We start from the raw sequence: 55,372 nt of genomic DNA on the forward strand, positions 1-55,372 counted from the left end.
GGGTTCGGGCTTTGTTCTTTCCTGTTCTCCCCCTTTGTAGTTCCCTCTCCTTTTGTCCCCCCCCCCCCCCCCCCCCGCTCCGCGAGGAAAAGGGCCCCCCCCCGGGTCGTGGACGCGTGCGCGTCCTACTTCTCGGTGACGCCCGCCGAGTCGAAGGTGGCGACCTCGTGCATGGCGCGGGCGGCGCTCTGGACGAGCGGGAGCGCGAGCAGGGCGCCGGTGCCTTCGCCGAGGCGGAGGTCGAGGTCGACCAGCGGGCGCAGGCCCAGCTTGTTGAGCGCGGCGACGTGACCGGGCTCGGCGCTGCGGTGGCCGGCGATGCAGGCCGCGAGCGACTCGGGGGCGATGGCGCGGGCGACGAGGGCCGCCGCGCCGGTGGAGACGCCGTCGAGGATGACCGGGGTGCGGAGCGAGGCCGCGCCCAGGATCAGGCCGACGAGGGCCGCGTGCTCCAGGCCGCCGATCGCCGAGAGGACGCCGATCGGGTCCGCCGCGTCCGGCTTGTGCAGGTCGAGGGCGCGGCGCACCACGTCGACCTTGCGGGCGTGGGTCTCGTCGTTGATGCCGGTGCCGCGGCCGGTGACCTCGGCGGCGTCGACGCCGGTGTAGACCGAGATGAGCGCGGCGGACGCGGTGGTGTTCGCGATGCCCATCTCGCCGGTGAGGATCGCCTTGTTGCCGGCGGCGACGAGGTCGCGGGCGGTCTCGATGCCGACCTCGATCGCGGCGAGCACCTCGTCGCGGGTCATCGCGAGACCGGTGGTGAAGTCGCCAGTGCCCGGGCGGACCTTGCGGGGCAGGAGGCCGGGGGTGGCCGGGAGCTCGGAGGCGACGCCGACGTCGATGACGCAGACCTCGGCACCGACCTGGTTCGCGAAGGCGTTGCAGACCGCTCCCCCGCCGAGGAAGTTCGCGACCATCTGGCCGGTGACCTCCTGCGGCCAGGGCGTGACGCCCTGGGCGTGGACGCCGTGGTCGCCGGCGAAGATCGCGACGGCGGCGGGCTCCGGGATCGGCGGCGGGCAGACCCGGGAGAGTCCGGAGAGCTGGGCGGAGATGATCTCCAGCATGCCGAGCGCGCCGGCCGGCTTGGTCATCCGCTTCTGCCGCTCCCAGGCCTCGCCGAGCGCCTTGGCGTCCAGCGGGCGGATGTTGGCGACGGTCTCCTGAAGCAAGTCGTGCGGCTCCTCGCCGGGCAGGGCGCGGCGGCCGTACGTCTCCTCGTGGACGACCCAGGCCAGCGGGCGGCGCTTGGACCAGCCCGCCTGGGCCAGCTCGGGCTCGTCCGGGAACTCGTCGACGTAACCCACGCAGAGGTACGCGACCACTTCGAGGTGCTCGGGGAGGCCGAGGGCGCGGACCATCTCGCGCTCGTCGAAGAAGCTGACCCAGCCGACGCCCAGGCCCTCGGCGCGGGCCGCGAGCCAGAGGTTCTCGACGGCGAGCGCCGAGGAGTACGGGGCCATCTGCGGCTGCGTGTAGCGGCCGAGGGTGTGGCGGCCGCCCCGGGTGGGGTCGGCGGTCACGACGATGTTGACCGGGGTGTCGAGGATGGCCTCGATCTTCAGTTCCTTGAACTGCTTGGCCCGGGCCTTCGGCAGCGACTTCGCGTACGCCTCGCGCTGCCGCTGGGCCAGCTCGTGCATCGTCTGCCGGGTCTCGGCGGAGCGGATGACGACGAAGTCCCACGGCTGGGAGTGGCCGACGCTGGGGGCCGTGTGAGCGGCCTCCAGGACCCTGAGCAGCACCTCGTGCGGGATCGGGTCGGACCGGAAGCCGTTGCGGATGTCCCGGCGCTCGCGCATGACCCGCAGGACGGCCTCGCGCTCGGCGTCGGCGTACCCGGGTGCGGGGGCGCTCTGCGCGGCCTCCGCGGCGGGGTCCTCGTCGGAGTCGGTCGCGGGCTCGGCGGCCTCGGCGACCACGGCCTCCGGCTCGGGGGCGGCCTCCGCGTCCGCGGCGGCGACGGCCTCGGTGTCCACGGGGGCCTCGGCCTCGACCTCGGCCTGCGGCGCCTCGGGGGCGTCCTGCGCCGCCGGGGCCTGCTCGGGGGCGCTTTCCGGGGCGTCCGGCGCGACGACGGGGATCTCCTCGGCGACCGCCTCCACGGGAGCCTCCTCGGAGGCCTGCTCCGCGGGGGTCTCCGGCGCGACGACGGGGTCGACGACCGGCTCCACGACGGACTCGGCGGCCGGCTCGGTGACGGACTCGGCGGCCGGCTCGGCCACCGGCTCGCCGTCGGCGACGGGCTCCGTCGCGGCCTCGGCCGGCTGCGCCGGTACGGCGACGGCCTCGGGCTGGGCCTCGGCCTCGACGGCCTGCTCTGCGGCCTCGGGCGCGAGGACGACGGCCTCGGACGCCACGGCCTCAGGCGCGGCGGCGACGGCCTCGGGCTCGATGGCCTCGGGCTCGACGGCGTCCGCCTGCGCGGGGTTCTCGGCGGCGGGCTCGCCCTCGCGCGGCGCGGGCACGGTGGCCTGTGCGTCGGCGACGGGGGCCTCGTCCGGGGTCTCGACGGCCGCTTCGGGAGCGGGCTCCTCGGCGGCGGGTACGACGGCCTCGGCCTCCGCCACCACGGCGGGCACCACGGCGTCGGCGGCGGGCGCGACGGCCTCGGCTTCTTCAGCGGCGGCCTCGACGGGTTCGGCCGCTTCGGCGACGGGCTCGGCGACGGGCTCGGTCGGCTGCTGCGGGTCCGCGTCGTGGGCCGGCTCGGGGGCCGGGGTCGGGGCCAGGTGGGGGGCCGTGGGGACGGTGCCTTCGACCTGGACGAACTGGGCGGCCTGCGGGACGACCGTTTCTGCGGGGAAGGCGGCCGGGGGCGCGGCGGCCCAGGGCTCGGCGCCCTGGGGGGCGAGCTGCTGGTCCTGCGGGATGTCGAAGTACTCCGGGCCGGTGGTGGGCGGTCCCGGGTTGCGTACGGGGAAGGGCGCGGGCTCGGTGGCCACGACCGGGACGGCCTGCGGCGCCGGGGCGGGCGCGGCGGCGGGGCCGCGGTCGGCGAGCGAGAGCACGACGCCACCGGTGGCGTCGGGCACGGGCGGGCCCATGTGCAGCGGGCGGCGGGCGGGCGGCGGGACCGGGGCCGTGCCGGGCGGCGGGACGCGGACGCCGCCGAGGTCGACGGAGCCGGAGTCGCGGCCGGCGGCCTCGTGCGCGCCGGTGTCGAGGATGCCGGGCTCGTAGCCGTGGTCGGTGACGACCTGCTCGTACGGCGCGGCGGGGACGCCGTGCGCCGGGGTGCCGGTGTGGCCGAGCGGGACGCCCTGCGGCGGGGTCTGGCCCTGCGGGGCGGTGAGCACGTCGGCGAGGGCGACCGAGTCGGGGAGCGGGCCCGTCAGCGGGTCGGCGAGGGGGCCGGTGAGCGGGTCGCCCATCGGGGCCGCGGGCTGCGGGACGCCCTGGTGGGGCACGGCCTGGTTCGGGACCACGGGGGCCGGTACGGCGACCGGCGGCGCGGGCACGACGCCCGGCGGGTGCTCGCTCCAGGCGCCCTGGGCACCCGGCATGAGCAGGATGTCGTCGTCCTCGGTGGTGTGTCCGGAGGGGTCCAGGAAGGTGTAAGCGCCCGGTGCGGGGATGCCCGGCTGCTCCACCATGCCTGCGTTCTCCGGCAGTCCCTCGCCCGGGACCTGGCCGGTGTCCGTCATGCGTACCCCTCGCCCATCGCTTGTGCTCCTTCAGACCTGCGCCCGTCGACAACAACGAGCGCGCGCGCCGCGCGGCACGAAGGACGCGCGGACACCCACTCATTGTCGCGGTCCTCGGCCATCGTGACAGGAAGATCCGCCACGGTGCGCTGTGGACTGCGCCACGTCGCGCGGTCCCCCCGGTCCCGCACCACATCAACGGCACAAAGCGGCCACCGATTCAGGACATTGGCGCACAGAGCGTCGAACGTCCGGGTGCGGTACAACAATCGGCCAGCCTACCCTGCCCCGGCGGGGCGGCCAGGTCACGGGTGGGATCCCCGGGGTCCGCGGGATCCCTGGGAACCACGGGCACTAGGAGACGCCCGGTCTGCGGCCGGTGAGCAGGAAGACGACGGAGCGGTCGCGTTCCGACCAGTCGGAGGGGTCGAGACCGACGGTCTGGAGGAGGAGGCTCTCCACGGTGTAGCCGCCGTCGGCGAGGGCGGCGCCGATGGCCTCGGCCTCGTCGCGGGTGGAGGCGTGGGCGACGATCCGTTCGGGTCGCCGGTCGGCGCAGGCCGTGACGACGGGGACGCCGCCGCCGGCGACTCTTACGACATCGGGTTCGGGCAGTCGTTCGAGGACGTGCGGGGCGCGGCCCTGGACGGTCTGCAGGGGGACGCCGTGGCGGCGGGCGGCGGCCTCGGTGCGGGCGCAGGCGGCCGGGTCGGTGTCCACGGCGATGACGGCGGCGCCGAAGCGGGCGGCTTCGACGGCGAAGGCGCCGCCCGCGCAGCCGATGTCCCAGACGAGGTCGCCGACGCGGGGGCCGAGGCGGGCCAGTTGGGCGGCGCGCAGGGCGGGGTCCTCCCCCGCCGTGGTCCGGGTCCCTGGCCGCGCGGTGGGGGCCGTGGCGGCTGCCTGGCCGCGGCCCTCGGGGGCGTACTCCACGGGGGCGTATTCCTCGGGGGGCAGCCCCCAGCCCCGTACGGTCCTGGCGGCGGGGTCCTGGCCGGTGAGCCAGGCGCTGCCGGGGGTGACGGGGCCGGTGCCGCCGCCGCCGATGACGAGGACGACGTTGGGGTCGCGCCAGACGTGGTCGGCGGCCTTGTCGGAGGTGAGGACGGAGACCTGCTCGCGGTCGGTGCCGAGTTCCTCGCAGACGACGAAGGTGCGGTGGACGCCGTCGAGGAGGAGGGCGAGTTCGGCCGGTCCGGCGCCGGGCGAGGTGAGGACGGCGACCTTGGGGTGGGCGCGGCAGACGTTCACGGCGCGCCGCAGGGTGCGCTGGTGGGCGACGACGACGCGGGCGTCCTCCCAGGGCATGCCGGCCCGGGCGAAGGCGGCGGCGACCGCGGAGACGGCGGGCACGACCTCGATCTCCAGGCCGTACTCGGGGGCGCGCAGGGTGCGGACGACGCCGAAGAAGCCGGGGTCGCCGTCGGCGAGGACGACGGCGGTGCCGCGGTGGCCCGCGATGCGGCGGGCGGCGAGGTCGAGGCTGCCGAGGCGGATGCGTTCGGCGTCGGCGGGGACCTCGGGCAGCGCCAGGTGGTGGGGGGCGCCGGCCACCAGGGTGGCGGCGGAGAGAGCGGACCGGGCCGCCGCGGTGAGGGGCGAGCCGTCCCAGCCGATCACCGTGACGCGGTCGGCCATCGTCGTCTGTCTCCTGTGGTGTTGTCGCAGGTCGGGGGCGTGCCGAGCGTACCCCGGGATCGCCTCGGGGGCTCAGCTCCAGTCGGTGTACGAGGAGTATCCGGCTTCGGCCATCTGGTCGGCGACGCCGTCGAGGTCCTCGGGGAGGAGGCCCCAGACGATGAAGTCGGTGCGCAGGTCGGTCCAGCTGCCGTCCTCGGTGCGGGTGCGGGCTATGCACGCGTTGCGCAGGACGCCCTCGCTGATGCAGCCGATCTTCTGGGCGACCTGCTGGGAGGCGGTGTTGTCGGCCGCGGTGCGCAGCTCGATCCGCTCGAACTTCTGGTCGCCGAAGAGCCACTGGGCGGTGGCGAGGGCGGCTTCGGAGGCGTAGCCCTCGCCGCGGGCCCAGGGGGCGATGATGTAGGACATCTCGGTGGAGCGGACGCGCCAGTTCGTGGCGGCGAGCTGGACGATGCCGACCAGACGCTGGGTCAGGAACTCGGTGACGGCGAGGTCGAGGCCGCGGCCGGCGGCGCGTTCGGCGGGGGCGTACTCGGTGATCCAGCGGCGGGCGGCGGCCTCGGTGTAGGGCTGGGGCACGGCCGTCCAGGCGGCGACCATCTCGTCGTTCATCATGTCGGCGAGGGCGGGGGCGTCCGCCTCTTCGAGCGCGCGCAGCACCAGCCGGTCCGTGTTGATGGAGATGTCCGGAAAGGTGGTAGTCATGCTCAGCTCCATGCCGTGGACCGTCCGAATCGACCGTGAACGCACAGCATGCAGCATGCGACCGCCGGTGCGCATGGCCGGGTGGGGTGTCGGGTGGCGGTACGGCGAAGGCCCCGCGCACCGGACGGGATGCGGGGGCCTTCTGCACAAGGACTGTACGGGGGAGCCGGTCTGACGGTCCCTCGGACGGCGGACCTCGGGGCCTGCCTTACTGGGCGGCGCCGAAGGCCGGGATGACCGAGCCCTTGTAGGTGTCCTCGATGTACTTCTTCACCTCGGGCGAGTTGAGGAGCTTGGCGAGCTTCTGCACGCGGGCGTCCTTCTCGTTGCCCTCCTTGACGGCGAGGAAGTTGGCGTAGGGGTTGCCCTCCGCCTTCTCCAGGACGAGGGCGTCCTTCGCCGGGGAGAGCTTGGCCTCGATGGCGTAGTTGCCGTTGACGACGGCGGCGTCCACGTCGTTCAGGGCGCGGGGCACGGTGGCGGCCTCCAGCTCCTTGAACTCCAGGCCCTTCTTGTCGGTGATGTCGGAGAGCTTGGCGTCGGTGCCGACACCGTCCTTGAGGGTGATGAGGCCGTTCTCGGCGAGCAGGTGGAGCGCGCGGCCCTCGTTGGTGGTGTCGTTGGGGACGGCGATGGTCTGGCCGGCCTTGATGTCCTTCACCGACTTGAGGCTCTTGGAGTAGAGGCCCAGCGGCTCCAGGTGGACGTTGACCACCGGGACGATGTGGGTGTTGTTCTTCTTGTTGAAGTCGTCGAGGTACGGCTTGTGCTGGAAGAAGTTGGCGTCGACCTGGCCGGACTCGGTGGCGGTGTTCGGCAGGACGTAGTCCGTGAACTCCTTCACCTCCAGCTTCAGGCCTTCCTTCGCGGCCAGGTTGTCCTTGACGAAGTTGAGGATGTCGGCGTGCGGCGTCGGGGACGCGGCGACGACGAGCGGCTTGGAGGTGTCGCCGGAGCCGGCCGTGTCCTTGGTGGAGGACGGGTCCGAGGAGGTGCCGCAGGCGGTGAGGCCGAGGGCCAGGGCTGCGGTGGCGGCGATACCGGCGGTGAGCTTGATGTTCTTACGCACGAAGAGTGCCTCTTTCCGGTGGTGCGGTGGACGCCTGGACAACAAGTCCGGGCTGTTTCTCCGTGATCCTCCGAGGGGTCTCGGAGGACGAAGTCTGGGTGGCCGGGGAGCCCTTACGCGGTACGGCCCCGGCGGGCGAGGAGTCGTACGACCCCGTCGCCGATGAGCTGGACGACGGTCACGATCAGGACCAGGACGACGACGGTGACCAGCATGAACGTGGTGTCGAAGCGCTGGTATCCGTAGGTGACGGCCTTGGAGCCGAGGCCTTCGCCGCCGACCGCGCCGGCCATCGCCGAGTAGCCGATGAGCACGATCACGGTGGTGGTGACGGCCGAGACCAGCGAGGGCAGGGCCTGCGGGAGCAGGACCTTGCGGACGATGGTGGGGATGCCGCCGCCCATGGCCTGGACGGCTTCGACGAGCCCGTGGTCGACCTCGCGGATCGCGGTCTCGACGAGGCGCGCGAAGAAGGGGATGGCGCCGATGGCGAGCGGCACGATCATCGCGGTGGGGCCGATGAAGGTGCCGACGACGAAGGTGGTGAAGGGGATCAGGGCGATCAGCAGGATGATGAAGGGCAGCGAACGCCCGACGTTCACGATCGCACCGACGATCTTGTTCACCGGCCGGTTCTGCAGCAGTCCGCCCTTGTCCGTGAGGACGAGGAGGATGCCGAGCGGCAGGCCGCCGAGCACGGTGACGACGGTGGCCCACAGGACCATGTAGAGGGTGTCGACGGTGCCCTGCTCCAGGAGGGGCTGCATCTCCGACCAGGTCACTTGGCACCTTCCTTGACCAGCACGTGCGCGGTGTCTTCCACGGTGTCCTCCACCCGTTCGACCTGGAGGCCCTGCTCGCGCAGGAAGCCGACCGGGACGACGTTGTCCTCGTACCGTCCCGGCAGCTCGATCCGCATCCGGCCGATCTGCTTGCCGCCGACGGTGTCCATCGCGGCGCCGAGGATCGAGATGTCGATGTTGTACGTGCGGGACAGCTGGGAGATGACCGGCTGGGTCGCGGCCTCGCCGTGGAAGGTGACGTCGACGACGGTGCGGTCGGGGCCGGTGGCGGCGCCGCCGACCGGGAAGAGCTCGGCGGCCAGCTGGGAGCCGGGGGTGGCGAGGAGTTCGCCGACGGTGCCGGACTCGACGACGCGGCCGTGCTGCATGAGCGCGGCGGAGTCGCAGATGGTCTTGACGACGTCCATCTCGTGCGTGATCAGCAGGACGGTGAGGCCGAGCTGCCGGTTGAGGTCGCGCAGGAGCTGGAGGATCGAGCGGGTGGTCTCCGGGTCGAGGGCGCTGGTGGCCTCGTCGGAGAGGAGGACCTTGGGCTCGCCGGCGAGGGCGCGGGCGATGCCGACGCGCTGCTTCTGGCCGCCGGAGAGCTGGCCCGGATAGGACTTGGCCTTGTCGGCGAGGCCGACCAGGTCGAGGAGTTCGAGGGCGCGGCGGGAGCGCTCGGCGCCGGAGACCCCGAGGATCTCCAGGGGGAGCTCGATGTTGTCCTTGACCGTGCGGGAGGACAGCAGGTTGAAGTGCTGGAAGACCATGCCGATGCTGCTGCGCGCCCGGCGCAGGTCCTTGCCCGCGCGGCGGCCCTTGCCGGCGAGCGCGGTGAGGTCGACGCCGTCGACGGTCACGGTGCCGGAGGTGGGGCGCTCCAGGAGGTTGACGCAGCGGATGAGCGAGGACTTGCCGGCGCCGCTCTGGCCGATCACGCCGAAGACCTCGCCCTCGCGGACGTGGAGGTCGACGCCGTCCAGGGCGGTGACCTGCCGGCCGCGTGACTCGTAGACCTTGGTCAGGCCCGAAGTGGTGATCACAGGGGTTTCCGTCACTGTCGAGTGCGCGGCGCGGGGTCCGCCGGGCACGGGGCATTCGTCATTCGGACAGTCAGGCGCACGGAAGCCGGTCCGGCGGGTGGCCGGGAGGCGGCGGATGCGCGGGGGCGGGCACGGTCCATCGCCGGAAGGCGGGTGGATCGGCACGGCCGTCGGGTCTCGCTTCGGGGCGCGGGACTCAGGCGGGGGCCCTCAGAAGGCGCACATTCGACACATACAACGAGCACCGGGCGTCATGGTCGCCTCGGTCGCAAGGGTGCGGCTGCTCGTCGTGGTCATGTCTGCAAGTAAAACATGCGCAGCTGCGAACGCCAGGGGCGTGTCCGAATAGCGGACGCCGCTGAGATGCCATGCGGACAGGAGGGATGCCGTGTCCGCCCCTCTTTCCCTTGTGTGGCCTGCGGGGACGGCCGGGCCCGTGGTGGCGGCGCGGGGCCGGTCCGGGGCCCGGGTTGTGGCCAAGGCCACGCGCGGGCGTGGCCCGGAGGAGGGGTGGGCGCCGTGGGCGGTTCGGGGCGTAATACCCTCGGGCGCATGCTTGACGCCCTGACGGTCGCGGTCTCCGTGGCCGCGCTCGCCCTTGCCGCCTGGTGCGGCTTCGCCGCCTTCCGGGACCAGCCCACCAAGGACTGGCACTTCATCGGCATGGCCGTGGTGACGTTCCTCGTCCTGGTCCAGCTGGTCGTCGGCATCGTGCAGCTGGTGCGCGGCGAGAAGGCCGAGGAGGGGACGACCATCTTCGTCGCCTATCTCCTCGGCGCGCTGTGCGCGGTGCCGATCGCCGGCTTCATGTCGCTCGCGGAGCGCAGCCGGTGGGGTTCGGCGACGGTGGCGGCGGGCGCGGTCGTGCTCGCCGTGCTCGAAGTACGTCTCTACGACATCTGGACGGTGGGCTGACCATGACCGCGACCGAGACCCAGGGGAAGGCCCGGCTCGTCACCGGCCCGGGCATGCTGCTCGTCTGGCTGTACGGCGTGATGTCGGTGGGCGCGGTCTCCCGCTCGATCTACCAGATCGCCACCGAGTTCGACCGTGCGCCGCTCGCGTACGGCCTGTCGGCGGTGGCCGCGGTCGTCTACGTCTTCATCACGTACACCCTGGTACGCGGCGGGGAGAAGGCCCGCAGGGCGGCGCTGGTGTGCTGCGCCGCCGAGCTCGCGGGCGTGCTGATCGTGGGGACCTGGACGCTGGTGGAGCCGTCCGCCTTCCCCGACGCGACGGTCTGGTCGGACTTCGGGTACGGCTACATCTTCATTCCGGTGCTGCTGCCGCTGACCGGCATCTGGTGGCTGCGGAGGGCGGCCAAGGCAGCCTAGGCCGCCTTCTCCAGGGTCACCAGGGTGATCCTGGGGCCGAGCTCGCGGGTGGCGACCTGCTCGTACCCCTTGCTGCGGTAGAGCCGGAGGTTGCCCTCGCTGCGGTGGCCGGTGAAGAGCTGGAAGCGCTTGGCGGGTGCTTCGGGGAGCTGCTCGGCGCCGGAGCCGTAGTGGCGCTCGATGCCGTCGAGGAGGCGGCCGCCGAGGCCGTGGCGCTGCATGCGGGGGTGGACGATCAGCTTGGCGATCCGCACGGTGCCGTCCTCGTCGAGGCGGGCCCGCACGGAGGCGACGATCTCGTCGCCGAGCCGGGCCACGAGACCGTGGCCGTCGCGGAGTTCGGCGCGCAGGGCGTCGAGCGACTGGGTGAGGGGTTCGATGGACCAGTCCCCGTAGAGCTCCGCCTCGCTCTGGTAGCAGAGGTACTGCAGCTTCAGGATGTGCTCCGCGTCCTGCTCGTCCGCTGCTGAGATGGTCACACTCAGGCCCATGTGTGCACGCCTCCCGCTCATCTGTCGATCATCGGTTTACCGCACCCTTCCCCGTCGACCGGGGGCGGGAACCTCTGCAGCCAGCATTCTGCGCAGGCATCCCAGGCAACGGGAACGCGTCGGCCCCAGACTCCCCTGTGAGATACCCAACTCTCCTGCGATTTCCCGGTAGGTGTGGTCCTCCGGGTCGAGCATCGCGGCGAGCACCCGGGGGCAGCGGCCGGGCGTCCGGGTGACGGCGGCCCGCAGGGTACGGCGGCCCTCGGCGGCCATCAGGGAGTGCTCGGGCGAGCCGTGGGGCTCGGCGCCGTCCGCCTCGTGGACGGGCTCGTCCCGGTAGGGGCGCTCGCGGTCGCTGGTCCGCCTGGCCCGGCGGGCTTCCGCGCGTACCGCCCTGCGCAGCCATTCGGCGGGCCGCTCCGGTGCGGCCCCGGTCTCCCGCAGCCGCTCCAGGAGCCGGAGCCAGACGGCCTGTTCCAGGTCGCCGGGCTCGATGCCGGCGGCCGGCGCCTCGGCGTCCGACTCGGCCGCGAGCAGCGGGGCGAGCGCGGCGAGGAGGCCCGGCGCGGTGTCGGACGCGGACACGGAGGCCCGGGCGGTGGGGGGCGCGGGCGTGGTGGGGGTGGTCATGACCGGCACGATGCCGGGGGGCGCGGGGGCGGTTGCGGTGCGGGGCGTAAACCACCCGGGAGGGGGTCGTACGGGCGCGGACGCCTCACCCGTACGGCCCCCCGCGGGTTCAGGGGCGGTTCGTGAGGTCCGCGGCGGCGAGGAGGGCGGTGTCGGTGTTGTCGGAGAAGATGCCGTCGATGCCGGTCTCCAGGTAGCGCTTGAGGGCGCCGAAGGAGTCGCCGTAGGCGTTGGGGTCCGTGCCGCGGCGGAAGTCGGCGGGCAGGAAGGTGTTCTCGTTGCGGTGCGTGTAGGGGTGGAGGATCAGTCCCTCGGCGTGGGCGTCGCGGACCAGGGTGGTGAGGGTGCCGAGCCGGCCGCTCGCGTCCTTGGGGATGACGAGGTCGAGCGTCGGGCCGATGCCCTGCGCGTACGAGGCGATCCAGCTCAGGCCGGCCGGGGTGACGAGGTCGGCGACCGTGCGCGGGTCCCCGGCCTGGACGAAGTCCCAGGGGCGGGTGGCCGCGCCGGAGAGCAGGACCACCCGCGGGGAGTCGACCAGCTCGGCGAGCCGCTGGATGCTGCTCGGCTCGAAGGACTGGAGGAAGACCGGGGAGTGCGCGCGGTGGCGTCCGTACCGGCGCAGCAGCCGGGCGAGCCGCTCTTCGAGGCCGAGGCCGAGGCCGCGGAAGTAGGTGGGGTGCTTGGTCTCGACGTGGAGCCAGATCTCGCGGCCCCGGCGGCGGCCCTCCTCGTCGGCCCAGCGCAGCACCTCCTCGAAGGTGGGAACCGTCCAGCGGCCGTCGTACAGGGTGTTCTCCTGGCGGACGCCGGGGATGCGCTCCTTGGCGCGCAGGGTCTTGAGCTCGGCGAGCGTGAAGTCCTCGGTGAACCAGCCGGTGATCGAGGTGCCGTCGACGCTCTTGGTGGTCCTGCGGGAGGCGAACTCGGGGTGGTCGGCGACGTCGGTGGTGCCGGTGATGTCGTTCTCGTGGCGGCAGACGAGGTGGCCGTCCTTGGTGGGGACGAGGTCCTGCTCGATGACGTGGGCGCCGAGGTCGAGGGCGTGCCGGTAGGAGCCGAGGGTGTGCTCGGGGCGGTAGCCGCTGGCGCCGCGGTGGGCGATGACGGTGGGGACGGGGAGGGAGCGGTAGCCGCGGCCCCCGCCTCGGGTCCCGCCGTCCCGGGCCTCGGCGCCCCTGGCCTCGTCGGCGTGGGCGGTGCCGGCGGGCAGGACCGTCGCGGCCCCCAGTACCGCCGCCGCTCCTGCCGCTCCGAGAACGGTCCGCCGCGCCGGGCTCGGGTGCGCACCCTGTGTCATGAAGGCTCCTCCTGTGTGATGTCCCGTACCTGTCATCGGGAGGTTCCGACGCTAGGCAAGACGGCCCTACGGGCGGCAGACCTCGGTCGAACATGGCGGAAACTCACGTCAACACTGCGTATCCAGTCCGTGAACCCGATGTGCGGGCGGCGGTGACCCGCGAGTATCGTCGCCAGCTGCACCGTCAGCCCGACTGACTCGCACGCTGACTCGCTCGACTGACCCGCGTCATCCCGGAGGAACCGTTGTCCCGTCTCGCGATCATCAAGGCAGTGCTGGGGCCGGTCATGCGCCTGATGTTCCGCCCCCGCGTCGAGGGCGCCGAGAACATCCCGGGCACCGGTCCCGTCATCCTCGCGGGCAACCACCTGACCTTCATCGACTCGATGATCATGCCGATCTGCCTGGACCGCCCGGTCTACTTCATCGGCAAGGACGAGTACGTGACGGGCAAGGGCGTCAAGGGCCGGGCGATGGCCTGGTTCTTCACCAGCGTCGGCATGATCCCGGTGGACCGGGACGGCGGCCGCGGCGGTGTCGCGGCGCTGATGACCGGGCGCCGGGTCCTGGAGGAGGGCAAGATCTTCTCGATCTACCCGGAGGGCACCCGCTCCCCCGACGGCCGCCTCTACCGGGGCCGTACCGGCATCGCCCGGCTCACCCTGATGACGGGCGCACCGGTGATCCCGTTCGCGATGATCGGCACCGACAAGATCCAGCCGGGCGGCGCGGGGCTCCCCCGGCCGGGCCGGGTGACGGTCCGCTTCGGCGAGCCGATGGAGTTCTCCCGGTACGACGGGATGGACCGCGACCGCTATGTGCTGCGGGCGGTGACGGACTCGGTGATGGCCGAGGTGATGCGTCTTTCCGGTCAGGAGTACGTGGACATGTACGCCACGAAGGCGAAGGCCGCGTAGGGCCCGGAGCTCCGGACTCGTACGAGAGCGCCCCGCTCGGTCGGTGACCGAGCGGGGCGCTTTCGCGTGTGCCGGGTGCGTCAGTGCTCGACGCCGTCCTCCAGCTTCTGGCCCTTCAGCAGGAACCAGGCCGCGACCGCGGTCGCGAGGAGGACCGCCGCGCCGACGCCGGCCGCGATCCGCAGGCCGTCGACGAACGCCTCCTGGGCGGCCGAGACCAGGGCCGTCGCGGTCTCCGGGGCGAGGGCGCCGGAGGCCTCGACCGCGCCGCCGAGCGACTCGTGGGCGGCCGACGCGACGCCGGAGGGAACGCCGGCCGGGGTGGCGAAGCCCTGGTAGACGCCGGTCACGATGGAGCCGAGGACGGCGATGCCGAGGGCGGCGCCGAGCTCGTACGCCGTCTCGGAGACGGCGGAGGCGGAGCCGGCCTGCTCCTTCGGGACGCTGGAGAGGATCACGTCGGCGGTGACGGTGAACGCGAAGCCGGCGCCCACGCCGACGACGAGCAGCGCGGCACCGAGCATCGGGTAGCCGGTGCTCCGGTCGATCGTCGTCAGGACCGCGAGGGAGAGGCCGACCGCCGCGAGACCGCCGGCCACCACGGACCGCACGGAGAAGCGGCGGGCGACGACACCGGCGATCAGACCGGCGGTGACGGCACCGATCGCGGCGGGCAGCTCGGCGAGACCGGCCTCAAGCGGCTGACGGCCCTGGACCAGCTGGAAGAACTGCGACAGGAAGAACACCAGGCCGGAGAGGCCGAGGATGGTCAGCAGGTCGGCGAGGACCGCGCCGGAGAAGCCGCGGTGGCGGAACAGGCGCATGTCCAGGAGCGGCGCGGGCAGGGTCAGCTGCCGGCGGACGAACCAGGCCAGGGCGGCGGCACCGGCGGCGGCGGCGATGCCCGCGTCGAGGGAGAGGCCGTGCGAGGCCAGTTCCTTGACCGCGTAGACGACGCCGATCATGCCGACGAGGGAGAGCGCGACGCTGGGCAGGTCCCAGGGGCCCGGGTTCGGGTTCTTCGACTCGGGGATCAGCTTGATGCCGACGAGGACCAGGACGGCCATGACGGGCAGGTTGATGAGGAAGACCGAGCCCCACCAGAAGTGCTCCAGGAGGAACCCGCCGACGACCGGTCCGACGGCGGCGCCGGCCGAGGCCATGGCACCCCAGATGCCGATGGCGAGGCTGCGCTCGCGCGGGTCGTGGAAGAGGTTCCGGATGAGCGCCAGGGTGGACGGCATCAGGGTCGCGCCGGCGACGCCGAGGAGCGCGCGGGCCACGATCATCATCTCGGGGCTGGTCGCGTAGGCGTTCAGGACCGAGACGGCGCCGAAGGCGGTGGCGCCGATCAGCAGCAGCTTCTTGCGGCCGATGCGGTCGCCGAGGCTGCCCATGGAGACCAGGAGTCCGGCGATGACGAAGGAGTAGACGTCGCCGATCCAGAGCAGCTGTGTGCCGGACGGCTTGAGGTCCTCGGAGAGGAACGGGGTCGCGAGGCCGAGCACCGTGGCGTCGACCGCCACGAGGAGCACGGCCAGGACGAGGACGGAAAGGGCGAGCCACCGGCCGGGGCGGCGCACGCCCTCGATATGGCTCTTGCTCTTGAGGGTGCTGGTGGTCACTTCTCCACGCTCCTGCGCGCTCCACCGAGCAGCAGCTCGGTGATCATGTACTGAAAGTCCTTGGCGGCGACCCGGCCGTCCTGTACGGCCCAGGCGCCGGAGCCGATGAGCCCGTAGAAGGCCTCGGTGAGCCAGGCGGGGGTCAGGTCGATCCGGAAGACGCCTTCGTCCTGGCCGCGCCGGAACAGCGCGGAGACCCGGGCGTCGAGGCGTTCCCAGCCCTCGTTCTGCTGGTCGCCCTCGAACAGCTGGTTCTCGGTCACCAGGAACGACAGCAGCGGCGCGACGGGCTCCACCTCGGCCACGAGCCGGCGCACGGCCTCGTCGGCCGGCCCTTCCTCGGTCCTGGCCCGGTCGTGCGCGGCCTCCAGCTCCTGCAGCCCCAGCTCCTCGAGCGCCCGCACCAGCGCGTCCCGCCCGGCGAAGTGCCGGTGCAGCGTCGCCCGGCCGATCCCCGCCGCGCGGGCGACCTCGTCCATGGTGGCGGTCGCCTTGCGCGAGAGCAGGGCGGCGGCGGTGCGGAGCACCTGCGTGCGATCGACTGACATGAGACAACCATACACCGAATGAGACGTTCGTGTCTCATTCTTGGGATGAGCTTCGCCCTATGCTCGACCGATGGACCCTTCCGTCACCCTGCGGGCCGCCGCGACAGCGGCCCTCCCCGCCCTCGTCCTCCGCCCCTGGTGCGCCCGGGACGTCCCCTCGCTCGTCGAGGCGTGCCAGGACCCCGTACTGCGCCGGTGGACGAGCCACCGGGTGGACGACGAGGCCGACGCGGCGCGGTGGCTGGAGAGCCGGCAGCGGGGCTGGGCCACCGGGGAACAGTTCGCCTTCGCGGTCCTGGAGGAAGGGCGCGGCGGGGAGGAGGGGGCCTTGGTGGGCCACGCGGTCCTCAAGGGGGTCTCTCCCGGCGGCCCGGCGGCCGAGGTCGGCTACTGGACCACCGCGCCCGCGCGCGGGAAGGGCGTCGCCCCGCGCGCCCTTGAGGCGCTCACGGAGTGGGCCTTCGGGACCTTCGGGCGAGACGGTCTGGAGCGGCTCGACCTGCTGCACCAGGTCGACAACGCGGCCTCGTGCCGCGTCGCCTCGAAGAGCGGTTACGCCCTCGACCGCGTCCTGCCGGCCACACCGCCCGCCTTCCCCCGCGACGGCCACCTGCACGTCCGGCGCGCGGGCGACCCGGGGCGGCCGGGCGCCTGAACCCGCAGTGCCGCGCGGGCCGGAACGCGCCGAGGCGCCGCCCGGAGGGGGCGGCGCCTCGGTGACGTGCGGAGTCCCGCGTGCGGGACTACTTCTGCTTGGCGGTGGACCAGGCGTGCTGGATGACGAGGTCGGCCTTGACCTCGACGAGCTGGGTGGCGACGGCGGAGGGGGCGGTGCCGCCGCGGCCGTCGCGGGAGGCGAGGGCGCCGGGGACGTTGAGGACGGTGCGGACCTCGGGGGTGAGGTGCTCGGAGATCTTGGCGAACTGCTCGTCGGTGAGCTCGTCGAGCTCCTTGCCCTCGGACTCGGCGACCTTGACGCACTCGCCGGCGACCTCGTGCGCCACCCGGAACGGCACGCCCTGCTTGACCAGCCACTCCGCGATGTCCGTCGCCAGCGAGAAGCCGGCCGGGGCCAGCTCCTCCATGCGCGCGCGGTTCACCGTGAGCGTGGCCATCATGCCGGTGAAGGCGGGGAGCAGGACCTCCAGCTGGTCGCAGGAGTCGAAGACCGGCTCCTTGTCCTCCTGGAGGTCGCGGTTGTACGCGAGCGGGAGGGCCTTGAGGGTGGCGAGGAGGCCCGACAGGTTGCCGATGAGGCGGCCGGACTTGCCCCGGGCCAGCTCGGCGATGTCCGGGTTCTTCTTCTGCGGCATGATCGACGAGCCGGTCGAGAAGGCGTCGTGGAGGGTCACGAAGGAGAACTCCTTCGTGTTCCAGATGATGATCTCCTCCGCGATCCGCGAGAGGTTGATGCCGATCATCGCGGTGATGAAGGCGAACTCGGCGACGAAGTCACGGGAGGCCGTCCCGTCGATCGAGTTGCCGGCCGAACCCCGCTCGAAGCCGAGGTCCTTCGCGACCGCCTCCGGGTCGAGCCCGAGCGAGGAGCCCGCGAGGGCGCCGGAGCCGTACGGGGAGACCGCGGTACGGGTGTCCCACTGCCGCAGCCGCTCCGCGTCCCGGGAGAGGGACTGGACGTGGGCCAGGACGTGGTGGGCGAAGAGCACCGGCTGGGCGTGCTGGAGGTGCGTACGGCCCGGCATGGCGACGTCCGGGTGCGCCTCGGCGAGCCCGACGAGCGCGTCCTGGAGCTCGGCGACGAGGCCGCCGATGATCCGGGCGTGGTCCCGCAGGTACATCCGGAAGAGCGTGGCGACCTGGTCGTTCCTGGACCGGCCGGCCCGCAGCTTGCCGCCGAGGTCCGGGCCGAGGCGCTCCAGGAGGCCGCGCTCCAGGGCGGTGTGGACGTCCTCGTCGGCGATGGTTCCGACGAAGGACCCGTCGGCGACGTCCGCCTCCAGCCGGTCGAGACCCGCCAGCATGCGCGTCAGCTCGTCCTCGGTGAGCAGGCCCGCCTTGTGCAGCACGCGCGCGTGGGCTCGGGAGCCGGCGATGTCGTACGGCGCGAGACGCCAGTCGAAGTGGACCGACGCGGACAGCTTCGCGAGGGCCTCGGCGGGGCCGTCGGCGAACCGGCCGCCCCAGAGCCGGACGTCACCGTTGTTGCTGCTCACTGCTGCTCCTCGATCGGACGTGGGCGGAAGACACGAGGTCGATGTTGATAGGCATAACTATGCGGACCGCCGTATGTTTTGTCAATCGCGGTTCGCGCGGCGGGCCGCGTCACGCGCGCGCGACGCCCGCGGCGACGAAAACCGGCGGCGCCCCGCACCACCCTGCCCCTACCCTCCGCCCATGGAAGACAGGGACACGACGGCGGCCGTCCGGCTCGCCCGGGGAACGCCGCTCGCCTCCACGATCGACACCTCCGACGCCTGCGCCTGGACGGGACTCGACCGCGCGGTACGGGAGCTCGCCCGCACGCGTCCGTCCGCGCCGCCCGCCCCGAACCCGCCGGCCCGCACACCCGACGAGCCCGCACTCGCCCTCGCGCTCTGCGCCCCCGACGGCCGGATACGCGAAGACGCCCTCCGGCACGCGGCCGGTCTGCCCCGGGCGGCGCTTCGGCCGCTGCTGCCCCTCGTGGCGATCCGCTGCGCGGACTGGGCGGCGCCGGTACGCGAGGCGGCGCGCGGCCTGCTCCGCACGGCGCTCGCCGACGCCGGGGCCGAGACGGTCCCGGTCCTCGCGGCCGTCGTCCTGCGGATCTCCGGACGCGGGCACGGCGGGGCGGCCCTGGACCTGCTGACGGCCGCGCTCCGCGACTGCCCGGGGCCCGTCCTCGACGCCGTCCTCGCGAGCGAGGACCGGGCCTCCCGGCGCCTGGCCCACCGGATCGCCGCCGAGCGGCGGCACCTCTCCCCCGAACGGTCGGCCCTGCTCGCCGCGACCGACCCGGACGTGGTGGTGCGGGACATCTGCGGGGACGGCGTCATCGCCGGGGTCGGTCCCGGGACCGGGACGGACCTGCTCGCGCCGCTGCTGCGCTCCCCGCACCCCCGGGTACGGGCGGCCGGCGTGACGGCACTGCGCCGGGCCGGACGCCCGGCGGAGGCCGAGGCGTTCCTGACGGACCGGTCGGCCCTGGTGCGGGCGTGCGCGCGGTACGTGCTCCGGCAGCACGGCACCGAGCCGGCCCCGCTCTACCGGGCACTGTGCTCGGCCGGCACGGTCCCCCGCACCGCGCCCCTCGGCCTCGCCGAGTGCGGCGACCGCGGGGACGCCGACCTGCTGTGGGGGCTCACGGAGCACCCGCTCCCCGGCGTCCGCGCCCACGCCGTGGCCGGACTGCGCGTCCTCCGGTCACCGGACGTGCCGCGTCTGCTGCTCCTGCTCGACGACCCCTCGCCCCGGGTCGTACGGGAGACGGTGGCCGCCCTCGTGCCCTGGGCGGACCGGCTGCCGCTCGACCCGCTGCGGACCCGCCTACGGCCGGAGTTCCCCGGGCACGTGCGCGTGGGGGCGTACCGGCTGCTGACCGCCGGGTGCACCGGCCCCGAGGCACGGAGGATCGCCTGGTCGCTCCTCGACGACGCCGAGCCGAAGCTGCGGTCGCACTCCCGCGCCCTGCTCCACCGCTGAGCGCCCGGCCCCCGGGTGCCGCCGAACGGCCCCGTACGGCAAGCGGGGACGTACCGCCGCACCTAGCGTCACGACATGCGCACCCTTCTCGTCCTCGGCGCCGCCCTGCTCTCGCTGGGCGCGGCGCCCGCACCCGCGCCCGTGCCGCTGCCCGAGCGGATGGCGGACACCGGGGGCGGTTCGCAGCTGATCACGGCGGAGGCGGCGGCCGCCGACGCCACGACGGGCACCGTCACGTGGTGGGACCGGCGGGGCGGGCGATGGGTCGCGGTGGGGTCGGCGCCGGCGCGGTTCGGGGCGAACGGGCTCACCGAGGGGACCGGTCGGCGGCAGGGGACGAACACGACGCCCACCGGGATCTACCGGCTGCCGTACGCGTTCGGAGTGCGGGCCGCGCCGGCCGGGACGCGGTTCGCGTACGCGCGGGCGACCGGGCGGTCCTGGTGGTGCCAGGACAACGACGCGCGCGCGTACAACCGCTGGGTGGAAGGGCTGCCGCCGGACTGCCGGGCGGCGGAGGCGGAGCGTCTCGTCGCGTACGGCACGCAGTACGCGTACGCGATGGTGATCGGGTTCAACTACGACCGGCCGGTGCGCGGGCGCGGGGCCGGGATCTTCCTGCACGTCAACGGGCGTGGCGCGACGGCCGGTTGCGTATCGGTACCGGCGGAGGCGATGCGCGCGGTGCTGGCCTGGGCGGATCCCGCGCGGCGGCCGCACATCGCCGTCGGAACGCGGGGCGGTCCGACGGCGATCACGCGCTACTGAGCGGCGAAGCGGCTCACTTCTGGGCCAGCTTCAGGAGGTGGTCGGCGAGCGCCTGGCCACCGGTGGGGTCCCGGCTGATCAGCAGCAGGGTGTCGTCACCCGCGATCGTGCCGAGGATGGCGTGCAGTTCGGCCTGGTCGATGGCCGACGCGAGGAACTGGGCGGCACCCGGCGGGGTCCGCAGGACCACCAGGTTCGCCGAGGCCTCGGCGGAGATCAGCAGTTCGCCGGAGAGGCGCCGCATGCGCTCCTCCTTGGCCGACTCGCCCAGCGGGGCCTGCGGGGTGCGGAATCCGCCCTCGCTGGGCACCGCGTAGATCAGCTCGCCACCGGTGTTGCGGATCTTCACCGCGCCGAGCTCGTCGAGGTCGCGGCTGAGCGTCGCCTGGGTGACGCTCAGTCCGTCGTCCGCGAGGAGCTTGGCGAGCTGGCTCTGCGAGCGCACCGGCTGCCGGTTGAGGATGTCGACGATCCTGCGGTGGCGGGCGGTGCGGGTCTGCGGAACGGACGGCCCTCCGTGCTCGTTCTCCTGCGCGTCGGTCATCGTCGTCTCATTCTCCGCTTCGTCCTTGCCCGTTCGCCACGTCGAGGACTCCGGGCAGGGCCTGGAGGAAGGCGTCCGCCTCGGCGTCGGTGAGGAGCAGCGAAGGCATGATCCGTACGACATCGGGGGCGGGCGCGTTCACCAGGAGGCCGGCGTCCTGGGCCGCCTGCTGCACCTGGGGTGCGAGGGGCCCGGTGAGCACGATACCCAGCAGGAGGCCCGCACCACGGACGTGGGAGACCAGAGGGTGCCCCAGACCCTCGATTCCCTGGCGCAGCCGCTCCCCGACCGCCTTCACGTGATCGAGGGCCGCGTCGGCGCCGAGGGTGTCCAGAACGGCGAGGCCGGCGGCGCAGGCGACCGGGTTTCCGCCGAAGGTGGTGCCGTGGTGGCCGGGCCCGAAGAGCTCCGCGGCCTCCCCGAAGGCGACCGTGGCGCCGAGCGGCAGACCGCCGCCGAGCCCCTTGGCGAGGGTCACGACATCCGGCTCGACACCCTCGTGGGCCTGGTACTCGAACCAGTGGCCGCACCGGCCGACGCCGGTCTGCACCTCGTCGAGGACGAGGAGGGTGCCGGTGGCGCGGGTGATCTCTCGGGCGGCCTTGAGATAGCCGGCCGGCGGGACGACGACGCCGTTCTCGCCCTGGATGGGCTCGATGATCACGAGGGCGGTGTCCTCGGTGACCGCGGCCCGCAGCGCCTCGACGTCCCCGTACGGCACGTGGGTGACGTCGCCGGGCAGCGGCAGGAACGGGGTCTGCTTGGCGGGCTGGCCGGTGAGCGCGAGGGCTCCCATGGTCCGGCCGTGGAAGCCGCCCTGGGTGGCCACCAGGTGGGAACGGCCGGTGAGCCGGCCGAGCTTGAACGCGCCTTCGACCGCCTCGGCGCCGGAGTTGCAGAAGAAGACCTTGCCGGGCCGGCCGAAGAGGCTCAGGAGCCGCTCGGCGAGCGCGACGGGCGGCTCGGCGACGAACAGGTTGGAGACGTGGCCGAGGCTCTGGATCTGCCGGGTAACGGCCTCGACGACCGCCGGGTGGGCGTGGCCGAGGGCGTTGACGGCGATGCCGCCGACGAAGTCCAGGTACTCCTTGCCGTCGGCGTCCCAGACCTTGGCGCCCTCACCGCGGACCAACGGCAGCTTGGGAGTGCCGTAGTTGTTCATGAGAGCGCCCTGCCACCGCTGGGTCAGCTCCGCGTTGGTCGGCTTGTCGCTCATTTCGCCCCCTGATCGTCCGGCACGACCATCGTGCCGATGCCCTCGTCGGTGAAGATCTCCAGCAGGATCGAGTGCTGCACCCGTCCGTCGATCACGCGGGCCGTGGTGACCCCGTTGCGCACGGCGTGCAGGCAGCCCTCCATCTTGGGGACCATGCCGCTGGAGAGCTCGGGCAGCAGCTTCTCCAGCTGGCTCGCGGTGAGCCGGCTGATGACCTCGTCGCTGTTCGGCCAGTCCTCGTAGAGGCCCTCGACGTCGGTCAGGACCATCAGGGTCTCGGCGCCAAGCGCCGCAGCGAGTGCCGCAGCCGCCGTATCAGCATTGACGTTGTAGACATGTCCGTCGTCCTGGGAGCGGGCGATCGAGGAGATGACCGGGATCCGGCCGTCCTCCAGGAGCGCCTCGATGGCGCCGGTGTCGATGGCGGTGATCTCGCCGACCCGGCCGATGTCGATCCGTTCGCCGTCTATGACCGGCTGGTGCTTGATGGCGGTGATGGTGTGGGCGTCCTCGCCGGTGAGTCCGACGGCGAGCGGGCCGTGCTGGTTGAGCAGCCCGACGAGCTCGCGCTGGACCTGGCCGGCGAGCACCATCCGTACGACGTCCATGGCGTCCTCGGTGGTGACCCGCAGGCCGGCCTTGAACTCGCTCACGATGCCGTGCCGGTCGAGGGCGGCGCTGATCTGGGGACCGCCGCCGTGCACCACGACCGGCTTGAGGCCGGCGTGCCGCAGGAAGACGACGTCCTGGGCGAAGGCGGCCTTGAGGTCGTCGTCGATCATGGCGTTGCCGCCGAACTTGATGACGACCGTCTTGCCGTGATGACGGGTGAGCCAGGGAAGAGCCTCGATGAGAATCTGGGCCTTCGGGAGGGCGGTGTGTTTCCGCGCGGTGTTGGTCATGACGAGTACGCGCTGTTCTCGTGGACGTAGTCGGCGGTGAGGTCGTTCGCCCAGATGACGGCGGACTCGGACCCGGCCGACAGGTCGGCGGTGATGGTGACTTCCCGGTAGCGCATGTCGACGAGGTCACGGTCCTCGCCGACGGATCCGTTCCGGCAGACCCAGACGCCGTTGATGGCGACGTTCAGCCGGTCCGGCTCGAAGGCGGCCGCCGTGGTGCCGATGGCGGAGAGCACCCGGCCCCAGTTGGGGTCCTCGCCGTGGATGGCGCACTTGAGGAGGTTGTTACGGGCGATGGAGCGGCCCACCTCGACGGCGTCGTCCTCGGTCGCGGCGTTGATCACCTCGATGCGGATGTCCTTGCTGGCCCCTTCGGCGTCGCCGATGAGCTGGCGGGCGAGGTCGTCGCAGACGGCCCGCACGGCCTCGGTGAACGCGTCCGCGGCGGGGGTGATGCCGGAGGCGCCGGAGGCGAGCAGGAGGACGGTGTCGTTGGTGGACATGCAGCCGTCGGAGTCGACCCGGTCGAAGGTGACCCGGGTGGCGCCCCGGAGGGCGCCGTCGAGGCCCGCGGCGTCGACGTCGGCGTCGGTGGTGAGGACGACGAGCATGGTCGCGAGGCCGGGGGCGAGCATGCCCGCGCCCTTGGCCATGCCGCCGACCGTCCAGCCGTCCCGCGTGACCACGGCGGTCTTGTGGACGGTGTCGGTGGTCTTGATGGCGATGGCGGCCTTCTCGCCGCCATGCTCGGAGAGTTCGGCCGCGGCCGTCTCGACGCCGGGGAGAAGCTTGTCCATCGGGAGCAGGACGCCGATGAGGCCGGTGGAGGCCACGGCGACCTCGCCGGCGCCGACCTCGGTGCCCTGCTTGGTGAGGACCTCGGCCACCTTCTCGGCGGTGGCGTGGGCGTCCTGGAAGCCCTGCGGGCCGGTACAGGCGTTGGCGCCGCCGGAGTTGAGGACGACCGCGGTCAGCTCGCCGTCCGCGAGGACCTGCTGGGACCAGACGACCGGGGCGGCCTTGACGCGGTTGGAGGTGAAGACTCCCGCGGCGGCGCGGCGGGGCCCGGTGTTGACCACGAGGGCCAGGTCCGGGTTGCCGTTCGACTTGATCCCGGCGGCGATGCCCGCCGCCGTGAATCCCTTCGCTGCGGTGACGCTCACGGAGCGACTCCAATCGTGGAAAGTCCAGTGCTCTCGGGGAGCCCGAGGGCGATGTTCATGCTCTGCACCGCGCCGCCGGCGGTGCCCTTGGTGAGATTGTCGATGGCGCTGATGGCGATGATCCGGTTCGCCGCCGCGTCGTACGTGACTTGCACCTGAACGGCGTTGGAACCGTAGACGGACGCCGTGGCGGGCCACTGTCCCGCGGGCAGCAGGTGCACGAACGGCTCGTCCGCGAAGGCCTTCTCGTAGGCGGCCCGTACGGACTCGGCGGTGACGCCCGGCTTCGCGGCGGCGGTGCAGGTGGCGAGGATGCCGCGGGGCATCGGGGCCAGGGTGGGCGTGAAGGACACGGTGACCCGCTCCCCCGCCGGACCGCTCAGGTTCTGGATCATCTCGGGGGTGTGACGGTGGCCGCCGCCCACGCCGTACGGCGACATGTTGCCCATGACCTCGCTGCCGAGCAGGTGCGGCTTGGCCGCCTTGCCCGCGCCCGAGGTGCCCGAGGCGGCGACGATCACGGCCTCCGGCTCGGCGAGCCCGTTCGCGTACGCCGGGAAGAGCGCGAGCGAGACGGCGGTCGGGTAGCAGCCGGGTACGGCGACGCGCTTGGACCCCTCCAGCGCGGCGCGCGCGCCCGGCAGCTCCGGAAGGCCGTAGGGCCAGGTGCCGGCGTGCGGCGAGCCGTAGTACGTCTCCCAGTCGGCCGGGTCCACGAGCCGGAAGTCGGCCCCCATGTCCACGACCAGCACGTCCGGGCCCAGCTGCTCGGCCACCGCGGCGGACTGCCCGTGCGGCAGCGCCAGGAACACGACGTCGTGCCCCGCGAGCTCCTCCGCCGTCGTCGGCACGAGCACCCGGTCGGCGAGCGGCAGCAGATGCGGCTGCAGCGCCCCGAGGCGCTGCCCCGCGTTCGAGTGCCCCGTCAGAGTCCCGATCTCCACGTCCGGGTGCCCCAGAAGCAGACGCAGGAGCTCTCCGCCCGCATACCCGCTCGCGCCCGCCACTGCTACTCGTACCGTCATGGAAACCCTCCTCATGGATGGCATGACTATACGTGCCTCCGCAGTTTTATGCAACGACTATTCGGCCCATGCGGGACCCACCGCCGGACTCAGGGCCTGGGGGCGCCGAACCAGCGGGAGAGGTGGGGGAGGAGGGCGGGCTGGGTGGCGCCGATCCAGGCGATGTGGCCGTCGGGGCGGAGGAGGACGGCGGGGAGGTCGAGCTCGGCGCCGGTGGTGAGGTCGTGGGCGGGGCCGGTGACGTGGTCGACGCGGTCGGTCCAGCCGTCGACGGAGAGGTGGCCGGCGCGGTCGAGGAGGAGGCCGCGGCCGGTGCGGAGGAGCTCGAAGAGGCGGCCGTCCTTGAGGTCGAGGTCGCGGAGGCGGCGGCCGAGGAGTTCGTGGCCGTCGCCGAGGTCGTACCGGACGCCGACCGCGGTGATGAGGCCGGTGACGTAACGGTTGACCTCCTCGAAGTCCATGAGCGTGGAGAACAGCGCGCGGAGCGCGGTCGCGCCGGGGTCGGTGCCGAGGAGGGTGATCTGCGCCCGGGTGTTGTCGAGGACGGCGGCGCCGACCGGGTGGCGCTCGGCGTGGTAGGTGTCGAGGAGGTCCTCGGGGGCCCAGCCGGCGACCGTCGCGGCCAGCTTCCAGCCGAGGTTGAACGCGTCCTGGACACCGAGGTTGAGGCCCTGGCCTCCGGTGGGCGGGTGGATGTGCGCGGCGTCGCCGGCGAGCAGCACCCGGCCGACGCGGTAGCGCTCGGCCTGCCGGGTGGCGTCGCCGAAGCGGGAGAGCCAGCGCGGCGAGTGGGCGCCGAAGTCCGTACCGGCGACGGCCCGCAGCCGCTCCTTGAACTCCTCCAGGGTCGGCGCCGCCGTGCGGTCCTCGGAGACGCCGTCGGCGGGGGCGACGACGCGGTGCAGACCCTCCCCCAGCGGGACGACGCCGAACCGGAGCTGGGTCTTGCGGACCTCCTCGACGACGGCGGCGACCGTCTCCGCGTCCGCCGTCAGCTCCATCTCGCCGAGCAGCGTCTCGACCCTGGCGGGCTCGCCGGGGAATCCGACGCCGATCAGCTTGCGGACCGCGCTGCGGCCCCCGTCGCACCCGACGAGGTAGCGCGAGCGCAGCACCTCGCCGTCCGCGAGCTCGACGGTCACCCCTTCCTCGTCCTGGGTCAGCCCGACCACCTCCCGGCCGCGCCGGATGTCGACGCCGACTTCGAGGGCGTGCTCGTTGAGGATGCGCTCGGTCACGGGCTGGGGTGTGGCGAGCCCGTACGGGTGGGCCGTGTCCAGCTCGGCCGGCCACGGCTTCGCGATGCCGCCGAAGAGACCGCCGACCTGGAACTTCTCGCTGACCGCGAGGAACCGGTCGAGCAGGCCGCGCAGATCCATCAGCTCGACGCTGCGCGCGTGCAGCCCCTGGCCGCGGGACTGCGCGGTCGGCTCCGCCAGCTTCTCCAGCACCACCACGTCCACACCGGCGAGCCGCAGCTCGGAAGCCAGCATGAGGCCGGTCGGTCCGCCACCGACCACGATCACGTCCGTCATTCGGGTTCCCCGTTCTCAGCACTCTGGGACCCCTGAGCGTTTCCGCAGGTCAGGGGGCTTGCCTGAGCATTCTGAGGGACGAGGGGGGCCTTGCCGCAAGACCCCCTGTGCGCTATACCTTGAGAGTGGCAAGGGGTGCGGAACTCCTTGCCTTTTCTTTTTGCCGACGGCTTGCCCACGACTTGCCCACGACTTGCCGGCGGCGGTCGGCGAGGGTCCGCGGGGGGCCTTCGCCCCAGGGTGAGTCACACCCGGCGTTGCATGACCATGCGGAATGATGCATACTCTTCCTATGTCCAAGGTCCTCACCTCCCTGCCCGCCGGCGAGCGCGTCGGCATCGCCTTCTCCGGCGGCCTCGACACCTCGGTCGCGGTCGCTTGGATGCGCGACAAGGGCGCCATCCCGTGCACCTACACCGCCGACATCGGCCAGTACGACGAGCCCGACATCGCCTCGGTGCCCGGTCGCGCCAAGACCTACGGCGCCGAGATCGCGCGCCTGGTCGACTGCCGCGCGGCGCTGGTCGAGGAGGGCCTTGCCGCACTCACCTGCGGGGCGTTCCACATCCGCTCGGGCGGCCGCGCCTACTTCAACACCACGCCGCTCGGCCGAGCCGTCACCGGCACCCTGCTCGTGCGGGCGATGCTCGAGGACAACGTCCAGATCTGGGGCGACGGCTCCACCTTCAAGGGCAACGACATCGAGCGGTTCTACCGCTACGGTCTGCTCGCCAACCCGCACCTGCGGATCTACAAGCCCTGGCTCGACGCGGACTTCGTGACGGAGCTCGGCGGCCGCAAGGAGATGTCGGAGTGGCTGCTCGCCCACGACCTCCCCTACCGCGACAGCACCGAGAAGGCGTACTCCACCGACGCCAACATCTGGGGCGCCACCCACGAGGCCAAGACCCTGGAGCACCTCGACACGGGCGTCGAGACCGTCGACCCGATCATGGGCGTGAAGTTCTGGGACCCGTCGGTCGAGATCGCCACCGAGGACGTCACCATCGGCTTTGAGCAGGGCCGCCCGGTGACGATCAACGGCAAGGAGTTCGCCTCCGCCGTCGACCTCGTCATGGAGGCCAACGCCATCGGCGGCCGCCACGGCATGGGCATGTCCGACCAGATCGAGAACCGGATCATCGAGGCCAAGAGCCGGGGCATCTACGAGGCCCCCGGCATGGCCCTGCTGCACGCCGCGTACGAGCGCCTGGTCAACGCGATCCACAACGAGGACACCCTCGCCCAGTACCACAACGAGGGCCGCCGTCTCGGCCGGCTCATGTACGAGGGCCGGTGGCTCGACCCGCAGGCCCTCATGGTCCGCGAGTCGCTCCAGCGCTGGGTCGGCACCGCCGTCACCGGCGAGGTGACCCTGCGGCTGCGGCGCGGCGAGGACTACTCGATCCTCGACACGACGGGCCCGGCGTTCAGCTACCACCCGGACAAGCTCTCCATGGAGCGCACCGAGGACTCGGCCTTCGGCCCGGTGGACCGGATCGGCCAGCTCACCATGCGGAACCTCGACATCGCCGACTCGCGCGCCAAGCTGGAGCAGTACGCCGGCCTCGGCCTCATCGGCGGCGGCAGCCCCTCCATCGGTGCCGCCCAGGCGGCCGCCACCGGCCTCATCGGCACCATGCCCGAGGGCGGCGCCGAGGCCATCGCCTCCCGTGGCGAGGTCTCCGACGACGACGAGATGCTGGACCGCGCCGCGATGGAGTTCGGCACCGACTGACCCGTACACCCGGCACCGGAAAAGGCCGGCCCGACGCCTATGGCGCCGGGCCGGCCTTTTCCGTAACTTCACACGCCGTACGAGAACGATCGGATCGGGCGGACGTCGAAGACGTCCGCCGGGGGGAAGTGCGCGATGACGGAGACGGCACAGGCGGTTCGCCAGGAGGCCGAACGGGACTGCCCGGACTGCGGGGTACGGCTCACGGACGGCGGACAGTACGTCACCTGGTGCGCCGCCTGCGACTGGAACGTGGACCCCGGCGAGCGCGACGAGGAGCCGCGCGGCCGGATCGAACGCCTCCGGCGGCGGCTGGCCCAGCGGCACGGTGAGCAGCTCTACGCGGAGGTCTCGACGGGCCCGGCGGAGGCCGCTCCCCTGGAGGCGCGGCGGGGGCTCGGGTCGGCCGGTGGGCTGGCGGCCGGGCTCGCGGTGGCGGTGCACGGGGTGACGGTCTCGCTGTTCGCGGGCGGGCTGTGGCTGCTCGTGGCGGAGTGGGGGGTCGGGTTCCTGCCGGCGTTCGGCGGCCTGATGATCGGGCTCGCCGTCGTGCTGCGGCCACGGTTCCGCAAGCTGGCGCGGATCTCGGGCGACCGGCCCGTCCTACGGCGGGCGGACGCGCCGGAGCTCTTCGCGCTGCTCGACGAGGTCGCGGAGCAGGTCGGCACGCGTGGGGTGCGGACCGTGGTGGTCGGCGCCGAGGCCAACGCCTCGGTCAGCACGTACGGCATCCGCCGGCACCGCGTGCTCCGCCTGGGTCTCGGCCTGTGGCGGATCACGTCGCCGCAGGAACGGGTGGCGCTCCTCGGCCACGAGTTCGGCCACTACGCGCACGGGGACACCCGGCACGGCTTCCTCGTCGGCAGCGCCTTCGAGTCCCTGGCGACCTGGCGCTACACGCTGGCCCCGCACGCGTCCACCGGCCTCCTGGACGACCTGGCCAATCTCCTGACCGCTCCGCCCCGGCTGCTCGTCGAGGGAGCGCTCGTCCTGCTCGAGCACCTCACCCTGCGCGACTCCCAGCGCGCCGAGTACCTCGCCGACTCGTCCGCCGCGCGGGTCGGCGGCGCGGTCGCGGCGGCCGCCGTGATGGACCGCCTCCTCGTCGCCGGCAGCGTCGACGGCGAGCTCCGCCGGGAGATCGTCGCGGCCAGGACCCGGATCGGCGGCGCGCGCCGCGAGGACCCCGCCGAGGGGCTGTGGGAGCGCATCGCCGCGTACGGCGCGTCGGTTCCGGAGCGCGAGTACGAGCGGCTGCGCCGGGCCGCCGAGCGGCGCGGGCACCAGGTGGACTCCACCCATCCCCCGACCCATCTGCGTCACCGCCGGCTGGCGGAGGGCGAGCCGGTCGCCGCCCGGATCGTGCTCGATCCGACGCGGTCCGCCCGGGTCGAGGCGGAACTCGCCGAGCCCGCCCGCCGCGTGGCCAGGGATCTCGTACGGGGCTGACCCGGGGTTCGCGGGGGCCGGCGACGGGCTCGGCCGGGGCGCTCACTGTCACATCCGGGCGGGCGGTTGCGTCAACCGGGTGACGGAACCTACGAGGAGTGAGGGAGACGCCATGTCCGACGACACGTTTCTGACGGCCCTGACCGTCCGCTTCGACGCGTACGAGGACCAGCTGCGGGCCGTGGCACTCCGGATGATGGGCTCGGACGCCGAGGCCGAGGAGATGCTCGCGGCGGCGCGGGCCTCACTCGGCCGGGAGGAGGGCGCCACCGCGCGCGCGTGGCTGACGGCCCTCGTGGGCCGGACCTGCGTGCGCGGCCTGCGGGAGCGGGCGGCGGCCGGACCGCCGCCCGCCGCCGCCGCTCCCGGGACGAAGGGCGGCGCGGCCGGGGCTGATGTCGAGTCCGTGTGGCTGGCGTTGCTCGTCGTCCTCGAGTCGCTGGGGGCCGATGAGCGGCTCGCGTACGTGCTGCACGACGTGTTCGGGCTTCCTCCGGAGGAGGCGGCGCGGATCACCGGCGGGGCGCCGGTGGAGGCGGCGCGGCTGGCGCGAAGAGCGCGGGACCGGATCCGGGGCGTCGGGGAGGGCCCGGCGCCGGATCCGGGGCGGCAACGGGCGGTCGTGGACCGGTTCCTGACGGCGGCACGCGCGCGTGACGCCCGGGCGCTCGCGGCCGTCCTCGATCCGGACGTGGTGGCGTACTCGGACCGCGGGCCGGTGCACGGCGCCCCGGCGGTCGCCGAGGGCGCCGCCGCCTTCGCCCGGTTCGCCGACGTGTCCCGGCCCGCCCTGGTCGACGGGGCCGTGGGCGCGGTCGCGTTCGCCGCCGGACGCCCGGTCGCGGCCCTGATGTTCACCTTCCGCAAGAACCGCATCGCCACCCTCTCCGTGACCACCGGCGAGGACCGGGTCCGCGCCCTCGACCTCGCCTTCCCCGACTCGTGAGACCGCCTGGCCTGACGCCATGACGCTCCCGCGACTGGGGCGGATAGCGGTGGGGTGAGGCCGGTCGGGCCCGCCGGGTGGGGCGGGCCCGAGGCGGCTAGGCGCGGCGTACGGCGCGGAGGACGACGAACTTGCGGTCGCTGGCGACGAGTTCGCTGTTGCCGAAGATGCGGCGGAGGGTGACGTGGTAGCCGAGGTGGCGGTTGCCGACGACCCAGAGCTCGCCGCCGGGGCGGAGTGCGCGGCGCGCGTCGGCGAACATGCGGCGGGCGGTGCGGTCGGTGGTGGCCTGGTGGCTGTGGAACGGGGGGTTGTTGAGGACCAGGTCGACCGAGCCTGCGGGCAGGTCCGAGAGGCCGTCGCCGACGATGAACTCCGCCTTGCGCCCGCCGCCCACGTGGGTGCGGAAGTTCTCCTCGGCCGAGGCGACCGCGGGGTACGACTCGTCGGCGAAGACCAGCTCCGCCTCGGGTTCGTGCAGGGCGATGGCGAGGCCGACGACGCCGTTGCCGCAGCCGAGGTCGGCGACCCTGGCCCGGCCGAAGCCGCCGGGGAGGTTGGCGAGGAGGAAGCGGGTGCCGATGTCGAGGCGGTCGGCGCAGAAGACGCCGGCGTGATTGGTGACGGTGAGTCCGGGGAGGCCGGGCGCCGGGGTGTCGGCCGGGAGGTCGTACCGGTACGGCCAGGGGTTCCGGCCCGGGGTGAGGGACGGGTCCGGGGTGGTGTGGATCAGCCGGGCCTTCTTCACCGCGAGCGAGGTGCGGGTGGGCCCGATGATCCGCTCGAAGAGCTTGAGGGTGGAGGTGTGGATGTCCTTCACCATGCCGGTGCCGACGACCACGGTGCCTTCGTGCACGGCGGGCGCGAGCCGGTGCAGCTGGTCCTCCAGGAGCGCGAGGCTCTTGGGGACGCGGACGAGGAGCACGTCGATCCGCGCGGGCGGCTCGTCCTCGGTGGTGAGCAGACGCACGGCGTCCGCGGCGGCCCCGGCACGGGCCAGGTTGGCCTGGGTCGCCTGGCGTCCGAGGTAGGAGTCGGAGATCTGGACGAGCTCGCCTGGCCCCGCTGCCTGCAGGGCGGTGACGAGGGCTCCCCAGCGGTCGCCGAGGACGGCGACGGTGCCGGACAGGTCGGTACCGGTCTCGGCGAGGTGGCCGAGGAGGTACTCGTCGGACGCGTCCCAGGCGCGCAGCTGGTCGCGCGGGTCCTCGGGGAAGCGGGTCAGCGTGAAGGCGCCCCATGACGTGGTCAAACGGTTCATCGTGTGCTCAGGCTAGCCGGTCGCGGGCGATCGGCCCGCCGGACGCTCGTCTGTTCGGCGCAGGACCGCGGGCGCGGGGCCGTGCCGGACCGTCGGCGCGAGGCCGTGCCGAGCCGTCGGCGCGAGGCCGTGCCGAGCCGTCGGCGCGAGGCCGTGCCGAGCCGTCGGCGCGAGGCCGTGCCGGACCCCAGCGCGGGGCCGTGCCGGGCCCTCAGCGCAGGGCGGTGTCGAGGTGGAGGTGCCAGAGGCCGGGGCGGCCGGTGAGGGTGACGGTGGAGAGGGGGCGGACGTCGACGTTCCAGTAGGTGGCGGGTGGTGCCTTCAGGGCGTAGACGAGGGCGGCGCGGACGACGGAGGGCTCGGCCACGGCGACGATGGCGCCGTCGTCGGCGGGCCGGGTGTCGAGCCAGTTCCCTATCCGGGTGATGAAGGCGAGGAGGGGTTCGCCGCCGTGCGGGGCGGTGCGGGCGTCGGTGAGCCAGGCGTCGACGGCGGCCGGTTCGAGGGCGGCGACCTCGGCGAGGGTCAGTCCGCGCCAGCGGCCCATGTCGCAGTCGCGCAGGGCGGGCTGGGCGAGCGGGGCGTAGCCGAGGGCGGTGCCGGTGGCGCGGCTGCGCGGGGTCGGGGAGCAGTAGCGCAGCTCGGCGGCGCCGAGCGGGATGAGCGCGGGCGCGGCCTGCTGCACCTCGTACCAGCCGGCCTCGTCGAGCGGCCGGTCGTCGTCGAAGCGTTCGGCGAGCAGGGAGGAGCTGCGTGCCGCCGTGACGAGCGTCACCCGAAGACTCATGGCCGCGATCGTGAGGCCGGTGGCCCCGCAGGTCAAGGGGGAGATTCCGGTGGCCCGCGGGGCTGTGGCTCACTGCTGCCCGAGAGCCATCCACTTGTCCGGATTCTGGAGTGGCGTGAAACCGACCTTCTCGTACACGCTGTGCGCGTCCGCGGTGGCGAGAAGGATGCGGCGCAGCCCGTACGGCGCCAGCCGGTCGCGGACGGCGGTGACGAGCGCGGTGCCGAGGCCGGTGCCGCGGGCCGGGCGGTCGACGTAGACGTCGCAGAGCCAGGCGAAGGTGGCGTAGTCGGTGACGACCCGCGCGTAGGCGCTCATCTCGCCGGTTTCCCGGTGATAGGCCCCGAGGTTGAGCGAGCCGGCGATGGCCGCGTCCTGCTTCTCCCGAGGTCGGCCGAGGGCCCAGTAGGCGTCGGTGGAGAGCCAGTGGTGGACGAGGGCGGCGTCGATCCGTGCCGGGTCGGCTGAGATCTCGTACGCCCCGTGCATGACGGAGTCGGCGGGCGGTGCGGGGAGCGCGCTGTCGTTCATGGCCGAAGGCTTCCAGGGGCGGCGGGGGTTGTCAGGCGAATTTGCCCGGGGCCAAGGCCGGTCGGGGCCGGGCAGGGGGCACGCCCCCGGCCCGGCCCGGTGGTCACGGGGTGAGCTCGTCGACGGCCGTCCGCAGGCGGCGCACCCCCTCGACGATCTCGGTGGGGCCCGCGACACCCGCGAAACTCAGCCGGATGTGCCCGGCGGGGGGCTCGGCGCAGAAGTAGGGGCGTCCGGGGGCGGCCGCGACGCCGGCCCGGAGCGCGGCGGCGACCAGGGAGGCCTCGGGGAGGGCGTCGGGGAGGCGGAGCCAGAGGTGGTAGCCGCCGGAGGGGACGTGGGGCAGGGCGAGGCCGGGCAGTTCGTGGGCGACGGCTCCGGTCATCACCGTCCGGCGGTTCCTGAGCTCCTGGGTCACGGCGCGCAGATGGCGGTGCCAGGCGGGCGATCCGACGAGTTCCAGGGCGGCTTCCTGGAGGGGGCGCGGTACGAAGAAGCTGTCGACGACCTGGATGGCGCGGAGGCGTTCGAGGACGGGGCCGCGGGCGGCGAGGGCGCCGACGCGGAGGCTGGGCGAGGTGGCCTTGGTGAGCGAGCAGACGTGGACGACGACGCCGTCGGGGTCCTCGGCGGCGAGCGGGGCGGGCAGGGGCGGCGCGTCCTCGTGGACGAGCCGGCGGGCGAAGTCGTCCTCGACGACGAAGGCGCCGGCGGCGCGGGCGATCCGGACGACCTCCCGGCGCCGTTCGGGGCCCAGGACGGCCCCGGTCGGGTTCTGGAAGAGCGGCTGGCAGACGAACACGCGGGCGCCGGTGGCGCGGAACGCGGCTTCGAGGAGTTCGGGTCGGACTCCGTCGGCGTCGGCGGGTACGGGGACGGGGCGGAGTCCGGCGGCGCGGGCGACGGCCAGCATGCCGGGATAGGTGGGCGATTCGACGAGGACGGGGGTGCCGGGCGGGGCGAGGGCGCGCAGGGCGGTGGTGATGGCGGACTGGCCGCCGGCGGTGATGAGGACCTCGGCCGCGGTGACGCTGCCGCCGATCTCGCGGGCGAACCATTCGCGCAGCTCGGGCAGTCCGTCGGTGGGCGGCCTGCCCCAGGCTCCGGGGCGCCGTCCCGCGCGGGCGAGGGCGGCGGCGAGGGCCTGCTGCGGCTGGAGGGTGGGGTGGAGGTAGCCGCCGTTGAACTCGATCACGCCGGGCGGCGGGGCGGAGAGCGTGACGAGGACGCCGGAGGCGTCGACGGCCCGGGGTACGAGTTCGGTGGCGGTGTCGGCGCTGAGCGCGACCTCCTGCCAGGAGGTGTCCCCGGTGACGGGCGTGGGGGTGCGGGGCTCGGCCCGGAAGGCGCCGGCGCCGGGGCGGGTGACGACGAGCCCTTCGGCGGCGAGCTGGGCGAGGGCCCGGGTGACGGTCACCGGGGAGACCCGGTACCGCTCGACGAGGGCGCGACTCGATGGCAGTTTTCCACCTGGCGAGTAGCGGTTGAGTTCTTCCCTCAGGGATTTCGCCAGCTCCGCCACACTGCTACGCTCATGCATGAAAACACAGGATAGCGCTACTGCCTCCCGGACGATAGCGGTCACCACCGACCGGCAGCCCGTCACCACCACCCCCGCCGACCCCGTCGGCCGTGGCACCCTGCTCGCCGTCCTCGGCGTGGTGTCGTTCTCGCTGACGTTCCCGTCGACCGTCTGGGGCCTGGAGAGCTTCGGCCCCTGGTCGCTGGTGGCCGTGCGCTCCACCCTCGCCGCTCTGATCGCGGGCGCGTTCCTGCTCGCCGGCCGGGTGCCGCTGCCGGACCGGCGCCACTGGGCGGGTCTCGCGGTGGTCGCGGGCGGTGTCGTCGTCGGCTTCCCGCTCCTGACGACGCTGGCCCTGCAGACCTCCACCACGTCCCACGCCGCCGTCGTCGTGGGCCTGTTGCCGCTCACCACGGCGACACTCGCCGCGCTGCGGACGGGCCGGCGCCCGTCCCGCACCTTCTGGTTCGCGGCCGTCTCGGGCGCGGTGGTGGTGATCGCGTTCACCCTTCAGCAGAGCGGCGGCGCCGTGTCGCGCGGCGACCTTTACCTGTTCGGCGCGCTGCTCGTGTGCGCCGCCGGGTACACCGAGGGCGGGCGGCTCGCGCGGCTCATGCCGGGCTGGCAGGTCATCGGCTGGGCGCTGGTCCTCTGCCTGCCGCTGATGGCGGTGGCCTCGGCGGTCGCGCTGTCCGTCGAGCCGGTCCATCTGAACGCCCACGGCGTCATCGGCCTCGTCTGGGTGGCCGCCGGCTCGACCTTCTTCGGCCTGTACGTCTGGTACCGGGGCATGGCGTCGATCGGCATCCCGAAGGCGAGCCAGCTGCAGCTCGCCCAGCCGCTGCTGACCCTGTTCTGGTCGGTCTTCCTGCTCGGCGAGTCGCTGCCGCTGGCCGCCCCGGTCGCCGCGGTGGCCGTGCTCGTCTGCATCGCGGTGACCCAGCGGGCGAAGAGCTGACCGGGCGGACCGGCGCGGGAGCGCTCGGCGACCGCCGGGGGCTGACATGACGTGGTGGGGTGAAGCGGGCCACAATGGCAGATATACGCCCCAACCAGGTCAAGCCCGGCCGCGAGGAGGTCACCCCGATGCAGGCGAGCGTGGGCGACAAACTGCTGGTGCACGGCCGGACCGTCGGTCACGGCGACCGTACGGCCGAGGTCATTCAGGTCCTGGGGGAGAACGGCACTCCCCCGTACCGCGTGAAGTTCGACGACGACGGTCACGAGGCCCTGATGTCACCGGGCCCCGACACCGTCGTACGTCATCATCCGGAGCAAGGGGCCCGCTGAGCCCTCACGCCTTCGGCGGACGGACCCGCGTCGGGTAGTGATCGGCCACCACGGCGGCCATCGCCCCGATCGGGTCCTTCCTCGTCTCCGTCGCCGCGAAGAAGCAGTGCCCGCCGACCGCCGGGTACCTCGCGGCGAGCGCCAGATGCCGTGACAGCTCCTTCGGGTCCTGCCAGGCGGCGGGCTGCGCGGGGTCGCCCGCCTTGTAGAGCGCCTCGCCGATGTACAGGCCGACGCCCGTCCCCCGTACCACCGCGTCCCACCAGGGCAGCAGCTTGGCGTAGTCGGCGGCGGGCAGGCCGATGTTCCAGTAGAGCTGGGGCACCACGTGGTCGATCCAGCCCTCCCGGATCCACTTGCGGGTGTCGGCGTACAGGTCGTCGTAGGTCTGGACCCCGGCGCGGGTGTCCGAGCCCTCCGGGTCGGTGGCGATGTTCCGCCAGACCCCGAAGGGGCTTATCCCGAAGGGCACATGGGGCTTGATCTCCTTGATCCGGGCGGACATCTCCGAGACCAGCAGGTCGATGTTGTTCCGCCGCCAGGACGCCTTGTCGGGGAAGCCGGCGCCGTGCCGCGCGTACGTCTCGTCGTCGTCGAAGACCTGCCCGGCCACCGGATACGGGTAGAAGTAGTCGTCCCAGTGCACGGCGTCGATGTCGTAGCGCCGCAGCGCGTCGAGCATCGCCTTCTGGACGAAGCCCCGGACCTCGGGCAGCCCGGGGTCGTAGTACAGCTTCCCGCCGTACGGCACCACCCACTCGGGATGGAGCCTCGCCGGGTGGTCGGCGGTGAGCCGGGTCGGGTCGGTGTGGTTCGCGACCCGGTACGGGTTGAACCAGGCGTGCAGTTCGAGGCCCCGCGCGTGGGCCTCGGCGACGGCCGTGCCCAGCGGGTCCCAGCCCGGATCGCGGCCCTGCGTGCCGGTGAGGCACTGCGCCCACGGCTCGTGCGGCGAGGGCCACAGCGCGTCGGCGGTCGGCCTGACCTGGAGGACCACCGTGTTGAGGCGGCGCGCGACCGCCGTGTCGAGGTGCGCGAGGAGCTCGGCGCGCTGTGCGGCGGCGGTCAGTCTGGTGCGCGAGGGCCAGTCCCGGTTCCCGACCGTCGCCACCCACACGCCCCGGAACTGCCGGGGACGGCGGCGCGCCGCGAACGCGGTCCGCTCCCCCGACGAGCCGGCGGCCGGCGAGGCCCCCGCGCCCTCCGAAGAGCCCGCGGCCGATGTCACGCCTGTCGCTCCCGTCACGGCGAGCACCGCCCCGGTGGCGCCGGCCACGAACCCTCTTCTGCCGATAGGCGGCACTTGTACCCCTCCTCTGTCGGATACGTCACACGCACCGGAACAGCATGCCCGCCCCGGACGATCGATCATCGGTTAATGAGCGGTAACGTCGTCGGGGTCGAGGCGGACGCACCGGAATCACACGGGGGCCCGCCGCCAGAGAAGAGCGAAAGGCACGAGGTGACGGACTCCATGGCCGACATTGAGCGCGTCGGAGTGGTGGGCTGCGGCCAGATGGGCGCGGGCATCGCAGAGGTGTGTGCCCGGAGCGGGCTCGACGTGAAGGTCGCCGAGACCACCGGCGAAGCGCTGGAGATCGGCCGCACACGGCTCCACAACTCGCTGGCGAAGGCCGCCGAGCGCGGCAAGATCAGCGAGGAGGAGCGGGACGCGACGCTCGCCCGCCTCAGCTTCACCACCGACCTGGGCGAGTTCGCCGACCGCGACCTCGTCATCGAGGCGGTCGTGGAGAACGAGCAGGTCAAGACCGAGATCTTCCAGGTGCTCGACCAGGTGATGACCCGGCCGGACGCCATCCTGGCCTCGAACACCTCCTCCATCCCGCTGGTGAAGCTGGCCGTGGCGACCTCCCGCCCGGACCAGGTCATCGGCATCCACTTCTTCAACCCGGCCCCGGTGCAGAAGCTCGTCGAGCTGATCCCGGCCCTCACCACCTCCGAGGGCACGATCAGCCGCGCCCAGGCCTTCGCGGAGAAGGCGCTCGGCAAGCACGCGATCCGCGCGCAGGACCGCTCCGGCTTCGTGGTGAACGCGCTCCTGGTGCCGTACCTGCTCTCCGCGATCCGGATGTTCGAGTCGGGCATCGCGAGCCGCGAGGACATCGACAACGGCATGGAGTTCGGCTGCGCCCACCCGATGGGCCCGCTGAAGCTCTCCGACCTCATCGGCCTGGACACCATCGCCTCGATCGCCGACTCGATGTACGCCGAGTTCAAGGAGCCGCTGTACGCCGCTCCCCCGCTGCTCCAGCGCATGGTGGACGCCGGCCGGCTCGGCCGGAAGACGGGCTCGGGCTTCTACCCGTACTCCTGAACCTCTCCCCCTGGCCTCACGGCCACCGGACGGCCCGTACACCCGCACAGGTACGGGCCGTCCGGCCTTTCCGCGCCCCGCTCAGCCCAGGCGCAGATGGTGGAGCATCAGCAGCCCGGCGGCCATGTTGGCGGCCGGGATCTCGCCCCTGGTGATCATGTCGGGGATCTGTTTCAGCGGGACCCAGGCCCGCCGCGAGGACTCGAAGGCGTCCTCGGGCGGTCCGGTGTAGGTGGCCCGCTCCGCCCAGTAGAGGTGGTGGCGGGCGTCGCTGAGGCCGTTGGAGGGCTCGACGGTGAGGAGATGGCGCAGCGGCCCGGGCCGCCAGCCGGTCTCCTCCTCCATCTCGCGGGCGGCTGCGGCCTCGATGTCCTCGCCGTCCTCGACGACGCCGGCGGCCAGTTCCCAGCCCCAGCTGTCGGTGATGAAGCGGTGGCGCCAGAGCATCAGGACTTCGTCCGCGTCGTTGACGGCGGTCGCCACGGCGACCGGACGGAGCCGGATCAGATAGTGGTCGAGGTGGCGGCCGTCCGGGAGTTCGACGTCCGCGAGGTTCACTCGGAACCAGCGATTCTCATAGACAGAGCGTTCGCTCAGTTTCGTCCACTGCACGTTCTTGCCACCTTCCGACTGGTCGGTGCTTGTTTGGTGGCAATATCGCAGCAGTTGACGGCTCACAGGGGAACGCGCAGAGCCGCGTCGATCAGCGCCGCCGCCTCGCACGCGTCCCGCCCGCCGCTCACCAGGAGCTGCTCGCGCACCTGACGCAGCCGGTCCCGCAGCCGCCTGGACTCCATCCCCCGCGCCCGCTCCGTCATCTCGACCGCCGTGCGCGCCGCCCCGTCCGCCTCCCCCTGCCGCAGCTCGATCTGACACAGCATCGCGAGCCGGTGCACCCGGCCCCGGTCGTGCGAGGGCGTGCCGACCGCCGCCGAGGCGTGCTCGTGCGCCGCCGCGAGATCGCCCAGACGCAGCAGCGCCTCGGCGACCTGGACGTTGACGAACCCCGGCTGCACGTACCCCGTCTCGGCCGGCTCCTCCCCCGGGCTGATCCGCTCCGCCGCCGTCTCCGCGCGCCGGATGCAGGCCAGCGCGGCCGTCCCGTCGCCGAGGTGCGCGTACGCCTTCGCCTGCATCGCCGTCAGATCGGCGGCCAGCGCGGGCGTGATCTGCCGGCCCGCGGCCCGCAGCGCCGCCTCGGCGAACGCCACCGCCTGCCGGTACTCCGCCATGAACAGCGCCTGGTTGACGAGCAGCGCGATCACATAGGCCCCGAGCCCCCGGTCCCCGCTGGCCTTCGCGAGCCGCAGCGCCTGATGGAAGTAGCGCTGGGCGAGACCGTGCGCGTCGGCGTCGTACGCGCAGATTCCGGCCACCGCGACCAGACCGCCGGTGGCCCGGTGCAACTGCCGGCCGAGCGCGTCGCTGTACGCGCCCCGCAGCAGCGGCGCGGTCTCGGTGGTGAGGAAGCCGACGATCCGGGCCCGGGTCGCGATGCCCCCGGCCCTGCGGTACATCTGCTCGTAGTGCGAACGGGCCGCGCTCAGCACGGAGATGTCGGCCGCCGAGACCGTCGTGCCCCGCCCGTCACGGGACACGTCCGCGTCCTCCGGCGGGTTCTCCCACTCCCACACGGGCATCACCGCCGGCGTCCCGGTCATCGCCTGCGCCCCGAGCGTGTGCGGCCGCCGCTGCTCGTCGGAGCGCCACAGGGCGGGCGCCCGCTCCACGAAGCCCGAGAGCGGCGCGCCGAGCGCGGGGGGCGGCCCGCCCGGCACCCCGAGGCCGATGTCGTCCAGCGTCACCTGCCGGTGCAGCCGGGCCGCGAGCACCTCGCAGAGCAGGTCCGGCACCTGGCCGCGCGGCCGCTGGCCCTTCAACCAGCGCGCCACCGCGGTGTGTTCGTAGCGCAGGGCGAGACCCCTCGCCCGGCCGGCCCGGTTCACCCGGGCGGCGAGGCCTGCGTGGGAGACGCCCGCCTCGTCGAGCAGGGCGTCGAGCAGGGTGTTGGGCTGCATGGCCCCTCCGGTGATTCGGTGCACTCACCCTAGGGCCGCGAGGACCCCTCGGGTGGCCGAATTCATACGGCTCGACTGCGTACGAGTCGTTTTCGTATGAGCCGACTTCACCCGCCCGAGGTCCTCAGGACCGGCGGTACGGCTGCCGCTTTCGCACGGGGTGTGAACGAAGTACTCGTTCCGCCCGCCCGCGTACTCTGCCGCGCCCGGCCCGCCCCCGGTTGACTGTGCTTCTCGCCGCAAGGCGACGACCGGGCCGCCGGCTCCCCCTCGAACAGTGCGGCCGCCCGGTCCGCGTCGCCCGCCCCGCTGATCTGCCCGACACTCCGTGGCGGGGCGGGCGACGCCGGCACCGCGGCCTCCGCTCAGCAGTGCGAGGAGGGCGCGGGCCGGGAGCGGCGCAGCCCGGGTTCGGCGGGCTGCGCCGGCACCCGGACACGGTCGTTGCGTACGACGAGCAGCGCGACGTCGTCCGCGAGACGCCCGCCCGTGTGGTGCAGCAGCGCCCCGTGGACCCGGCGGACCAGCGCGGCCGGCGCCTCGGCGGCCGCCCCGGCCAGGGCGGCGTCGAGCGCGAAGAACCGCCCCCGGTGGTCACGGGCCTCCTCGGCACCGTCGGTGTGCAGGACGAGCGTCTCGCCGGGCCGCAGTCCGGCCGCCGCGTACGGCACCAGGACCGAAGGCAGCGGAAGCACCCCGAGCGGCGGCAGCGGATCCCCCACCGGCAGCCGCTCCACCCGCCGCCCGACGCGATACGGCCCCGGATGACCGCAGTTGAACACGGAGAGCCGCCCATCGGGCCCGACCTCCAGGAGCAGCAGCGTCACGAACTCCTCCGCCGCCGGATGCCTCGGCTCCGAACCGGCCCGCGCCGGGTGCTCGTCCCGCGCCCGCTCCCGCAGGTGCCGTTCCAGCGCCCGCTCCAGGCGCCGCAGTACGCCGCCGAGTTCGGGCTCGTCGTGGGCGGCCTCGCGGAAACTGCCCAGCACCGCCACCACGGCACCGAGCGGAGCAAGACCATGGCCCCGGACGTCACCGATGACGATCCGCACCCCGTACGGCGTCGCCACCGCCTCGTACAGATCACCGCCGACACACGCCCCCCGGGTCGCCGACAACTGCCCCGCGGCCAGCGCGAGTCCGTCGAGCCGGGCCGGCGGCGGCCGCAGCAGGACCCGCTGGGTGGCGGCCGCGACGGCCCGCACCCGAGCCAACTCGCGCGCGAGGCCCCGCCGGAGCCCGAGCACCAGACCGGTGCCCACGGTCAGGAAGACGACGCTGGTGGCGATCCTCATCGGCAGCCCCGGCTGCCGGGCCAGCGGACACCCGAACTTCCATGCCACGGCCACCGCGCCCCAGGCGGACGGCAGAGCGAGCGGGGCCAGCCGGCGGAGCCGGGAGCCATCGGCGAGCAACGACCTGGTACGGATCATGCACGGCCCTTCCCGAGCCCCCGACAGCGCCCGAAGGCCCTGCGGCCCACAGGTCCGCCCCTGTGGCCGCGTCGATTCTGCCGACCGTACGGGTCACCCGGGAACACCCGACGGCGATCTCACCCGAAGGAGTGAGCACCCCCGGCGCGCCGCCCTTCGCCAGGGCTCCGCCACGCGCACGCGCGGGCGAATACCGGTCCGGCGTACGCCCCGAGAACCGCTCGGCGGCTGCGCGAGCGAGGTGTGGCACGTGGGCATAACCTGAAAGGAGGAAGTCTTGCAGAGGCCCCGTGATCGTCCCATGTGAGGCCGCTCATGATGAAGTTCCGCACCTCCTCCCGCGCCCTGGCCACCTCGGTCGCCCTCACCGCCGCCTTCGTCTGCGGCTCTCTGGGCACCGCGGCCCCGGCCTCCGCCTACGCCCCCGCCGCGACGAGCGGACAGCCCGGCCAGGTGGTACTGCCCCAGGTCCAGGTGTCCGACGTAGGCACCACCGCGCAGGATCAGCGACTCACCTTCCACGCCAACGACAGGCCCCGGGTGTTCCGCTCACCCGCCGTCCCGGCCTCGGACGCGCAGAACGTCGTGGCCGCCTACGACCTCCAGCAGTGGGACGGCTCCCAATGGGTCAACGTCGCCCACCAGGTGTTCCGCGGTCAGCTCATCCCCGGCGAGGACGAGATCCCCCTCCCCATGGTCTGGATCCAACCCCCCACGAGCGAGGGCACGTACCGGATCGTGTTCGGTTTCGCCTGGAGCCCGACGAACGCCCCCGACCGCGTTCTCGGCGACCAGCGCTGGCAGTCCAGCACGTCCGACGACCTCACCTGCGGCGGAACCCTCCGCGCCTGCGACCCCCGCTCCGGACACATCGTGGTGGGCCCGCTCCCCCGCTAGACCGAACCCGGCGTGCGGGAGGGAACCCCTTCGGAGGGAGGCCCCGTGTTCCGCTCGCTCCGCACCACCGCCGCCCTCGTGGCAGCCGTGCTCTGCGCGTTCACCCTGGGCGCCGCCGCCCCCTCGCCGCCCCTGCCGAACCCCGTCTGGCTGCGGACCTTCGACGACGTCTTCAGCCGGAGCAAGAGCCTCACGGAGACGTACCGCCCTGGAGCGACGTCCGTGCTCACCGAGCTGGCCGAGCAGCGGTCGAAGCTGGCCGAACTCCTCTCGGCGGTCCCCGCCGCCCCATCGGAGGCGGTCCTGGCCGCCATCGCCCGAGGAGAACGGATGGCCGCCGAGCTGGACGCGATCAGCGTGCGGGGGAGCGTGGACGACACCGCCGCCGCGGTGACGGGCGCGGCCTTCGTCCCGCTCGCGGACACCCCGCTCGAAACGCAGTTCGCGCTGCAGCTGGACATGAGGAAGACGGCGAGAGCGGTCATCGAGGACGTGGCGTGCGGCGAGGCGTGGTCCCTGCTCTCGAACGACCAGAAACAGCGGCTCGGCGTACCCCTCGAAAGCCACGACCACCTGGACGGCACGCTGGAGGCGATCGAGGGCCAGGCCCGGTCCGCCCTGGCCAAGGCCTGGTATCCCGCCTTCCTGAACCGGGCCGTCAGTTGGCAGACGTACGCGAAGGGCATCCAGGAGAAGGCCTTGGCCGTGGCCGGCTTCCTGGAGGGCGGGCAGTTCAACGCGACGGACGCACGCGCCTTCTACTACTACTTCCACTACTGCGCGAAGCCCCCGGGCTAGCCACGGCCCCGGCGGTCGGGGAACGGCGGAGGGCCGCCCCGGGGATGTCCCCGGGGCGGCCCTCCTGGTGTCGTGCGCGCGGTCAGGCGCCGCGCAGGACGGCTCCCGTGTGCTCGGCCGCCAGCGCGACGGCCGCGTCGCGGGCCGCGCTGGCCTCGTCGACGGTGAGGGTGCGGTCCGTGGCGCGGAACTTCAGGGCGTACGCCAGGGACTTCTTGCCCTCGTCGATCTGGTCGCCGGTGTAGACGTCGAACAGCCGGATCGACTCGAGGAGTTCGCCCGCGCCGCCGGCCAGGTAGTACTCGACCACGGCGGACGGGACGTCCTTGTCGACGACCAGGGCCACGTCCTGGGTGGCGACCGGGTAGGAGGAGATGCGCGGGGCCTTCAGCGGTCCCTCGCTCGCCTGCTCCAGGAGGTCCAGGTCCAGCTCCATCGCGCAGGTGCGGGCCGGCAGGCCCATCGCCTTCACGACGCGCGGGTGGAGCTCGCCACCGTGGCCGACGAGGGTCTTGACCCCGTCGATCACGACGTGGAACGCGGCGCAGCGGCCCGGGTGCCACGGGGCGTGCTGGTCGGCGTCGACCAGCAGCTCCGCGCCGGTCTCGGCGGCGATGGTCCGGGCGGCCTGGATCGCGTCCGCCCAGTCGGACGGACGGCCCTTGCCCCACCAGCCGGCCTGCTCGCGCGCGCCGGCCAGGACGACGGCGGCGCGACGCGGCTGCCGGGGCAGCACGGCGTTGACGCCGGCGATCTCCTCGTCGGTGGGACGGCGGTCGACGGGCAGCCGGACGGCGACGCCCTGCTCCCCCTCGGGCCGGAAGACCAGACCGGTCTCGAAGAGCGCCAGGTCGTGGCTGCCGCGGCTGTCGTTGCGACGGAGCGCGCCGAGCAGGCCCGGGAGCAGCGTCGTACGGAGCGCGGGCTCCTCGTCGGAGAGCGGGTTGACCAGGGTCACGACCCGGCGGCGGTCGTCGTCCGCGTCCAGGCCGAGCTGGTCGAGCGCCTGCTCGCCGATGAAGGGGTAGTTCAGCGCCTCGACGTAGCCGGCGCCGGCCAGGGCGCGGCCCACCCGGCGGTGGGTGCGCTGGCGCTCGGTGAGGCCGCGGCCGGCCGGGGGCTTCGGCAGCGTGGAGGGCAGGTTCTCGTAGCCCTCCAGGCGGATGACCTCTTCGGCGAGGTCGTTGGGCTCGCTGAGGTCGGGGCGCCACGAGGGCACGGTGACGACGAGCTCGTCCTGGCCGTAGACGTCGCAGCCGACCTCCTGGAGGCGGCGGACGACGGTCTCGCGGCCGTAGTCGACGCCCGCGACCTTGTCCGGGTGGTTCGCCGGCATGGCGATCGTCTTGGGCGCGGACGGGGCCGCGACCTCGGTGACGCCGGCCTCCGCCGTGCCGCCCGCGAGCAGCACGAGGAGGTCCACGGTGCGCTGCGCGGCAGCCGCGGCGGCCTGCGGGTCGACACCGCGCTCGAAGCGCTTGGACGCCTCGGAGGACAGCTTGTGGCGGCGGGCCGTGCGCGCGATCGAGATCGGGTCGAAGTGCGCGGCCTCGATGACGACCTCGGAGGTGCCGGTGACGAAGCCGGTCTCCGCGTCGGTCTCCGGGTCGGCGATCTCCGTGTGGGCGCCGCCCATGACACCGGCGAGGCCGATCGGGCCGCGGTTGTCGGTGATGACCAGGTCCGCGGCATCCAGGACGCGCACGGTGCCGTCGAGGGTGGTGATCTTCTCGCCGGCCTCGGCGCGGCGGACCCCGATGGGGCCGTCGAGCCGGCTGCGGTCGTAGGCGTGCAGCGGCTGGCCGAGCTCCAGCATCACGTAGTTGGTGATGTCGACGGCCAGCGAGATCGGGCGCATGCCGGCCTTCTGGAGGCGGCGCTGCAGCCAGATCGGGGAGCGTGCCTCGGGCGCCAGGCCGACGACGGTCCGCGCGGTGAAGCGGTCGCAGCCGATCGGGTCGGAGATCTGGACCGGGTAGCCGTACGAGTTCGGCGCGGGCACGTCGAGCAGCGCCGGGTCGCGCAGCGGCAGGCCGTACGCGGTGGCGGTCTCGCGGGCGACGCCGCGCATCGAGAGGCAGTAGCCGCGGTCCGGGGTGACGGCGATGTCGAGGACCTCGTCGTACAGCTCCAGGAGGACGGTGGCGTCGAGGCCGATCTCGTGCTCCGGCGGAAGCACGATGATGCCGTGCGTGCCGTCGCTGCCCATGCCGAGCTCGTCGCCGGAGCAGATCATGCCCCGGGAGACGCGGCCGTAGGTCTTGCGCTCGGCGATCCGGAAGTCACCGGGCAGCACGGCGCCGGGCAGGGCCACGACGACCTTGTCGCCCACGGCGAAGTTACGGGCGCCGCAGATGATCTCCTGGGGCTCGCCGGTGCCGTTGGCCTGGCCGACGTCGACGGTGCAGAAGCGGATGGGCTTCTTGAACTCCGTCAGCTCCTCGATGGTGAGGACCTTGCCGACCACCAGCGGGCCGGTCAGGCCGGCGCCGAGCTTCTCGACGGACTCGACCTCGAGGCCGGCCGAAATGAGCTTGGCCTGGACGTCTCGGCCGGTCTCCGTCGCCGGCAGGTCGACGTACTCCCGCAGCCAAGAAAGCGGGACCCGCATCAGATCTCCATCCCGAACGGCCGGGTGAACCGGACGTCACCCTCGACCATGTCTCGCATGTCTTCGACGTTGTGGCGGAACATCAGCATCCGCTCGATGCCGAACCCGAAGGCGAATCCGCTGTACTTCTCGGGGTCCACGCCGCAGGCGATGAGCACCTTCGGGTTGACCATGCCGCAGCCGCCGAGCTCGATCCAGCCCTCGCTGCCGCAGGTGCGGCAGGGACGCTCCGGGTTGCCGACGGACTCGCCGCGGCAGACGTAGCAGAGCATGTCCATCTCGGCGGACGGCTCGGTGAACGGGAAGAAGTTCGGGCGGAGCCGGGTCTTCATGTCCGGGCCGAAGAGCGCCTGGACCATGTGGTCGAGGGTGCCCTTGAGGTCGGCCATGGTGAGGCCCTCGTCGACGGCGAGCAGTTCGATCTGGTGGAAGACCGGGGTGTGCGTGGCGTCGAGCTCGTCGGTGCGGTAGACGCGGCCGGGGCACACCACGTAGACCGGGGGCTCCCGGTCGATGAGGGTGCGGGCCTGGACCGGCGAGGTGTGCGTGCGGAGCACGACACCGGACTCGTCGCCCGTGGTGCCCTCCGGGCCCTGGACGAAGAAGGTGTCCTGCATCTGGCGCGCCGGGTGGTCGGGCACGAAGTTGAGGGCGTCGAAGTTGAACCACTCCGCCTCGACCTCGGGGCCCTCGGCGACCTCGTACCCCATGGAGACGAAGACGTCGGAGACGCGCTCCATGAGCGTGGTCAGCGGGTGGCGGGCACCGGCCGGGACGCGGTCGTACGGCAGGGTGACGTCGACGGCCTCCTCGACGAGGACGCGGGCGTCACGCTCGGCCTCGAGCTCCGCCTGGCGGGCGGCGAGCGCCTTGGAGACGGCACCGCGGGCCTGGCCCACGATCTTTCCGGCGGCGGCCTTGGCCTGCGGGGGCAGGGCGCCGATCTCGCGGTTGGCGAGCGCCAGCGGCGAGGTGCCACCGGTGTGCGCGGTCTTCGCCTGCGCGAGCGCGTCGAGGTCGCCCGCGGCGGCGAAGGCGGCGAGCGCCTCGTCCCGCATGCGCTCGATCTCTTCCGGTTTCAGTGCCTCGACCTCAACCGGGTCGTACGACTTATTGGGTGCGGACATCTCTTCCCGTGCTTCCGTTGGCTGGCTGGGCGGCCCCGCTCGACGTCAAGGGCGCAAACGTGCCAAAGGACGAGTCTAACGGGGCGCGGGGACGCGAATGAGCCCGTGGGCGGCCCGGGCGGCTCCTGATCTCGTACGGTCTCGGCTGCTGAGACGTCAGAGGAGGTGGGCCGGGGTGCCGACGGGCAGGATAAATCGGAACTCGGCGCCCCCGCGGGGGCCCCGTCCGACGGTGATGGTGCCGCCGTGTGCCTCGACGACGCCCTTGACGATGTAGAGGCCGAGTCCGGTGCCGCCGCGCTTGCTGCCGCGCCAGAACCGGGTGAAGACGCGGTTCATCGACGCCTCGGGGATGCCGGGTCCCTCGTCGCTCACGGTGACCTCCGTCCCCTCTTCGCCGTCCTCGCCCGTCGTGGCGGGTGCCACCTCGATGGTGACGGTTCCGTCGCCGTGGCGCACCGCGTTTTCCAGGAGGTTGCCGAGGATCTGGTCGATCTTGTCGGGGTCGGCCCAGAGCGGGGGCAGCTGGGGGGTGATCCGGACGAAGAACCGGCCGGGGGGCTGACCGCCGGTGGTGTGCACCTGGATGTGCCGGCCGATCGCGGCGGCGAGGTCGACGGGCTGGCGGCGCACCTCGAGCCGGCCGGAGTCGATCCGGGAGATGTCGAGGAGTTCGGCGATGAGCCTCTTGATGCGGCCGGCGTCGGCGTCGACCGTCTCCAGCATGAGCCGCTTCTGCTCGTCGGTGAACCTCTCCCACTTGTCGAGGAGGGTGGCGGTGAAGCCCTTCACCGAGGTGAGGGGGGAGCGCAGCTCGTGGGCGACGGTGGCGATGAGCTCGGCGTGGCTGCGTTCGGTACGGCGCCGGGCGTCGGTGCCGCGGAGCGAGACCACGACCCGGCGGACGGGGCCCGTGGGGTGCTCGCGGACGTACCGGGCGGAGACGAGGACCTCGCGGCCGCCGGGGAGGAGCAGGTTGCGCTCGGGCTGGCCGCGCCGGATGGAGAGCCCGCCGTAGGGGTCGGTCAGCCCCCACCAGCGGCGTCCCTTGAGGTCTTCGAGGGGCAGGGCCTCGTCGAGCGGGAGGCCGAGCGCGCGGCCGCAGGGGACGGCGGTGATGCGGCTCGCGGCGGCGTTGAAGCAGACGACCCGGCCGGTCTCGTCGGCGATGACGAGACCGTCGGGCAGGTCGTCGGGGTCGAGGCCGGCGAATCCGGCGGCCGTCCCGTCACCGGGTGCGGCCCCCGGTGGTTCCTGGGCGTGCGGCGCGGCGCTCCGTGCCTGTGCGGGACTGTCCGTGCCGACCGTCATTCCCGTACCCCACCCCTCCGTGTAGCGCAGTGGGCCCCCGAGTGCGTCACTCTACTGGGCGAGGGGGGCGGAATGGACCCCTCAGGCGGAGGTTCGGGGGCGCTGGGCGCGGGCGGAGGCGTAGAGGCAGACCGCGGCGGCGGTGGCGAGGTTGAGGCTCTCGGCCTTGCCGTGGATCGGGACGCGGACGACGGCGTCGGCGAGCGCCCGGGTCTCCTCGGGCAGGCCCCAGGCCTCGTTGCCGAAGATCCAGGCGGTGGGGCCGCCCATGGTGCCGGCGTCCAGCTCGTCGTCCAGGTCGTCCTGGCCCGCTCCGTCGGCGGCGAGGATCCGTACGCCCGCGGCCTTCAGCCCGGCGACGGCCTGTTCGACGGGGACTCCGACGGCGACCGGCAGGTGGAAGAGGGAGCCGACGGAGGCCCGGACGGACTTGGGGTTGTAGAGGTCGACGGAGGCGTCGGTGAGGACGACCGCGTCGGCGCCGGCCGCGTCGGCGCAGCGCAGGACCGTGCCGGCGTTCCCGGGGTCGCGTACGTGGGCGAGGACGGCGACGAGCTTGGGCCGGGCCTTGATGATCTCCTCGAAGGGGGAGTCGAGGAACCGGCAGACGCCGACGAGGCCCTGCGGGGTGACGGTCTGGGAGACCTCGGCGAGGACGGCGTCGGAGGCGTGGTGGACGCGGGCGCCGGCGGCGTGGGCGGCCTCGATGATCGGGGCGTAGCGCTCGGCGGCCTCGACGGTGGTGAAGAGCTCGACGAGGGTGGGTTCCCCGGTGGAGCCCCGGTGCTCGACGGCCTCACGGACGGCCTGCGGGCCCTCGGCGATGAAGAGGCGGTCCTTGCCCCGGAAGTTGCGCTTGGCGAGCCGCCGGGCGGCGACGACGCGCGGGGAACGCGGGGAGATCAGCTCGGGGGTGACCATGAGGTGCGGTGCTCTCTATCGAGGGGGACGGCGACGTCTGGGGCCGACGCACCGGACCCGCAGGCGCGCGCGCCTGCGGGTCCGGGCAGAAGTACTGCGGCCTGGAAGATCAGGCGGCGGCCTTCGGGGCGTTGACGTCGGCCGGGAGGGCCTTCTGCGCGACCTCGACCAGCGCGGCGAACGCGTTGATGTCGTTGACGGCCAGCTCGGCGAGGATCTTGCGGTCCACCTCGATGTTGGCGGCCTTCAGACCCTGGATGAGGCGGTTGTACGTCATGCCGTTCTGGCGGGCAGCGGCGTTGATGCGCTGGATCCACAGCTGACGGAAGTCGCCCTTGCGCTTCTTGCGGTCGTTGTAGTTGTAGACCAGCGAGTGGGTGACCTGCTCCTTGGCCTTGCGGTACAGGCGCGAACGCTGACCGCGGTAGCCGGAGGCCGCCTCGAGAATCGCCCGGCGCTTCTTGTGGGCGTTGACTGCCCGCTTGACGCGTGCCACTTTTAACTCCTTGTAGCGGGGTCGTGGTGGTCCTCACACGACCCGGAAAAAACGAATGGATCCCGGTTCTCAGCCGGATGCCCTCGTCAGCCGAGGGCGCGAGATCAAAATCAGATGCCCAGCATCTTCTTGATCTTGGCGCTGTCGCCGGGGGCCATCTCGGCGTTGCCGGTGAGGCGACGCGTCAGCTTGGACGACTTGTGCTCGAGCAGGTGGCGCTTGCCGGCGCGCTCGCGCAGGATCTTGCCGGAGCCGGTGACCTTGAAGCGCTTCTTGGCACCGGAGTGCGTCTTGTTCTTCGGCATCGCGCCGTATCTCCTCGTCAGTGGCGCTCCCGTCCGGTGCGGTGACCGGACATCCGGGAGCGTCAGTTCTTCGTTTGGTGGTTCCGGGCGGGGCCCAGGGCTGCCTGGATGGCAGCCCGTCGGGTCACGCCTCGGGGGTCTCGGCCGGAGCCTCGGCCTCGGCGACCGGAGCCTCGGCCGGAGCCGCGGGCGCCTCCTCGGAGGCGACACCCTGACGCTCGGCCTTGCGGGCGGCCTGCGCCTCGCGGGCCTCGGCCATGGCCTCGGTCTTCTTCTTGTGCGGGCCGAGAACCATGATCATGTTCCGGCCGTCCTGCTTCGGGTTGGACTCGATGAAGCCAAGCTCCTCGACGTCCGACGCCAGCCGCTGAAGCAGCCGGAAACCAAGCTCGGGGCGGGACTGCTCACGACCACGGAACATGATCGTGATCTTGACCTTGTCGCCCTGCTTGAGGAACCGGACGACGTGACCCTTCTTGGTGTCGTAGTCGTGCGGGTCGATCTTCGGCCGGAGCTTCATCTCCTTGATGACCGTGTGCGCCTGGTTCTTGCGCGCCTCACGGGCCTTCATGGCCGACTCGTACTTGAACTTCCCGTAGTCCATGAGCTTGCACACGGGCGGACGGGCGTTCGCCGCGACCTCGACCAGGTCGAGGTCGTACTCCTGTGCGAGCTCCAGGGCCTTGGCAAGCGGAACAATCCCGACCTGCTCGCCGCTGGGTCCGACAAGTCGCACCTCGGGAACGCGAATCCTGTCGTTGATGCGGGGCTCGGCGCTGATGGATCCTCCTCGGTAGCACCACGCGACCGCCTGGCGGACGGACGCGCACTGTCTGTTTCTGAGACCAACCGCGCCGGAACATGAAAAACGCCCCGGACGGGACACAGGCGGGGCTCCACGGAAATACCGGAGCACCGCCGCGGTCAACCGCGGGGCGCACATCGGGCGGCACCATCGTCCGTACGGAACGATGGTCGCCACCTGACCGGTGACCCGCCGCCCGTGAAGGCGGTCAGGTGGGAGTACGGAGCCTCCACTTGTGGGCCGGGCACACAGGTGTCCGGCCGGTCGTTACACAAGGTTAGCAGGAGCCGTCCCCATACGCGAATGGGGACGGCGCGGCGGGGAGGCGCTCCGGGGCGGCTTATCGTGTGGGGCATGAGCGAGACGCCCCAGAACGAGTCCGCGGACTCCCCCGAGAACCCCGACTTCGACGCCATGACCCGTGACATCGCGGAGGTCCCGGCGGTCGAGGTGATCGTGACGGTCGCCGTGAACCTGATGAGCGCCGCCGCGGTGAAGCTCGGGCTCACGGAGGACGGCGACAAGCACAAGGACCTTGACGAGGCCCGCAAGCTCGTGCACGCCCTCGCGGGCCTGCTCGACGCCGGCGCGACGGAGGTCTCCTCCTTCCACGCCGCTCCCCTGCGGGACGGCCTGAAGTCGCTCCAGCTCGCCTTCCGCGAGGCGTCCCTGATCCCGGACGAGCCGGGTCAGGGTCCTGGCGAGAAGTACACGGGGCCGGTGTACGGCTAGTACCCCCTCGGGGGCTAGGACTGTTCGTTCTTTACGTAGAAGGGCTCGCCCGGAGGCGTGGCCGAGGCCGGCAGCAGTGCCAGGTCGAGGCCCCGCACCAGGCGGGCCCTCAGTGTTTCGTCGGCGGCCAGGGCGCGGGCCACGCGCTGGGCGGCCTCCGCGGGGGCGGCGTCCGCGGCGAGGACCAGGGCGAGGGTGCCGTCGGCGGTGCCGGGGCCCAGGTGCGCGCGGAGCACGGCGGGCTCGCCCGCGACGGCCGCCCGCACCGCTTCCCGTACGGCCGGGTCGTCGAGCGGGTCGGTGCCGGTCCGCCCCTCGGCGAGGGCCAGCAGGGCGGGGCCTGACACCTGGTACGGGACCGGGCCCGCCAGGTCGAGGACCAGGGTGTCGGCCTTCTCGTGGACGAGGGCCGCGAGCGCCTGCTGGAGGGGGACGGCCACGGGGCGGGCCGCCGGGTCCCAGAGCGCCAGCGAGGCGATCGAGGTGAAAGCGGGCAGCGCCCGCCGGTCGCCCGCCGTGAGGGTGGGCACGGCCATGTCGCTCGTCTTCTCCTGCTTGAGCCCGGTCACCGGGTCGATCTCGACCTCACCGAGGACCGCGACCACGGGCACCAGGAGCCGGGCGCCCCTGAGCGCTTCGAGCACCGGGCCGTGGGCGGTTCTGTCCTCCGCCCAGGCCGCGAGGGCCTCGGCGAGCCGCTGGTCGGCGGTGCCGTCGTCGTCGGAGAAACCGGGGTCCGGGATGTTCTTGAGCGCCACGCACCGAGCCTAACCGGCGCGGCGGTGCCGGAGGTCCGGCGGGTCCCGGGGCCCTGGGGAGGGCGCGCGTCCCTCAGGGGGTGCGGCGGGCGCGCCGGAGCACCACGGCGGTGAGCAGCAGGAGGGCGCCGAGGCCGCCGGCGGCGGGGGCGAGGAGACCGAAGGAGCGGGTCTCCTCGGGGGCGGCGACCGGTCCGGGGCCGAAGTGACGGCCGCGGAAGCCGGCGGTGGCGTTCTTCGGGTCGGCGCCCTTGAGGCGGGCCCCGGCCTCGATGGCGGCGGCCGGGTCGACCGTGCCGTACCCCTTGGCGTCGCTGCGGCCGCCCTGGGGACGGCTGCGGGCGGTGTCGATGAGCAGCCGCTTGATCTGGGCCGGGGTGAGGTCGGGGTGCGCGGAGCGGACCAGGGCGACGGCGCCGGAGACGAAGGCGGCGGCGGCGCTGGTGCCCCAGCCCTCGTAGTAGCGGCGGTCGGGGTCGGCGATGACGATGTCGACGCCGGGGGCGCTGACGGTGGCGTACCAGCGGCGGGTGGAGAAGGAGGCGCGGGTGCCGAAGCGGTCGACGGCGGTGACCGCGATGACGCCGGGGTAGGCCGCGGGGTACGAGATGTGGTCGCCCTTCTCGCCGCCGTTGCCGGCGGAGGCCACGACGGCGACGCCCTTGGCGAGGGCGTACTGCACGGCGGCGTCCTCGCCCGCGTCGGGGTGGGCGGACTTGGAGTCGTCGCCGAGCGAGAGGTTGATGACGTCGGCGCCGTGGTCGGCGGCCCAGCGGATGCCTTCGGCGAGGGCGGTGCCGCGGGTCTTGCGGGCCTTGTCGCGGGCCTTGTCCGTGCCTTCGAGGATGACCCGCACGGGCAGGATCCGGGCGTCCGGGGCGATGCCGAGCACGCCGTCCCCGCCGCCAGGCCCGTGGCCGTGCCCGGCGATGATGCCGGCCATCGCGGTGCCGTGCCGGGCCCAGGCGCGGTCGCCCCGGCCGGCCCCGAAGCCGATCAGGTCGTGTCCGGGCAGCACCGAGCCGTCGAGGTCCGGGTGGTCGGCGTCGACACCCGTGTCGAGGACGGCGACGGTGATGTCCTTGCCCTTGGTGGTCCGCCAGGCCTCGGCGGTGTGCAGCGCCTCGGGGCCCCACTGCCGGGCCCTGATGGTGTCGGCGTACGCGGGCGCGGTGAGGGCGGGCAGGACGGTGAACCCGGCGGCGAGGAGGGCGGCCGCGGCGGCGCGCGTCCGGCGGCGGGGGCTTCGGGTCACCGGGCGTTCTCCTTCGCCGCCGCGACGGCGGTCGTGCGCAGCAGCGCCTCGAAGCGCTTCGCGATGCCCTTGGCCTCGTGGCCGAGGCCGGACTGCGCGACGGCGTCGGTGCGGCCCGTGGCCATCGCCTGGTCGGCGGGGACCGGCTTGTCGACGGCCCGGCCGTCGGCGAACCCGGACACGGCCGTCACGACCACCGGCAGGTCGGCGGGGGCCGTCAGCCACCAGCTCGCCCGCTGCCCGGCGCCGAAGCGTGCCGCGACGGTGCCGGGACCGGCGAGCGCCGGCGGCACGTCCTGCCCGCCGAGGCGGCTCGTGACCGCCCGGCCGAGGTCCGCCTGCGCGGTCACGTCGGCCCGCGTGAAGACCAGTCCCACGGTGATGACGCTGCTGGCCGTCGCGTCGGTGTACGTGGCCCGCAGCACGCGCTCACAGCCGAGGGGCCGCACCGCGGCGAGCAGTCCCTTCCCCAGGGCCGCGGGCTCGCAGGCCGCGTCGGGCGCGACGACGATCCTCGTCCAGGTACGCGCGGCGGTGCCGGGCCCCGCGGTCGGTCCCTTGACGGTCCGGGGGAACAGCACGTCCACCGGCGCGTTGTGCCAGAGCTGCTTCGCCTCCGCGTACCCGGCGGGCTCCACCGGCGCCCCCGGCTCGACGGCCGCCAGCCACACGCCCGCCAGCGCGCCGCCGATGAGTCCCATGCCCAGCACGGCGCACGCGGCCACCGCGACCGTCCGGCCGGTCCGCCGCTCCCGCACCGGTCGCAGCCTCGTCGTCGTCTCGGCCGGCGCCTCCACCGGCACCTCGGGCGGCAGCGCCCACGGCGACGCGGGCCCTTCCGCCGGCCGCGCCGGCCCGGCCGTGCCGCGCGCGTTCGGCGCCGCCCACGGCCGGGGCGGCACCACGGGCGCCGGGCGCGGGTCGGGGTCCGCCGGACGGATCGCCCGGAGGCGGGTGGTCGTCTCGACGGCGGGCGCGGGGGCCGGGGTGGCGGGAGCCGGGGCCGGGGGAACCGCGGGTGGTGTGAGGGGTCGTGCGGGGGCGGTGGGCGGAGCCGCCACCGGAGCCGCGGCGGCAGGTGCGGCCGGGGCGGCGGACGCGGCCACTGCCGGAGCCGGAGCCGGGGCGGGGCTCGACGGGACGGCTGCCGCGGGTGGTGTCGGGGCGGGGAGGAGCGTGTCCGTGATGCGGGAGGGCGTGGGGCGGTGCTCGGCGGTCATGCCCGTCCCCCTGCTCGTGTCGACAATGCCCGTCACTCTACGGGCTGTTCCCCACCGGGCGGGAACTCAGGGGCTACCCACCCGTAAACCTGTCTGGCAAGCTCAGGCCATGACTCCCCGTGCCGCCGACCGGGCCCGCTACGACCGGGCCACCGCTGACCTCGACGCCCCGGTGGCGATCGTCGACCTGGAGGCGTTCGACGCCAACGCGGCGGACTTGGTACGCCGGGCCGGGGGCAAGCCGGTGCGGGTGGCGAGCAAGTCGGTGCGGTGCCGGGCGCTGCTCGAACGGG

At 73.3% G+C, this 55,372-nt stretch carries 52 protein-coding genes (1 of these 52 cut by a window edge); 16 read left to right on the plus strand and 36 right to left on the minus strand.

The genetic code is table 11. The features are described from left to right. Positions 1-125: 125 nt before the first annotated feature. The 6 genes from cobT to ACZ7G1_RS23500 form a co-directional block, all read right to left on the minus strand. Positions 126-3,650 carry a nicotinate-nucleotide--dimethylbenzimidazole phosphoribosyltransferase gene (gene cobT, locus ACZ7G1_RS23475; protein ID WP_470875836.1) on the minus strand — a complete coding sequence of 1,175 codons (3,525 nt, stop codon included), beginning with the start codon at positions 3,648-3,650 and terminating at the stop codon, positions 126-128. 354 nt (positions 3,651-4,004) lie between these two features. Continuing rightward, positions 4,005-5,288, minus strand: coding sequence for a precorrin-6y C5,15-methyltransferase (decarboxylating) subunit CbiE (cbiE, locus tag ACZ7G1_RS23480; protein ID WP_470875834.1), 1,284 nt, complete (start codon positions 5,286-5,288; stop codon positions 4,005-4,007). Between the two features lie 72 nt (positions 5,289-5,360). After that, positions 5,361-5,996 (minus strand): GNAT family N-acetyltransferase, encoded by a 636-nt coding sequence (locus ACZ7G1_RS23485; protein ID WP_470875833.1) that lies wholly within the window; start codon positions 5,994-5,996, stop codon positions 5,361-5,363. Positions 5,997-6,204: 208 nt separating this feature from the next. Next, positions 6,205-7,065, minus strand: a complete 861-nt coding sequence (locus ACZ7G1_RS23490) for a MetQ/NlpA family ABC transporter substrate-binding protein (protein WP_470875832.1) — start codon at positions 7,063-7,065, stop codon at positions 6,205-6,207. Positions 7,066-7,178: 113 nt separating this feature from the next. Further along, positions 7,179-7,847 (minus strand): methionine ABC transporter permease, encoded by a 669-nt coding sequence (locus ACZ7G1_RS23495; RefSeq protein WP_470875831.1) that lies wholly within the window; start codon positions 7,845-7,847, stop codon positions 7,179-7,181. Next, on the minus strand, positions 7,844-8,941 hold the full coding sequence (locus ACZ7G1_RS23500; protein WP_470875830.1) for a methionine ABC transporter ATP-binding protein: 1,098 nt from the start codon (positions 8,939-8,941) through the stop codon (positions 7,844-7,846). Before ACZ7G1_RS23500 ends, ACZ7G1_RS23495 begins: the two co-directional genes overlap by 4 nt. Positions 8,942-9,445: 504 nt before the next feature. Here ACZ7G1_RS23500 and ACZ7G1_RS23505 point away from each other — a divergent pair. Beyond that, positions 9,446-9,808 carry a hypothetical protein gene (locus ACZ7G1_RS23505; RefSeq protein WP_470875829.1) on the plus strand — a complete coding sequence of 121 codons (363 nt, stop codon included), beginning with the start codon at positions 9,446-9,448 and terminating at the stop codon, positions 9,806-9,808. A gap of 2 nt (positions 9,809-9,810) precedes the next feature. Further along, entirely contained in the window at positions 9,811-10,227 is a 417-nt protein-coding gene (locus ACZ7G1_RS23510; protein WP_470875828.1) for a hypothetical protein, read from the plus strand. Here the strand turns inward: ACZ7G1_RS23510 and ACZ7G1_RS23515 are convergent. From ACZ7G1_RS23515 to ACZ7G1_RS23525, 3 genes are all read right to left on the minus strand, one after another. Beyond that, positions 10,224-10,718, minus strand: coding sequence for a GNAT family N-acetyltransferase (locus ACZ7G1_RS23515; protein WP_470875827.1), 495 nt, complete (start codon positions 10,716-10,718; stop codon positions 10,224-10,226). The two genes, ACZ7G1_RS23510 and ACZ7G1_RS23515, sit on opposite strands and share 4 nt — an antisense overlap. 36 nt (positions 10,719-10,754) lie before the next feature. Further along, positions 10,755-11,348 (minus strand): sigma-70 family RNA polymerase sigma factor, encoded by a 594-nt coding sequence (locus tag ACZ7G1_RS23520; protein WP_470875826.1) that lies wholly within the window; start codon positions 11,346-11,348, stop codon positions 10,755-10,757. A 109-nt stretch (positions 11,349-11,457) separates the two neighbouring features. Next, positions 11,458-12,648 (minus strand): glycerophosphodiester phosphodiesterase, encoded by a 1,191-nt coding sequence (locus tag ACZ7G1_RS23525; protein WP_470875825.1) that lies wholly within the window; start codon positions 12,646-12,648, stop codon positions 11,458-11,460. A 245-nt stretch (positions 12,649-12,893) separates the two neighbouring features. On the opposite strand from ACZ7G1_RS23525, the gene ACZ7G1_RS23530 reads away from it, so the two are divergent. Next, complete coding sequence (locus tag ACZ7G1_RS23530) at positions 12,894-13,565, plus strand: lysophospholipid acyltransferase family protein (RefSeq protein ID WP_017241764.1); 672 nt, start codon at positions 12,894-12,896, stop codon at positions 13,563-13,565. A gap of 80 nt (positions 13,566-13,645) precedes the next feature. Here ACZ7G1_RS23530 and ACZ7G1_RS23535 read toward each other — a convergent pair whose 3' ends face one another. Next, positions 13,646-15,190 (minus strand): MFS transporter, encoded by a 1,545-nt coding sequence (locus ACZ7G1_RS23535; protein ID WP_470875824.1) that lies wholly within the window; start codon positions 15,188-15,190, stop codon positions 13,646-13,648. Continuing rightward, entirely contained in the window at positions 15,187-15,738 is a 552-nt protein-coding gene (locus tag ACZ7G1_RS23540; RefSeq protein WP_470875822.1) for a TetR/AcrR family transcriptional regulator, read from the minus strand. Before ACZ7G1_RS23540 ends, ACZ7G1_RS23535 begins: the two co-directional genes overlap by 4 nt. 70 nt (positions 15,739-15,808) lie before the next feature. Between ACZ7G1_RS23540 and ACZ7G1_RS23545 the strand changes: the two genes are divergently transcribed. Beyond that, the gene (locus ACZ7G1_RS23545; protein ID WP_470875821.1) at positions 15,809-16,393 is read left to right on the plus strand and encodes a GNAT family N-acetyltransferase; all 585 of its coding nucleotides are present in this window, start codon (positions 15,809-15,811) and stop codon (positions 16,391-16,393) included. An 88-nt stretch (positions 16,394-16,481) separates the two neighbouring features. Here ACZ7G1_RS23545 and argH read toward each other — a convergent pair whose 3' ends face one another. Next, the gene (gene argH / locus ACZ7G1_RS23550; protein ID WP_470875820.1) at positions 16,482-17,912 is read right to left on the minus strand and encodes an argininosuccinate lyase; all 1,431 of its coding nucleotides are present in this window, start codon (positions 17,910-17,912) and stop codon (positions 16,482-16,484) included. A gap of 181 nt (positions 17,913-18,093) precedes the next feature. On the opposite strand from argH, the gene ACZ7G1_RS23555 reads away from it, so the two are divergent. Then, positions 18,094-19,380: a hypothetical protein gene (locus tag ACZ7G1_RS23555; RefSeq protein WP_470875819.1), complete on the plus strand. Its 1,287-nt coding sequence runs from the start codon at positions 18,094-18,096 to the stop codon at positions 19,378-19,380. 75 nt (positions 19,381-19,455) lie between these two features. Then, positions 19,456-20,148, plus strand: coding sequence for a L,D-transpeptidase family protein (locus ACZ7G1_RS23560; protein WP_470875818.1), 693 nt, complete (start codon positions 19,456-19,458; stop codon positions 20,146-20,148). 13 nt (positions 20,149-20,161) lie between these two features. Here the strand turns inward: ACZ7G1_RS23560 and ACZ7G1_RS23565 are convergent, their stop codons facing one another. From ACZ7G1_RS23565 to rox, 6 genes are all read right to left on the minus strand, one after another. Beyond that, the gene (locus ACZ7G1_RS23565; RefSeq protein ID WP_033206443.1) at positions 20,162-20,692 is read right to left on the minus strand and encodes an arginine repressor; all 531 of its coding nucleotides are present in this window, start codon (positions 20,690-20,692) and stop codon (positions 20,162-20,164) included. A 7-nt stretch (positions 20,693-20,699) separates the two neighbouring features. Then, the gene (locus ACZ7G1_RS23570; protein ID WP_470875817.1) at positions 20,700-21,908 is read right to left on the minus strand and encodes an acetylornithine transaminase; all 1,209 of its coding nucleotides are present in this window, start codon (positions 21,906-21,908) and stop codon (positions 20,700-20,702) included. After that, positions 21,905-22,810 (minus strand): acetylglutamate kinase, encoded by a 906-nt coding sequence (gene argB, locus ACZ7G1_RS23575; protein WP_470875816.1) that lies wholly within the window; start codon positions 22,808-22,810, stop codon positions 21,905-21,907. The genes ACZ7G1_RS23570 and argB overlap by 4 nt, the downstream gene beginning before the upstream one ends. Then, complete coding sequence (gene argJ / locus ACZ7G1_RS23580; RefSeq protein WP_470875815.1) at positions 22,807-23,973, minus strand: bifunctional glutamate N-acetyltransferase/amino-acid acetyltransferase ArgJ; 1,167 nt, start codon at positions 23,971-23,973, stop codon at positions 22,807-22,809. Before argJ ends, argB begins: the two co-directional genes overlap by 4 nt. Continuing rightward, positions 23,970-24,998 carry an N-acetyl-gamma-glutamyl-phosphate reductase gene (argC, locus tag ACZ7G1_RS23585; RefSeq protein ID WP_470875814.1) on the minus strand — a complete coding sequence of 343 codons (1,029 nt, stop codon included), beginning with the start codon at positions 24,996-24,998 and terminating at the stop codon, positions 23,970-23,972. The genes argJ and argC overlap by 4 nt, the downstream gene beginning before the upstream one ends. 89 nt (positions 24,999-25,087) lie before the next feature. Then, positions 25,088-26,533 carry a rifampin monooxygenase gene (gene rox / locus ACZ7G1_RS23590; RefSeq protein WP_470875813.1) on the minus strand — a complete coding sequence of 482 codons (1,446 nt, stop codon included), beginning with the start codon at positions 26,531-26,533 and terminating at the stop codon, positions 25,088-25,090. Between the two features lie 292 nt (positions 26,534-26,825). Between rox and argG the strand changes: the two genes are divergently transcribed. The 3 genes from argG (at position 26,826) to ACZ7G1_RS23605 (ending at position 30,666) form a co-directional block, all read left to right on the plus strand. Next, positions 26,826-28,271 (plus strand): argininosuccinate synthase, encoded by a 1,446-nt coding sequence (argG, locus tag ACZ7G1_RS23595; RefSeq protein ID WP_470875811.1) that lies wholly within the window; start codon positions 26,826-26,828, stop codon positions 28,269-28,271. Between the two features lie 135 nt (positions 28,272-28,406). Further along, positions 28,407-29,720: a M48 family metallopeptidase gene (locus ACZ7G1_RS23600; RefSeq protein WP_470875809.1), complete on the plus strand. Its 1,314-nt coding sequence runs from the start codon at positions 28,407-28,409 to the stop codon at positions 29,718-29,720. A gap of 112 nt (positions 29,721-29,832) precedes the next feature. Beyond that, positions 29,833-30,666 (plus strand): sigma factor-like helix-turn-helix DNA-binding protein, encoded by an 834-nt coding sequence (locus tag ACZ7G1_RS23605; protein ID WP_470875807.1) that lies wholly within the window; start codon positions 29,833-29,835, stop codon positions 30,664-30,666. 97 nt (positions 30,667-30,763) lie between these two features. Here ACZ7G1_RS23605 and ACZ7G1_RS23610 read toward each other — a convergent pair whose 3' ends face one another. The 4 genes from ACZ7G1_RS23610 to ACZ7G1_RS23625 form a co-directional block, all read right to left on the minus strand. Next, positions 30,764-31,927, minus strand: a complete 1,164-nt coding sequence (locus tag ACZ7G1_RS23610; protein WP_470875805.1) for a methyltransferase — start codon at positions 31,925-31,927, stop codon at positions 30,764-30,766. A 211-nt stretch (positions 31,928-32,138) separates the two neighbouring features. Further along, entirely contained in the window at positions 32,139-32,714 is a 576-nt protein-coding gene (locus tag ACZ7G1_RS23615; RefSeq protein ID WP_026058682.1) for a histidine phosphatase family protein, read from the minus strand. Between the two features lie 69 nt (positions 32,715-32,783). Continuing rightward, positions 32,784-33,245, minus strand: coding sequence for a GNAT family N-acetyltransferase (locus tag ACZ7G1_RS23620; RefSeq protein ID WP_470875803.1), 462 nt, complete (start codon positions 33,243-33,245; stop codon positions 32,784-32,786). 103 nt (positions 33,246-33,348) lie between these two features. After that, positions 33,349-34,785: an aminotransferase-like domain-containing protein gene (locus tag ACZ7G1_RS23625; RefSeq protein ID WP_470875801.1), complete on the minus strand. Its 1,437-nt coding sequence runs from the start codon at positions 34,783-34,785 to the stop codon at positions 33,349-33,351. Between ACZ7G1_RS23625 and ACZ7G1_RS23630 the strand changes: the two genes are divergently transcribed. Both ACZ7G1_RS23630 and ACZ7G1_RS23635 read left to right on the plus strand, forming a co-directional pair. Further along, positions 34,784-35,725, plus strand: a complete 942-nt coding sequence (locus tag ACZ7G1_RS23630; protein ID WP_470875799.1) for a DMT family transporter — start codon at positions 34,784-34,786, stop codon at positions 35,723-35,725. The two genes, ACZ7G1_RS23625 and ACZ7G1_RS23630, sit on opposite strands and share 2 nt — an antisense overlap. 128 nt (positions 35,726-35,853) lie before the next feature. Next, on the plus strand, positions 35,854-36,057 hold the full coding sequence (locus ACZ7G1_RS23635; protein ID WP_470875852.1) for a DUF1918 domain-containing protein: 204 nt from the start codon (positions 35,854-35,856) through the stop codon (positions 36,055-36,057). Positions 36,058-36,061: 4 nt separating this feature from the next. On the opposite strand, the gene ACZ7G1_RS23640 is transcribed toward ACZ7G1_RS23635, so the two are convergent. Further along, positions 36,062-37,360, minus strand: a complete 1,299-nt coding sequence (locus tag ACZ7G1_RS23640) for a glycoside hydrolase family 10-like protein (RefSeq protein ID WP_470875797.1) — start codon at positions 37,358-37,360, stop codon at positions 36,062-36,064. Positions 37,361-37,531: 171 nt separating this feature from the next. Here ACZ7G1_RS23640 and ACZ7G1_RS23645 point away from each other — a divergent pair, with 171 nt between their 5' ends. Then, positions 37,532-38,392: a 3-hydroxybutyryl-CoA dehydrogenase gene (locus ACZ7G1_RS23645; RefSeq protein WP_470875795.1), complete on the plus strand. Its 861-nt coding sequence runs from the start codon at positions 37,532-37,534 to the stop codon at positions 38,390-38,392. An 81-nt stretch (positions 38,393-38,473) separates the two neighbouring features. Here the strand turns inward: ACZ7G1_RS23645 and ACZ7G1_RS23650 are convergent, their stop codons facing one another. The 3 genes from ACZ7G1_RS23650 to ACZ7G1_RS23660 all read right to left on the minus strand — a co-directional run bounded on the left by ACZ7G1_RS23650 (position 38,474) and on the right by ACZ7G1_RS23660 (position 41,843). Then, positions 38,474-39,004, minus strand: coding sequence for an NUDIX hydrolase (locus ACZ7G1_RS23650; RefSeq protein ID WP_376490123.1), 531 nt, complete (start codon positions 39,002-39,004; stop codon positions 38,474-38,476). Positions 39,005-39,066: 62 nt separating this feature from the next. Then, complete coding sequence (locus ACZ7G1_RS23655; RefSeq protein WP_470875793.1) at positions 39,067-40,410, minus strand: transcriptional regulator; 1,344 nt, start codon at positions 40,408-40,410, stop codon at positions 39,067-39,069. 365 nt (positions 40,411-40,775) lie between these two features. After that, positions 40,776-41,843, minus strand: a complete 1,068-nt coding sequence (locus tag ACZ7G1_RS23660; RefSeq protein WP_470875791.1) for a PP2C family protein-serine/threonine phosphatase — start codon at positions 41,841-41,843, stop codon at positions 40,776-40,778. A 315-nt stretch (positions 41,844-42,158) separates the two neighbouring features. Here ACZ7G1_RS23660 and ACZ7G1_RS23665 point away from each other — a divergent pair, with 315 nt between their 5' ends. Together ACZ7G1_RS23665 and ACZ7G1_RS23670 are read left to right on the plus strand one after the other, a co-directional pair. Beyond that, complete coding sequence (locus tag ACZ7G1_RS23665) at positions 42,159-42,740, plus strand: hypothetical protein (RefSeq protein WP_470875789.1); 582 nt, start codon at positions 42,159-42,161, stop codon at positions 42,738-42,740. A 45-nt stretch (positions 42,741-42,785) separates the two neighbouring features. Next, positions 42,786-43,538, plus strand: coding sequence for a hypothetical protein (locus ACZ7G1_RS23670; RefSeq protein WP_470875787.1), 753 nt, complete (start codon positions 42,786-42,788; stop codon positions 43,536-43,538). An 82-nt stretch (positions 43,539-43,620) separates the two neighbouring features. On the opposite strand, the gene pheT is transcribed toward ACZ7G1_RS23670, so the two are convergent. The 7 genes from pheT to infC all read right to left on the minus strand — a co-directional run bounded on the left by pheT (position 43,621) and on the right by infC (position 51,090). Then, a complete protein-coding gene (gene pheT, locus ACZ7G1_RS23675) occupies positions 43,621-46,149 on the minus strand; it encodes a phenylalanine--tRNA ligase subunit beta (RefSeq protein ID WP_470875785.1) in 2,529 nt (842 codons plus the stop codon). Continuing rightward, positions 46,149-47,276 (minus strand): phenylalanine--tRNA ligase subunit alpha, encoded by a 1,128-nt coding sequence (gene pheS, locus ACZ7G1_RS23680; protein WP_376490892.1) that lies wholly within the window; start codon positions 47,274-47,276, stop codon positions 46,149-46,151. Before pheS ends, pheT begins: the two co-directional genes overlap by 1 nt. Positions 47,277-47,432: 156 nt before the next feature. Next, positions 47,433-48,587 (minus strand): sensor histidine kinase, encoded by a 1,155-nt coding sequence (locus ACZ7G1_RS23685; RefSeq protein ID WP_470875783.1) that lies wholly within the window; start codon positions 48,585-48,587, stop codon positions 47,433-47,435. An 81-nt stretch (positions 48,588-48,668) separates the two neighbouring features. Then, complete coding sequence (locus ACZ7G1_RS23690; protein ID WP_470875781.1) at positions 48,669-49,508, minus strand: TrmH family RNA methyltransferase; 840 nt, start codon at positions 49,506-49,508, stop codon at positions 48,669-48,671. A 109-nt stretch (positions 49,509-49,617) separates the two neighbouring features. Further along, entirely contained in the window at positions 49,618-50,004 is a 387-nt protein-coding gene (gene rplT, locus ACZ7G1_RS23695; protein ID WP_017241732.1) for a 50S ribosomal protein L20, read from the minus strand. A 110-nt stretch (positions 50,005-50,114) separates the two neighbouring features. Further along, the gene (gene rpmI / locus ACZ7G1_RS23700) at positions 50,115-50,309 is read right to left on the minus strand and encodes a 50S ribosomal protein L35 (protein WP_041128339.1); all 195 of its coding nucleotides are present in this window, start codon (positions 50,307-50,309) and stop codon (positions 50,115-50,117) included. Between the two features lie 124 nt (positions 50,310-50,433). Next, positions 50,434-51,090 carry a translation initiation factor IF-3 gene (infC, locus tag ACZ7G1_RS23705; RefSeq protein WP_470875850.1) on the minus strand — a complete coding sequence of 219 codons (657 nt, stop codon included), beginning with the start codon at positions 51,088-51,090 and terminating at the stop codon, positions 50,434-50,436. A 378-nt stretch (positions 51,091-51,468) separates the two neighbouring features. On the opposite strand from infC, the gene ACZ7G1_RS23710 reads away from it, so the two are divergent. Further along, complete coding sequence (locus ACZ7G1_RS23710; protein WP_360810741.1) at positions 51,469-51,846, plus strand: DUF1844 domain-containing protein; 378 nt, start codon at positions 51,469-51,471, stop codon at positions 51,844-51,846. 14 nt (positions 51,847-51,860) lie between these two features. Here ACZ7G1_RS23710 and ACZ7G1_RS23715 read toward each other — a convergent pair whose 3' ends face one another. The 3 genes from ACZ7G1_RS23715 to ACZ7G1_RS23725 all read right to left on the minus strand — a co-directional run bounded on the left by ACZ7G1_RS23715 (position 51,861) and on the right by ACZ7G1_RS23725 (position 55,079). After that, a complete protein-coding gene (locus ACZ7G1_RS23715; protein WP_470875778.1) occupies positions 51,861-52,604 on the minus strand; it encodes an SseB family protein in 744 nt (247 codons plus the stop codon). Positions 52,605-52,677: 73 nt separating this feature from the next. Continuing rightward, positions 52,678-53,859: a type VII secretion-associated serine protease mycosin gene (mycP, locus tag ACZ7G1_RS23720; protein WP_470875776.1), complete on the minus strand. Its 1,182-nt coding sequence runs from the start codon at positions 53,857-53,859 to the stop codon at positions 52,678-52,680. Further along, on the minus strand, positions 53,856-55,079 hold the full coding sequence (locus tag ACZ7G1_RS23725) for a hypothetical protein (protein ID WP_470875774.1): 1,224 nt from the start codon (positions 55,077-55,079) through the stop codon (positions 53,856-53,858). The genes mycP and ACZ7G1_RS23725 overlap by 4 nt, the downstream gene beginning before the upstream one ends. 109 nt (positions 55,080-55,188) lie before the next feature. On the opposite strand from ACZ7G1_RS23725, the gene ACZ7G1_RS23730 reads away from it, so the two are divergent. Beyond that, positions 55,189-55,372: the beginning of an amino acid deaminase/aldolase gene (locus ACZ7G1_RS23730; protein WP_470875772.1), read on the plus strand. Its footprint extends 1,019 nt past the window's final position; only the first 184 of its 1,203 coding nucleotides appear in the window; its start codon is at positions 55,189-55,191; its stop codon lies beyond the right edge, outside the window.

The organism is Streptomyces sp. NPDC037273, assembly GCF_055603625.1.

Bases quoted from the DNA above. Each gene is read 5' to 3' on its own strand.
- ACZ7G1_RS23660 (WP_470875791.1), bottom strand. From the start codon at position 41,843: ATGATCCGTACCAGGTCGTTGCTCGCCGATGGCTCCCGGCTCCGCCGG.
- ACZ7G1_RS23605 (WP_470875807.1), top strand. From the start codon at position 29,833: ATGTCCGACGACACGTTTCTGACGGCCCTGACCGTCCGCTTCGACGCG.
- ACZ7G1_RS23645 (WP_470875795.1), top strand. From the start codon at position 37,532: ATGGCCGACATTGAGCGCGTCGGAGTGGTGGGCTGCGGCCAGATGGGC.
- ACZ7G1_RS23685 (WP_470875783.1), bottom strand. From the start codon at position 48,587: ATGACGGTCGGCACGGACAGTCCCGCACAGGCACGGAGCGCCGCGCCG.
- ACZ7G1_RS23665 (WP_470875789.1), top strand. From the start codon at position 42,159: ATGATGAAGTTCCGCACCTCCTCCCGCGCCCTGGCCACCTCGGTCGCC.
- cobT (WP_470875836.1), bottom strand. From the start codon at position 3,650: ATGACGGACACCGGCCAGGTCCCGGGCGAGGGACTGCCGGAGAACGCA.
- ACZ7G1_RS23690 (WP_470875781.1), bottom strand. From the start codon at position 49,508: ATGGTCACCCCCGAGCTGATCTCCCCGCGTTCCCCGCGCGTCGTCGCC.
- ACZ7G1_RS23620 (WP_470875803.1), bottom strand. From the start codon at position 33,245: ATGAACGACAGCGCGCTCCCCGCACCGCCCGCCGACTCCGTCATGCAC.
- ACZ7G1_RS23515 (WP_470875827.1), bottom strand. From the start codon at position 10,718: ATGGGCCTGAGTGTGACCATCTCAGCAGCGGACGAGCAGGACGCGGAG.
- ACZ7G1_RS23655 (WP_470875793.1), bottom strand. From the start codon at position 40,410: ATGCAGCCCAACACCCTGCTCGACGCCCTGCTCGACGAGGCGGGCGTC.
- ACZ7G1_RS23630 (WP_470875799.1), top strand. From the start codon at position 34,784: ATGAAAACACAGGATAGCGCTACTGCCTCCCGGACGATAGCGGTCACC.
- ACZ7G1_RS23485 (WP_470875833.1), bottom strand. From the start codon at position 5,996: ATGACTACCACCTTTCCGGACATCTCCATCAACACGGACCGGCTGGTG.
- ACZ7G1_RS23540 (WP_470875822.1), bottom strand. From the start codon at position 15,738: ATGTCAGTCGATCGCACGCAGGTGCTCCGCACCGCCGCCGCCCTGCTC.
- ACZ7G1_RS23520 (WP_470875826.1), bottom strand. From the start codon at position 11,348: ATGACCACCCCCACCACGCCCGCGCCCCCCACCGCCCGGGCCTCCGTG.
- ACZ7G1_RS23615 (WP_026058682.1), bottom strand. From the start codon at position 32,714: ATGAGTCTTCGGGTGACGCTCGTCACGGCGGCACGCAGCTCCTCCCTG.
- ACZ7G1_RS23710 (WP_360810741.1), top strand. From the start codon at position 51,469: ATGAGCGAGACGCCCCAGAACGAGTCCGCGGACTCCCCCGAGAACCCC.
- rpmI (WP_041128339.1), bottom strand. From the start codon at position 50,309: ATGCCGAAGAACAAGACGCACTCCGGTGCCAAGAAGCGCTTCAAGGTC.
- ACZ7G1_RS23635 (WP_470875852.1), top strand. From the start codon at position 35,854: ATGCAGGCGAGCGTGGGCGACAAACTGCTGGTGCACGGCCGGACCGTC.
- ACZ7G1_RS23560 (WP_470875818.1), top strand. From the start codon at position 19,456: ATGCGCACCCTTCTCGTCCTCGGCGCCGCCCTGCTCTCGCTGGGCGCG.
- rox (WP_470875813.1), bottom strand. From the start codon at position 26,533: ATGACGGACGTGATCGTGGTCGGTGGCGGACCGACCGGCCTCATGCTG.
- ACZ7G1_RS23565 (WP_033206443.1), bottom strand. From the start codon at position 20,692: ATGACCGACGCGCAGGAGAACGAGCACGGAGGGCCGTCCGTTCCGCAG.
- ACZ7G1_RS23525 (WP_470875825.1), bottom strand. From the start codon at position 12,648: ATGACACAGGGTGCGCACCCGAGCCCGGCGCGGCGGACCGTTCTCGGA.
- argG (WP_470875811.1), top strand. From the start codon at position 26,826: ATGTCCAAGGTCCTCACCTCCCTGCCCGCCGGCGAGCGCGTCGGCATC.
- argC (WP_470875814.1), bottom strand. From the start codon at position 24,998: ATGACGGTACGAGTAGCAGTGGCGGGCGCGAGCGGGTATGCGGGCGGA.
- ACZ7G1_RS23610 (WP_470875805.1), bottom strand. From the start codon at position 31,927: ATGAACCGTTTGACCACGTCATGGGGCGCCTTCACGCTGACCCGCTTC.
- argB (WP_470875816.1), bottom strand. From the start codon at position 22,810: ATGACCAACACCGCGCGGAAACACACCGCCCTCCCGAAGGCCCAGATT.
- cbiE (WP_470875834.1), bottom strand. From the start codon at position 5,288: ATGGCCGACCGCGTCACGGTGATCGGCTGGGACGGCTCGCCCCTCACC.
- ACZ7G1_RS23555 (WP_470875819.1), top strand. From the start codon at position 18,094: ATGGAAGACAGGGACACGACGGCGGCCGTCCGGCTCGCCCGGGGAACG.
- pheS (WP_376490892.1), bottom strand. From the start codon at position 47,276: ATGTCCGCACCCAATAAGTCGTACGACCCGGTTGAGGTCGAGGCACTG.
- ACZ7G1_RS23545 (WP_470875821.1), top strand. From the start codon at position 15,809: ATGGACCCTTCCGTCACCCTGCGGGCCGCCGCGACAGCGGCCCTCCCC.
- ACZ7G1_RS23725 (WP_470875774.1), bottom strand. From the start codon at position 55,079: ATGACCGCCGAGCACCGCCCCACGCCCTCCCGCATCACGGACACGCTC.
- ACZ7G1_RS23570 (WP_470875817.1), bottom strand. From the start codon at position 21,908: ATGAGCGACAAGCCGACCAACGCGGAGCTGACCCAGCGGTGGCAGGGC.
- ACZ7G1_RS23505 (WP_470875829.1), top strand. From the start codon at position 9,446: ATGCTTGACGCCCTGACGGTCGCGGTCTCCGTGGCCGCGCTCGCCCTT.
- pheT (WP_470875785.1), bottom strand. From the start codon at position 46,149: ATGCGGGTCCCGCTTTCTTGGCTGCGGGAGTACGTCGACCTGCCGGCG.
- ACZ7G1_RS23625 (WP_470875801.1), bottom strand. From the start codon at position 34,785: ATGCATGAGCGTAGCAGTGTGGCGGAGCTGGCGAAATCCCTGAGGGAA.
- ACZ7G1_RS23510 (WP_470875828.1), top strand. From the start codon at position 9,811: ATGACCGCGACCGAGACCCAGGGGAAGGCCCGGCTCGTCACCGGCCCG.
- ACZ7G1_RS23600 (WP_470875809.1), top strand. From the start codon at position 28,407: ATGACGGAGACGGCACAGGCGGTTCGCCAGGAGGCCGAACGGGACTGC.